This window comes from Blastococcus sp. SYSU DS0973 (assembly GCF_054051055.1).
This window is the reverse complement of sequence record NZ_JBJHAN010000010.1, coordinates 57079-114749: the sequence shown is the minus strand read 5'-3', so window position 1 is coordinate 114749 and position 57671 is coordinate 57079. Positions and strand designations below refer to the sequence as shown.

The 57671-nt window shown below is 73.4% G+C and carries 48 protein-coding genes and 3 tRNA genes (1 of these 51 running past the window's edge); 22 read left to right on the top strand and 29 right to left on the bottom strand.

Annotated elements, in window-relative coordinates:
- The first annotated feature begins 420 nt into the window (after positions 1 to 420).
- A complete protein-coding gene (locus ACI791_RS15920) occupies positions 421 to 3300 on the top strand; it encodes a putative bifunctional diguanylate cyclase/phosphodiesterase (RefSeq protein WP_456586916.1) in 2880 nt (959 codons plus the stop codon).
- A 169-nt stretch (positions 3301 to 3469) separates the two neighbouring features.
- Here ACI791_RS15920 and ACI791_RS15915 read toward each other — a convergent pair.
- Positions 3470 to 3555: transfer RNA gene (locus ACI791_RS15915), tRNA-Leu, on the bottom strand.
- A 177-nt stretch (positions 3556 to 3732) separates the two neighbouring features.
- Between ACI791_RS15915 and ACI791_RS15910 the strand changes: the two genes are divergently transcribed.
- The 7 genes from ACI791_RS15910 to pknB all read left to right on the top strand — a co-directional run bounded on the left by ACI791_RS15910 (position 3733) and on the right by pknB (position 13077).
- A complete protein-coding gene (locus ACI791_RS15910) occupies positions 3733 to 4551 on the top strand; it encodes an FhaA domain-containing protein (RefSeq protein WP_456586913.1) in 819 nt (272 codons plus the stop codon).
- A gap of 85 nt (positions 4552 to 4636) precedes the next feature.
- Positions 4637 to 5095 carry an FHA domain-containing protein FhaB/FipA gene (locus ACI791_RS15905; protein WP_456586912.1) on the top strand — a complete coding sequence of 153 codons (459 nt, stop codon included), beginning with the start codon at positions 4637 to 4639 and terminating at the stop codon, positions 5093 to 5095.
- Positions 5092 to 6507 (top strand): PP2C family protein-serine/threonine phosphatase, encoded by a 1416-nt coding sequence (locus tag ACI791_RS15900; RefSeq protein WP_456586911.1) that lies wholly within the window; start codon positions 5092 to 5094, stop codon positions 6505 to 6507. Before ACI791_RS15905 ends, ACI791_RS15900 begins: the two co-directional genes overlap by 4 nt.
- Before the next feature lie 40 nt (positions 6508 to 6547).
- Positions 6548 to 7957, top strand: coding sequence for an FtsW/RodA/SpoVE family cell cycle protein (locus tag ACI791_RS15895; protein ID WP_456586910.1), 1410 nt, complete (start codon positions 6548 to 6550; stop codon positions 7955 to 7957).
- The gene (locus tag ACI791_RS15890) at positions 7954 to 9402 is read left to right on the top strand and encodes a peptidoglycan D,D-transpeptidase FtsI family protein (protein WP_456586909.1); all 1449 of its coding nucleotides are present in this window, start codon (positions 7954 to 7956) and stop codon (positions 9400 to 9402) included. Before ACI791_RS15895 ends, ACI791_RS15890 begins: the two co-directional genes overlap by 4 nt.
- Entirely contained in the window at positions 9402 to 11144 is a 1743-nt protein-coding gene (locus ACI791_RS15885) for a serine/threonine-protein kinase (RefSeq protein ID WP_456586908.1), read from the top strand. The genes ACI791_RS15890 and ACI791_RS15885 overlap by 1 nt, the downstream gene beginning before the upstream one ends.
- 142 nt (positions 11145 to 11286) lie before the next feature.
- A complete protein-coding gene (pknB, locus tag ACI791_RS15880) occupies positions 11287 to 13077 on the top strand; it encodes a Stk1 family PASTA domain-containing Ser/Thr kinase (protein ID WP_456586907.1) in 1791 nt (596 codons plus the stop codon).
- A 75-nt stretch (positions 13078 to 13152) separates the two neighbouring features.
- Here pknB and ACI791_RS15875 read toward each other — a convergent pair whose 3' ends face one another.
- Complete coding sequence (locus ACI791_RS15875) at positions 13153 to 13812, bottom strand: aminodeoxychorismate/anthranilate synthase component II (protein ID WP_456586906.1); 660 nt, start codon at positions 13810 to 13812, stop codon at positions 13153 to 13155.
- A 64-nt stretch (positions 13813 to 13876) separates the two neighbouring features.
- A complete protein-coding gene (locus ACI791_RS15870; RefSeq protein ID WP_347058727.1) occupies positions 13877 to 14626 on the bottom strand; it encodes a DUF881 domain-containing protein in 750 nt (249 codons plus the stop codon).
- Positions 14627 to 14761: 135 nt separating this feature from the next.
- Here ACI791_RS15870 and crgA point away from each other — a divergent pair, with 135 nt between their 5' ends.
- Entirely contained in the window at positions 14762 to 15028 is a 267-nt protein-coding gene (gene crgA / locus ACI791_RS15865; protein WP_347058726.1) for a cell division protein CrgA, read from the top strand.
- A 532-nt stretch (positions 15029 to 15560) separates the two neighbouring features.
- Here crgA and ACI791_RS15860 read toward each other — a convergent pair.
- The gene (locus ACI791_RS15860; protein WP_456586905.1) at positions 15561 to 16721 is read right to left on the bottom strand and encodes a thiolase family protein; all 1161 of its coding nucleotides are present in this window, start codon (positions 16719 to 16721) and stop codon (positions 15561 to 15563) included.
- Positions 16722 to 16815: 94 nt separating this feature from the next.
- Here ACI791_RS15860 and ACI791_RS15855 point away from each other — a divergent pair, with 94 nt between their 5' ends.
- Positions 16816 to 17220, top strand: coding sequence for a PH domain-containing protein (locus ACI791_RS15855; protein WP_456586904.1), 405 nt, complete (start codon positions 16816 to 16818; stop codon positions 17218 to 17220).
- 15 nt (positions 17221 to 17235) lie between these two features.
- On the opposite strand, the gene ACI791_RS15850 is transcribed toward ACI791_RS15855, so the two are convergent.
- The 3 genes from ACI791_RS15850 to ACI791_RS15840 form a co-directional block, all read right to left on the bottom strand.
- A complete protein-coding gene (locus tag ACI791_RS15850; protein ID WP_456586903.1) occupies positions 17236 to 17991 on the bottom strand; it encodes a rhomboid family intramembrane serine protease in 756 nt (251 codons plus the stop codon).
- A 128-nt stretch (positions 17992 to 18119) separates the two neighbouring features.
- Complete coding sequence (locus ACI791_RS15845; protein WP_456586902.1) at positions 18120 to 18653, bottom strand: peptidylprolyl isomerase; 534 nt, start codon at positions 18651 to 18653, stop codon at positions 18120 to 18122.
- Between the two features lie 125 nt (positions 18654 to 18778).
- A complete protein-coding gene (locus ACI791_RS15840; RefSeq protein ID WP_456586917.1) occupies positions 18779 to 19090 on the bottom strand; it encodes a hypothetical protein in 312 nt (103 codons plus the stop codon).
- A gap of 24 nt (positions 19091 to 19114) precedes the next feature.
- Here ACI791_RS15840 and ACI791_RS15835 point away from each other — a divergent pair, with 24 nt between their 5' ends.
- Positions 19115 to 20236, top strand: a complete 1122-nt coding sequence (locus ACI791_RS15835) for a PP2C family protein-serine/threonine phosphatase (protein ID WP_456586915.1) — start codon at positions 19115 to 19117, stop codon at positions 20234 to 20236.
- A gap of 371 nt (positions 20237 to 20607) precedes the next feature.
- Here the strand turns inward: ACI791_RS15835 and ACI791_RS15830 are convergent, their stop codons facing one another.
- The 7 genes from ACI791_RS15830 to gyrB all read right to left on the bottom strand — a co-directional run bounded on the left by ACI791_RS15830 (position 20608) and on the right by gyrB (position 27762).
- Complete coding sequence (locus ACI791_RS15830) at positions 20608 to 21021, bottom strand: response regulator (RefSeq protein WP_456586901.1); 414 nt, start codon at positions 21019 to 21021, stop codon at positions 20608 to 20610.
- Between the two features lie 562 nt (positions 21022 to 21583).
- Positions 21584 to 21656 (bottom strand) — tRNA-Ala (locus ACI791_RS15825).
- 23 nt (positions 21657 to 21679) lie between these two features.
- Positions 21680 to 21820 carry a DLW-39 family protein gene (locus ACI791_RS15820; protein ID WP_456586900.1) on the bottom strand — a complete coding sequence of 47 codons (141 nt, stop codon included), beginning with the start codon at positions 21818 to 21820 and terminating at the stop codon, positions 21680 to 21682.
- An 81-nt stretch (positions 21821 to 21901) separates the two neighbouring features.
- Positions 21902 to 21975: transfer RNA gene (locus tag ACI791_RS15815), tRNA-Ile, on the bottom strand.
- Positions 21976 to 22240: 265 nt separating this feature from the next.
- A complete protein-coding gene (locus ACI791_RS15810; protein WP_456586899.1) occupies positions 22241 to 22999 on the bottom strand; it encodes a DUF3566 domain-containing protein in 759 nt (252 codons plus the stop codon).
- A gap of 107 nt (positions 23000 to 23106) precedes the next feature.
- A complete protein-coding gene (gene gyrA / locus ACI791_RS15805) occupies positions 23107 to 25575 on the bottom strand; it encodes a DNA gyrase subunit A (RefSeq protein ID WP_456586898.1) in 2469 nt (822 codons plus the stop codon).
- A 156-nt stretch (positions 25576 to 25731) separates the two neighbouring features.
- Positions 25732 to 27762 carry a DNA topoisomerase (ATP-hydrolyzing) subunit B gene (gene gyrB, locus ACI791_RS15800; protein WP_456586897.1) on the bottom strand — a complete coding sequence of 677 codons (2031 nt, stop codon included), beginning with the start codon at positions 27760 to 27762 and terminating at the stop codon, positions 25732 to 25734.
- Between the two features lie 296 nt (positions 27763 to 28058).
- Here gyrB and ACI791_RS15795 point away from each other — a divergent pair, with 296 nt between their 5' ends.
- Positions 28059 to 29570, top strand: a complete 1512-nt coding sequence (locus ACI791_RS15795) for an SDR family oxidoreductase (protein ID WP_456586896.1) — start codon at positions 28059 to 28061, stop codon at positions 29568 to 29570.
- 223 nt (positions 29571 to 29793) lie between these two features.
- Here the strand turns inward: ACI791_RS15795 and ACI791_RS15790 are convergent, their stop codons facing one another.
- From ACI791_RS15790 to dnaA, 6 genes are all read right to left on the bottom strand, one after another.
- Positions 29794 to 30741: a hypothetical protein gene (locus ACI791_RS15790; protein ID WP_456586895.1), complete on the bottom strand. Its 948-nt coding sequence runs from the start codon at positions 30739 to 30741 to the stop codon at positions 29794 to 29796.
- 42 nt (positions 30742 to 30783) lie between these two features.
- The gene (locus ACI791_RS15785) at positions 30784 to 31284 is read right to left on the bottom strand and encodes a DUF721 domain-containing protein (protein WP_347058709.1); all 501 of its coding nucleotides are present in this window, start codon (positions 31282 to 31284) and stop codon (positions 30784 to 30786) included.
- Positions 31281 to 32459 carry a DNA replication/repair protein RecF gene (recF, locus tag ACI791_RS15780; RefSeq protein WP_456586894.1) on the bottom strand — a complete coding sequence of 393 codons (1179 nt, stop codon included), beginning with the start codon at positions 32457 to 32459 and terminating at the stop codon, positions 31281 to 31283. Before recF ends, ACI791_RS15785 begins: the two co-directional genes overlap by 4 nt.
- A gap of 87 nt (positions 32460 to 32546) precedes the next feature.
- The gene (gene gnd / locus ACI791_RS15775) at positions 32547 to 33518 is read right to left on the bottom strand and encodes a phosphogluconate dehydrogenase (NAD(+)-dependent, decarboxylating) (protein WP_456586893.1); all 972 of its coding nucleotides are present in this window, start codon (positions 33516 to 33518) and stop codon (positions 32547 to 32549) included.
- Between the two features lie 74 nt (positions 33519 to 33592).
- A complete protein-coding gene (gene dnaN, locus ACI791_RS15770) occupies positions 33593 to 34750 on the bottom strand; it encodes a DNA polymerase III subunit beta (protein WP_456586892.1) in 1158 nt (385 codons plus the stop codon).
- 945 nt (positions 34751 to 35695) lie between these two features.
- Positions 35696 to 37462 (bottom strand): chromosomal replication initiator protein DnaA, encoded by a 1767-nt coding sequence (gene dnaA, locus ACI791_RS15765; protein WP_456586891.1) that lies wholly within the window; start codon positions 37460 to 37462, stop codon positions 35696 to 35698.
- Positions 37463 to 38142: 680 nt separating this feature from the next.
- Here dnaA and rpmH point away from each other — a divergent pair.
- From rpmH to ACI791_RS15725, 8 genes are all read left to right on the top strand, one after another.
- The gene (rpmH, locus tag ACI791_RS15760; protein ID WP_091930872.1) at positions 38143 to 38280 is read left to right on the top strand and encodes a 50S ribosomal protein L34; all 138 of its coding nucleotides are present in this window, start codon (positions 38143 to 38145) and stop codon (positions 38278 to 38280) included.
- A 1-nt stretch (position 38281) separates the two neighbouring features.
- On the top strand, positions 38282 to 38662 hold the full coding sequence (gene rnpA, locus ACI791_RS15755; protein ID WP_347058704.1) for a ribonuclease P protein component: 381 nt from the start codon (positions 38282 to 38284) through the stop codon (positions 38660 to 38662).
- A gap of 11 nt (positions 38663 to 38673) precedes the next feature.
- Positions 38674 to 39054, top strand: coding sequence for a membrane protein insertion efficiency factor YidD (gene yidD / locus ACI791_RS15750; protein ID WP_456586890.1), 381 nt, complete (start codon positions 38674 to 38676; stop codon positions 39052 to 39054).
- A complete protein-coding gene (gene yidC / locus ACI791_RS15745; RefSeq protein ID WP_456586889.1) occupies positions 39047 to 40159 on the top strand; it encodes a membrane protein insertase YidC in 1113 nt (370 codons plus the stop codon). Before yidD ends, yidC begins: the two co-directional genes overlap by 8 nt.
- An 88-nt stretch (positions 40160 to 40247) precedes the next feature.
- On the top strand, positions 40248 to 40832 hold the full coding sequence (locus tag ACI791_RS15740) for a Jag family protein (RefSeq protein ID WP_456586888.1): 585 nt from the start codon (positions 40248 to 40250) through the stop codon (positions 40830 to 40832).
- A complete protein-coding gene (gene rsmG / locus ACI791_RS15735; RefSeq protein ID WP_456586887.1) occupies positions 40829 to 41518 on the top strand; it encodes a 16S rRNA (guanine(527)-N(7))-methyltransferase RsmG in 690 nt (229 codons plus the stop codon). The genes ACI791_RS15740 and rsmG overlap by 4 nt, the downstream gene beginning before the upstream one ends.
- Positions 41519 to 41612: 94 nt before the next feature.
- Positions 41613 to 42668, top strand: coding sequence for a ParA family protein (locus tag ACI791_RS15730; RefSeq protein ID WP_456586886.1), 1056 nt, complete (start codon positions 41613 to 41615; stop codon positions 42666 to 42668).
- Between the two features lie 25 nt (positions 42669 to 42693).
- Entirely contained in the window at positions 42694 to 43752 is a 1059-nt protein-coding gene (locus ACI791_RS15725; RefSeq protein ID WP_456586885.1) for a ParB/RepB/Spo0J family partition protein, read from the top strand.
- Positions 43753 to 43826: 74 nt separating this feature from the next.
- On the opposite strand, the gene ACI791_RS15720 is transcribed toward ACI791_RS15725, so the two are convergent.
- The 9 genes from ACI791_RS15720 to ACI791_RS15680 all read right to left on the bottom strand — a co-directional run bounded on the left by ACI791_RS15720 (position 43827) and on the right by ACI791_RS15680 (position 55902).
- Positions 43827 to 44822, bottom strand: coding sequence for a D-alanine--D-alanine ligase family protein (locus tag ACI791_RS15720; protein WP_456586884.1), 996 nt, complete (start codon positions 44820 to 44822; stop codon positions 43827 to 43829).
- A complete protein-coding gene (locus tag ACI791_RS15715; protein ID WP_456586883.1) occupies positions 44819 to 46240 on the bottom strand; it encodes an aminotransferase-like domain-containing protein in 1422 nt (473 codons plus the stop codon). Before ACI791_RS15715 ends, ACI791_RS15720 begins: the two co-directional genes overlap by 4 nt.
- An 81-nt stretch (positions 46241 to 46321) precedes the next feature.
- Positions 46322 to 47455: an N-acetylmuramoyl-L-alanine amidase gene (locus tag ACI791_RS15710; RefSeq protein WP_456586882.1), complete on the bottom strand. Its 1134-nt coding sequence runs from the start codon at positions 47453 to 47455 to the stop codon at positions 46322 to 46324.
- Positions 47456 to 47710: 255 nt separating this feature from the next.
- Complete coding sequence (gene trxA / locus ACI791_RS15705; protein ID WP_347058694.1) at positions 47711 to 48040, bottom strand: thioredoxin; 330 nt, start codon at positions 48038 to 48040, stop codon at positions 47711 to 47713.
- Between the two features lie 115 nt (positions 48041 to 48155).
- Positions 48156 to 49169: a thioredoxin-disulfide reductase gene (gene trxB / locus ACI791_RS15700; protein ID WP_456586881.1), complete on the bottom strand. Its 1014-nt coding sequence runs from the start codon at positions 49167 to 49169 to the stop codon at positions 48156 to 48158.
- Between the two features lie 64 nt (positions 49170 to 49233).
- On the bottom strand, positions 49234 to 50877 hold the full coding sequence (locus ACI791_RS15695; protein WP_456586880.1) for a hypothetical protein: 1644 nt from the start codon (positions 50875 to 50877) through the stop codon (positions 49234 to 49236).
- An 80-nt stretch (positions 50878 to 50957) separates the two neighbouring features.
- Complete coding sequence (gene murJ, locus ACI791_RS15690; protein WP_456586879.1) at positions 50958 to 53042, bottom strand: murein biosynthesis integral membrane protein MurJ; 2085 nt, start codon at positions 53040 to 53042, stop codon at positions 50958 to 50960.
- Positions 53039 to 55429 (bottom strand): DUF6049 family protein, encoded by a 2391-nt coding sequence (locus ACI791_RS15685; protein ID WP_456586878.1) that lies wholly within the window; start codon positions 55427 to 55429, stop codon positions 53039 to 53041. The genes murJ and ACI791_RS15685 overlap by 4 nt, the downstream gene beginning before the upstream one ends.
- Entirely contained in the window at positions 55426 to 55902 is a 477-nt protein-coding gene (locus tag ACI791_RS15680; protein ID WP_456586877.1) for an NUDIX hydrolase, read from the bottom strand. The genes ACI791_RS15685 and ACI791_RS15680 overlap by 4 nt, the downstream gene beginning before the upstream one ends.
- Positions 55903 to 56014: 112 nt before the next feature.
- Between ACI791_RS15680 and ACI791_RS15675 the strand changes: the two genes are divergently transcribed.
- Together ACI791_RS15675 and ACI791_RS15670 are read left to right on the top strand one after the other, a co-directional pair.
- Positions 56015 to 57502, top strand: a complete 1488-nt coding sequence (locus ACI791_RS15675) for a CCA tRNA nucleotidyltransferase (RefSeq protein ID WP_456586876.1) — start codon at positions 56015 to 56017, stop codon at positions 57500 to 57502.
- Between the two features lie 73 nt (positions 57503 to 57575).
- Positions 57576 to 57671 carry the 5' portion of a matrixin family metalloprotease gene (locus tag ACI791_RS15670; RefSeq protein ID WP_456586875.1) on the top strand. 861 nt of this gene lie beyond the right edge of the window, so the window shows 96 of its 957 coding nt (coding positions 1-96); it begins with the start codon at positions 57576 to 57578; the stop codon falls past the right edge of the window.

Sequence of the window (57671 nt, the reverse complement as noted above, 5' to 3'; positions counted from 1 at the left end):
GCGATCACCTCCGACATCCACCGGGGACGTCGATCCCCGGTGGCGTCATCGCTTTGTCGACAGCGGAAAGTCGGTGGCCATTGTCGTGCCCAACTGCAGTTCGGGACGGAATGGTGACCGGCCCCGGTCGCGCACCGTTCGATCTGCGCAGGTGGCCATCGGCGATGGGCAGCGACGCATGCGGCGGCAGCACCGTGACGGACCGGTAGGCCGCCGGCCACGTCGAGGATGGTGTCCGGGAGCCCCGACGAGCCGGCAGGAACCACCGGGAGTCCGCTGACTCCCCCGTAAGGGGGCGACCCGCGTCTCGTCCGCTCAGCCCGCGACGACTTCGACCGATGTCCGCCGGGAAGGCGACGGTCCGGTGCCGACCGAGCCACGCCGGACAGGATGAACGGGACGGGAGGCGCCGTGGACGAGATGGGGGCGCTGGCGGGGACGTCCACGGTCACCACCCGGCTGCTGCTGCGGATCGTGGTCGAGCGGGGCGGAGAGGGTGCCGTCGAGCGGGTGCTGGTCCGCGCCGGCCTGGCCGGCCGGCGGACGCAGCTGCAGAGCCTTCGGGGCCGGGTGTCCTACCCGGAGAAGTTGCGGCTGTTCGACGCCGCCGTCCAGGAGCTCGGTGATCCACGGATCGGGCTCGCCCTGGGCGATGCCGCGGTGACGGACCCCGCAGTCGCGGCGCTGCGGCGGGTGCTGGTCACCTTCGGTTCCCCCACGGGTCTGTTGCGGCAGGTGTCCCGGATCTCCACCCGCATGGACAGCTCGGCGGTGTTCCGCTGCGAGTCCGCCGCAGCGGGCACGGCGCGGCTGACCTGGCGGGTGCTGTCACCGCACCGGCCCAGTCGCGTGGACTGCGACTACAACATCGGGTTGCTGAGGAAGGCCCCCGTGCTCTTCGGTCTCCAGCCTGCTGCCGTCGAGCACTGGGCCTGTCAGGTCGACGGCGCCCCGCAGTGCGACTACGCCGTCACCTGGCAGGAACAGCCCGCACGTTCCCGGTGGGGTCGCCGGCGCCGGCCGGCGGCCCGGAACCGCACGCACGCGCCGGTCCCCGATGCCGAGGAGCGGCTGCGCGACCTCCAGGAAGCCGCGACGGACCTCCTCGGCGGCGACTCCCTGGCGGACACGCTGGACCGCGTGGCGTCGCGTGCGGACCGGGCCGTGCACGCCCCGGGTTACGTCCTCGACGTCCGCCTGCCGGACGGGGCGCGGCACGTGCGCTCACGCGGTCTGGGGTCGTCGATGCTGGCCGGGCTCGGGAACGGCCGACTGGAGGTCGGCTGCAGGCGGATCGGCGGTACCTCGGTGCTCGCCGTGCCGGTGAGCTCCGCGACACGGGACTACGGGGTCCTGGCCGTGATCGCCTGGCCCGGGCAGGCGACCTTCCCCGGGGACGTCGAGCTGCTCACCGCCTACGCCCGCCACGCCGCGGCCGCCATCGAGATGTCGGCGTCGCTGGTCGAGGCACGGGAGCAGGAGGAGACGGCGCGCCTCCTGCTCAGCGTCGCGCGTTCCCTGGCGGGGCGGCGGGAGCCCCAGGCGATCGCGCAGGCCATCGCCGACGCCGTCCCGGCGCTCTGCGGAGCCGACCGGTCCGCGGTCGCGCTGTGGGAGCCAGGGATGCAGGCGGTCTGGATCGCCGGCCTGAGCGGCTGGCCGCAGGAGCTGGCCGAGCACCTGGCCGGGTACGTGACCACGACGGAGCAGAGCCCCGAGCTGTGCGAGCTGATCGCCGTCGGCGCACCCATGCTGGTCGAGCGGTCGAGCTCGGTCTGGGCCGACGAGGTGTTCGGCACGTTCGGCATCACCGCGATGGGCGGGGTGCCGATCAAGGTCGACGACCGGCTGGTGGGCATCGTCCTCGCCCACTGGGCGCACAGCGCACCACCGACCGCCCTCGGGGAGGGGACCACCGAGCGGATGTGGGGGCTCGCCGGCCTGGCCGGCGTGGCGCTGGACAACACGCAGCTGCTCGACGAGATCGCGCGCCAGGCCACCCACGACTCCCTCACCGGCCTGCCGAACCGTGCACTGCTGGAGTCACGGCTCCACACCGCCCTGAGCCGACCGGAGTGCCCGACCGGCCGCACCGCCCTGCTCTTCTGCGACGTCGACCGGCTCGAGCGGGTCAACGACAGCCTCGGGCACGGCGCGGGGGACGAGGTGCTGAGGGAGGTCGCCCGTCGGCTGCGGTCGGTGGTCCGCGATCAGGACACCGTGGCGCGTTACAGCGGCGACGAGTTCGTCGTCCTGCTGCCTGGCGCGACCGAGCCCACCGCCCGTGAGGTGGCCGACCGGATGCGACGGTCCCTGTCGGCACCGCTGCGCGTCGATGGCCAGGAGGTGTTCGTCGCCCTGGCCATCGGTACCGCCGTCTCCGAGGCGTGCGAGGGCATGCCCGACGACGACGTGCGGCACGCCGCACGCGATCTGGTCGAGCGCGCCGAGGAGGACATGCAGCGGTGCAGGACCGGCGCCTCGGCCGGCCAGGAGGAGCAGGCGCGGGAGCGGCTCCGGCTCGAGACCGACCTGCACGGCGCGGTCGCCCGCGGCGAGATCGTGGTGCACCTGCAACCGCAGGTGGAGCTGCCAGGCGGCCGGATCGTGGCCGTCGAGGCGCTGGCGCGGTGGGACCACCCCACCCTGGGCCCGGTCGGGCCGGACGTGTTCGTCCCCGTCGCCGAGGCGAGCGGCCAGATCACCACCATCGGCGAGCACGTGCTCCACGAGGCGTGCCGGACCGTCGCCGGGTGGCGGGCAGACGGGCTGGAGCTCGAGGTGGCCGTGAACGTCTCCGCCGTCCAGCTGACCGATCCCGATTTCGCCGGGTCCGTGCTCCGCGTCCTCACCGCGACCGGGCTGCCGCCCGCGTCGCTGACGCTGGAGGTGACGGAGAGCCAGGTCCTCTCCGAGGTCGCCACCCGTCACGGGCACCTCGAGCTCCTCCGCGCACTGGGGATCGGGATCTCGATCGACGACTTCGGCACCGGATACTCCTCGCTGGCCCAGCTCCAGCGGCTGCCGGTCACCGAGCTGAAGATCGACCGGTCCTTCACCTCGCAGCTCTCCGACGCAGCTCCCCCTTCGCCCCTGGTCGCCGGGATCGTGGGGCTCGCGCACGGACTCGGGCTCCGGGTCGTGGCCGAGGGCGTGGAGACCTGCGCCCAGTCGGCGGCGCTGCAGGGCATGACCTGCGACCGGGCCCAGGGCTACCGGTTCGGCCGTCCCGCGCCACCCTCGGTGGTGAGGGATCTCCTCATCGCGAGGAACGGAGCAGCAATGCTCGAGCGGCGGTGACGACGGGGGCGGTCGTCCACACGACCCCGACCGTGGTCGTCCCCCGGGGTGCTGTCCCCCCGTACGGACCGAGTCGGCGACCCAGCCGACCAGGTCTCGTCCGAGGGCACGCACCGGGCCCGCACGACGAACGAGCGCCGGCCCCGAAGGGCCGGCGCTCGTCGTGTCGTGGTGGGCAAGGGGGGAGTTGAACCCCCACGTCCTTTCGGACACACGGACCTGAACCGTGCGCGTCTGCCATTCCGCCACTTGCCCTGGCGAGGGGAGACAGTAGCAGCAGCCAGCCGCATCCTCGGCGGGGGGTCGGTCGCCGGGCGGGTCCGCAAACGCCGTGCGGGGCGTCGCACGTCACCGGCCGGTCAGTCGCGCCCGGTCCGGCTACGATCACGGGTGGCAGAGTGGGACGTCCGGTGCGAGCGCGAAGGAGCGACTGTGGGTGTGCTCCAGCGCTTCGAGCGCCGGCTCGAAGGCATGGTCGGCCTGGCGTTCGCGCGGCTCTTCAAGGGCAAGGTGCACCCGGCGGAGATCGCCAAGGCGCTCCAGCGCGAGGCCGACGAGCAGCGCTCCATCCTCGGCGAGGGCCGCGTCCTGGCCCCCAACGTCTACGTCGTCCGCCTGGGCGAGACCGACTTCGCCCACCTGGGCCAGTGGTCCGACCAGCTCGCCGGCGAGCTCGCCGACATGGTGACCGAGCACATCGAGGACGAGGGCTACCAGGTCTTCGACAAGGTCACCGTCGAGCTCCAGCGCGACGACGAGCTGACCACCGGCGTCTTCGAGGTCAGCTCCCAGGTCGCCGACCCGGCGCGTCCGGCCGCCCGTGCCGACGTCCCTCCCATGGCGTCGGCCCCCGTCGGCGGTCACCCGCCGCTGCCCCCGCTCCCGCCGCTGCGCGGCCGGATGGCCACCGACACCGGGAAGCAGAACCCCTCGGTGCTCGGGCGGGCCGGCGCGCGGGCCGCCGCCACGCACGTGCTCGTCGTCGACGGTCCGGGCACGCGCCACGAGCTCTCCACCGGCCGCAACGTCATCGGCCGGGGCACCGAGGCCGACATCCGGCTGCCCGACACCGGCGTCAGCCGGAAGCACGTGGACGTCGTCCTCGACGGCGACGTCGCCACGGTGGAGGACCTCGGATCGACCAACGGCACGCTGGTCAACGGCCGCCGCATCACCCGCCAGCCACTCAGCGACGGCGACGTGATCCGCATCGGCCACTCGGTCCTGGTCTACCGGCAGGACGGGGCGTGACCGGTCACCCGCGGTCGCAGCACGACGGGATCGGGCGCGACGCATTCCGCCGGGATGCCGCACCGCTCCCTGCCGGGGTGACGTCGTGACCGAGCTCGTCGTGCAGATCTTCCGCTTCGGCTTCCTCCTGCTGCTGTGGCTGTTCATCTTCGCCGCGTTCCGCGTGGTCCGGGCCGACCTGTTCGGGGGGCGCCCGGGACGCGTGGCCGCGGTGCCACCGCGCGCGTCGGCGCCGAAGAAGCGCGGCGCCCGCGGGCCGAGGTCGCTGGTCGTCACTGCCGGTCCGCTGAGCGGCACCAAGATCACCCTCGGTGACCAGCCGATCCTCATCGGCCGCGCCGACGACTCGACGCTGGTGCTCACCGACGACTTCGCCAGTTCCCGGCACGCCCGCCTGACCAACCGGGGCGGCCAGTGGTACGTCGAGGACCTGGGTTCCACGAACGGGACCTACCTGGACCAGCAACGGGTACAGGGCCCGCTGCTCGTCGCCCCCGGCCAGCCCATCCGCATCGGCCAGACCGCACTGGAGCTCCGTTCGTGACGTTGGTCCTCCGCTACGCCGCGCGTTCCGACCGCGGCCTCATCCGCGGCAGCAACCAGGACTCGGTGTACGCCGGGCCCCGGCTGCTGGCCGTGGCCGACGGCATGGGCGGGCACGCCGCCGGTGACGTCGCGAGCAAGGTGGTCATCGCCGCCCTCGAGCATCTCGACGACGACACGCCGTCGGGCGACATGCTGCAGTCGCTGCGCTCGGCCGTCTTCGACGGCAGCGAGCACCTGCGCGAGGTGATCCGCGAGTCCCCGCAGCTGGAAGGCATGGGCACCACGCTCACCGCGATCCTCTTCGCCGGGGGGCGCTTGGCGCTGTGCCACGTCGGCGACTCGCGCGCCTACCTGCTGCGCGACGGCCAGCTCTCGCAGATCACCCACGACGACACGTTCGTGCAGACGCTGATCGACGACGGCCGGATCACGCCGGAGGAGGCCAACACCCACCCGCAGCGCTCCCTCCTGCTGCGCGCCCTCAACGGTCAGGAGGTCGAGCCGGACCTCTCCATGCGAGAGGCGCGCGACGGCGACCGCTACCTGCTGTGCTCCGACGGGCTCTCCGGCGTCGTCAGCGAGGAGACCCTGGCCGAAGCGCTCAAGGACCCGGACCCCGAAGCGACCGCCGACCGCCTGATCGAGCTGGCGCTGCGCAGCGGCGGGCCGGACAACATCACCGTGATCGTCGCCGACGTCCTCGAGGACACCGGGAGCAACGGGCGCTTCGACCCCGTCATCGACGGCGCGGCCGGTGACAACATCGGCCAGCGCGAGGTCGACCCCCGCTCGGCGGCGGGCCGGGCGGCGCTGGCCGATCCAGGCCCTCCTCCTCCGCCGCCCCCCACACTGCCGACGGGCGGCGGCCCCTCCGCCCGCCGCCGCCCGCTTCGCATCCTCCTGGTGGCGGGGGCCCTTCTCACCGTGCTGGTGGCAGGGGCGATCGGTGTGTACGTGTGGGCGCTCAACCACTGGTTCGTGGGCGTGAGCGGCTCGGGCGACGACGAGCAGGTCGCCGTCTACCGGGGTCTGGACGCCTCCGTGCTGGGCATGGACCTCTACCGCCTGGACCGCGGCACGGACCTCGCGGTCACCGACCTGGTGCCGGCGGCCCGCAGCCGGGTCCGCGACAGCATCACCGCCGACGACTCCGGCGACGCCGACCGGATCCTCGCGGCGCTGGAGGACCAGCGGCTGCCCCTGTGCCGCACTGCTGCGAACAGCGACGCGACGCAGCCGGGCCTCCCGCAGTCCCCGCCGGTGGCCGCGCCCACGACCGCGCAGGAGCCCGTCCCCGGTGAGCCGGCCCTCCCCGAGGTGCCGGTGACCGAGGAGACGACGACCACCCCGTCGTCGGCCCGGACGACCTCGTCGTCCGAGCCGGGGGTGAACTGCCGGGAGGCGAGCTAGTGAGCGCCCCAGGCCCCGGTTCCCCACCGGAGGTGTGCTGATGCCCGGGCCCGTCACCGACCCCCGCAGCGCCGCAGCCACCACGCCCACCCGGCGGGGTACCGAGGCAGCGCTGCTCGCCTTCGCCGTCCTCATCACCGTCGTCGCCCAGGCGATCGTCGACCTCACCGTCACCGGCTCGCTGCGCCCGGAGATGGCCGCGTTCAGCGCGTGGATCAGCGCCCTGTGGGTGGTCGCGCACCTCGTCGTGCGCAAGTGGGCCTCCTATGCCGACCCGCTGCTGCTCCCGGCCGTCGCGCTCCTGGTCGGGCTCGGCCTGACCGTCATCCACCGGCTCGACCTCGCCGCCGAGCAGGCCGGCGACACGGCGAGCCGTGAGGACGCCCCGGTGCAGCTGATCTGGGCCACGCTGGGCGTCGCTCTCTTTGTCGCCGTGCTCGTGGTCGTGCGCGACCACCGGACGCTGTCGCGCTTCGCCTACACCCTGGCGCTGCTGGGGATCGTCCTGCTCGCGCTGCCGGCTGTCCTGCCCGCCTCCATCTCCGAGGTCAACGGCGCCAAGATCTGGATCCGGGTGGCCGGCTTCTCCATCCAGCCCGGCGAGTTCGCGAAGATCTGCCTCGTCGTCTTCTTCGCCGCCTATCTGGTCGACAAGCGCGACGTGCTGGCCCTGGCCAGCAAGAAGGTCGCCGGCCTGGAGCTGCCGCGGGGCCGGGACCTCGGGCCGGTCCTGCTCGCCTGGATCCTGTCGATCCTGGTGCTGGTGTTCGAGCGCGACCTGGGCAGCTCGCTGCTGCTCTTCGGCATCTTCGTGGTGATGCTCTACGTGGCCACCGAGCGGGCCAGCTGGCTGTTCATCGGCCTCACCCTGTTCGCCGGCGGAGCGCTCATCGCCTACCAGGTGTTCGCGCACGTGCAGGCCCGCGTCGACACCTGGCTGGACCCGTCCGAGTACTACGACGGGGCCGGGTACCAGCTGATGCAGTCGCTCTTCGGTCTGGGCACCGGTGGGTTGTTCGGCGCGGGCCTCGGCGGCGGCCGCCCCGACCAGGTGCCGGTCGCCAAGAGCGACTTCATCGCCGCGGCCGTGGGCGAGGAGCTGGGCCTGTTCGGCCTGGTCGCGGTGATCGTCGTCTACCTGATCCTGGTGGAGCGCGGTCTGCGCGCGTCCCTGGTGGTCCGGGACGCGTTCGGCAAGCTGCTGGCCGCGGGCCTGGCGTTCGCCATCGCGTGGCAGGTGTTCGTCGTCCTCGGCGGGGTCACCGGCCTGTTGCCGCTGACCGGCCTGACCACGCCGTTCCTGGCCTACGGGGGATCGTCGCTGGTGGCCAACTTCGTCCTCGTGGCCCTGCTGGTGCGGATCAGCGACGCCGCCCGGCGGCCGACCACCCCGCACGCGCCGTCGCCCGTGCGGCTCGGGGACGCCCCGACCGAGGTGGTCACCCCGTGAACGCCCCCCTGAGGCGGGTCGCGATCAGCGTGCTCGTGCTCTTCACGCTGCTGATCGTCAACGTCAACATCATCCAGGTGGTCCGCTCCGACTCCCTGCGTGCCGACGCGCGCAACACCCGCGTGCTCGCTGAGTCCTACGAGCGCGAACGCGGCTCGATCATCGTCGCGGGCACCGAGGTCGCGCTCTCGGTCCCCACCGACGGCCGGCTGGAGTACCTGCGCAGCTATCCGCAGGGCCCGTTGTACGCGCCGGTCACCGGCTACCACTCGCTGGTGTACGGGAACACCGCGCTGGAGCGCGCCGCGAACGACGTGCTGTCCGGCGAGGACGACCGGCTGTTCGTGCGCCGCGTCGCCGACCTGTTCACCGGCCGGGACCCGGCGGGCGGCGACGTGGTCCTGACGCTGGACCCCGCGGTGCAGGCCGCCGCGATGGCCGGCCTCGAGGGCGTCACCGGCGCCGTCGTGGCGCTCGACCCCGGGACCGGCGCCGTCCTGGGCATGGCCAGCACCCCGACCTACGACCCGACCGTGCTGTCCAGCCACGACCCGGCGGCGATCCGCGCCTACATGGAGGAGCTCACCGCGGGCGACGGGCCCAGCCCGATCAACAACCGCGCGATCTTCGACAACTACCAGCCCGGCTCGCTGTTCAAGGTGATCGTCGCGGCGGCGGCGCTGGAGGAGGGCTACACGCCGGAGACGGTCGTCCCCGCGGTCGACGTCCTCACGCTGCCCCAGACCACCACGCCGCTGCGGAACTTCGGCAACTCCCGCTGCAGCGACAGCCAGGAGCAGCGGCTCCTCGACGCCCTCACCATCTCCTGCAACACCGCCTTCGCCCAGCTGGGCATCGACCTGGGCGAGGAGAGGGTCCGGGACATGGCCGAGGCGTTCGGCCTCGACGACCAGGGCCTGGAGATCCCGCTCGAGGTGGACCCGAGCACCGTCGGCGACATCGTCGACGCCGCCGCCCTCGGGCAGACCTCGATCGGGCAGCGCGACGTCCGCATGACCGTGCTGCAGGCGGCCATGGTCGCCGCCACCGTGGCCAACGACGGCGTGCAGATGAAGCCCTACCTGATCGACGAGCTGCGCGCCCCCGACCTGTCGGTGATCGACTCCACCGACCCGGAAGAACTGCGCGAGCCGATCTCCGCCGAGGTCGCAGAAGGGCTCACCGAGATGATGGTCAGCGTCGTCGCCCGGGGCTCGGGCCGGGCGGCCCGCCTCCCGGGCATGGAGGTCGCGGGCAAGACGGGCACCGCGCAGGTGAGCCCGGACGTCCCCGACCACAACTGGTTCATGGGCTTCGCGCCGGCCGACGACCCGCAGATCGCCGTCGCCGTCTTCGTCGCCAACGGGGGCGGCACGGGCGGGGACGTCTCCGCACCGATCGCCCGCGATGTCATGGCGGCCTACTTCGAGGGGCAGGGCGGCTGATGGCGCTGGGCATCGGGAGCATGCTGGCCGGGCGCTACGAGATCACCGCGCCCATCGCCACGGGCGGGATGGGCGAGGTGTGGAAGGCGCGCGACCGGGTCCTGGACCGGATCGTCGCGGCGAAGGTGCTCAAGACCGAGTACACCAACGACCCGAGCTTCCTGGCCCGCTTCCGCAACGAGGCCCGGCACACCGCGGCGCTCTCGCACCCCAACATCGCCTCGGTCTACGACTACGGCGAGACCACCGACGACAGCGGCGTCCAGACCCTGGCCTTCCTCGTCATGGAGTTCGTCGAGGGGCAGCCGCTGGTGACGATCCTCCACGAGGAGGGCCGGCTGCCGGTCGACTGGACGCTGCACGTGCTGGGCCAGGCCGCGGACGGGCTCTCCGCCGCCCACCGGGCCGGGGTGGTGCACCGCGACATCAAGCCGGGCAACCTGATCGTCCGGCCCGACGGCGTGGTGAAGCTGACCGACTTCGGCATCGCCCAGGCCCGGGACGCCGCTCCGCTCACCAAGACCGGCATGGTCGTGGGCACCGCCCAGTACCTCTCCCCCGAGCAGGCCCAGGGCCTGGAGGTGAACGCCGCCTCCGACGTCTACTCCCTCGGGGTCGTCGGGTTCGAGTGCCTGGCCGGCGTCCGACCCTTCGACGGCGCCTCGCAGGTGGCGATCGCCCTCGCGCACATCAACCGACCGCCGCCACCACTGCCCGGGGACATCCCACCGGCCGTGCGGCTGCTCGTGGACCGCGCACTGGCCAAGGACCCGGCCGACCGCTTCACCGACGGCGGCGCGTTCGCCGCCGCCGTCCGGCGGATCGCCGACGGCGGGACCCTGTCCGCGGCGGCCACGCCGGTCGCCGGGCCGGCCACCGCGCCCACCCAGGTCGTCAGCGCCGGGGCCGGGTCCGATGGTCACACCCAGGTCTTCGCGACCCCGGCCGCGGGTATCCCCACGGTCTCGCCGGCCACCGCCGGCCGTCCGATGCCCCCGCTGTCCGGTCCGCCGGAGGACGACTGGTCCGCCGGCGACGAGGCACCGCCCCGTGCCGGCGGCCGGCGGTGGGCGTGGCTGGGCGCCGCACTCGTCCTGCTGCTCGCGCTCGCCGGCACCACCTACCTGCTGCTGTCCGGGTCCGGTGCGGACCCGGGACGGCAGCAGGCCGACGCGACCACCAGCGCGCCCACCACCAGCGCCGCGCCGACAGGCATCCTCCTCGACCCCGCCCTGTTCGTCGGCCGCGATGCCGACGAGGTGGAGGAGGAGCTGCGCGAGGCCGGCGTCACGCTCGTCACGCGGCGGGCTGCCCCGCAGGAGCTGCTGGCCGAGCTGGGACGGGCCCTGGACGAGGGCGACGTCGCCGGCCTCGACCCCTCCGGCGTGCAGGCCGGGCCGGACACCGAGGTGACGCTGTTCGTCGCCGAGGACGGCTGGGCGCTCCAGGACGAGCGGGAGGAGCAGGAGGAGGAAGAGGCGGTGCCGACGACCGGGTCCACCCCCCCGACCACGACGCCGTCGGAGACGACCACCACGCCGCCCCCGACGACGACGACCTCCAGCCCGGCCACCACCTCGACCCCGTCGTCGTCAGCCCCGGGCACCTCGGCGCCCCCGCCGCCGGTCCCCGAGACGACCGGCACCCAGCCGCAGGGCGACGACGACACCGACACCGAGGCCGGAGGACCCACCCGCTCCGGCACCCCCGGCGCAGCGGGAGTGACGGGTGGCGGCCAGTGAGCCCCGTGGTCCTCGCATCCCCGGTTCCGCCCGGTCCGGCGATTAGGCTCGCCGCCGGCTCCCCGTCCGCGGCGACCGCCGCCGGAGCGCCCCGCACCACCGGGCTGCGCGGGCCGCACCGAACCGCCCGAGAGGACCTCCGATGACCACGCCGAACGTGCTCGGCGAGCGCTACGAGATCGGTGGCGTCCTGGGCCGCGGCGGAATGGCCGAGGTGCACCACGGACGCGACCTGCGCCTGGGGCGCGAGGTGGCCGTGAAGGTGCTGCGCCACGACCTGGCGCGTGACCCCTCGTTCCAGGTGCGCTTCCGCCGCGAGGCGCAGGCCTCGGCGTCGCTGAACCACCCGGCGATCGTGGCGGTGTACGACACCGGCGAGGACCGCACGCCCACCGGCGCCACCCCGTACATCGTCATGGAGTACGTCGAGGGCGAGACGCTGCGCGACGTGCTGCGCCGCGAGGGCCGGCTGCCCATCGAGCGGGCCATGAGCCTGGCCGCCGACATCTGCGGGGCCCTGGACTTCAGCCACCGCAACGGCATCGTGCACCGGGACGTGAAGCCCGGGAACGTCATGATCACGCCGCAGGGCACCGTCAAGGTCATGGACTTCGGCATCGCCCGTGCGGTCTCCGACTCCGCGGCCACGATGACCTCCACCGCAGCGGTGATAGGAACCGCCCAGTACCTCTCCCCCGAGCAGGCCCGCGGCGAGGGCGTCGACGCCCGGTCCGACGTGTACTCGCTCGGCTGCCTCCTCTACGAGCTGGTCACCGGGGCGCCGCCGTTCACCGGCGACTCCCCCGTCTCGGTCGCCTACCAGCACGTGCGCGAGGACCCGCGCCTGCCCTCGTCGATCAACCCCGACGTCCCGCCGGAGCTGGACGCGATCCTGCTCAAGGCGATGAGCAAGAACCCGGCCAACCGGTACCAGTCGGCCGCCGACATGCGCAACGACCTGCTCCGGGCCCTCGCCGGGCAGCGGGTCGAGGCGACGCCGGTCATGGGCGACGCCGAGAAGACCGCCATCATCGGCGCCCCGGTGGGCGGATACGCCAGCGGCTACGGCGACGACGACTGGGACGACGACGCCGATCGGCGCCGCAGGCGCCGCATCATCACGATCGTCTCGGTGCTCGCCGTGCTCCTGCTCGGCGGCGCGGTCGCCGCGGCCGTCGCGCTCAGCCGGGGCGAGGACGCGCCGGCCGTGACGCAGGTGGCCGTGCCGCCGCTGATGGGCCTCGACCGGACGGCCGCCGAGCAGGCCCTCACCGATGCCGGCCTCGTGGTGGGCGACGTGGCGGCCGAGGCGAGCCCGACCGTCCCCGAGGGCCAGGTCGTGGCGAGCAACCCGCCCAGCGGCGCCCGGGTGGACGAGGGCAGCGAGGTCGACCTGGTCGTCAGCCTCGGGCCGGACACGATCCTGGTGCCCAACGTCGTCGGGCTGACCGAGGAGCAGGCGCGGGCCAACCTGCAGGCGCAGGGCTTCTCCAACATCTCCAGTCGGCCGATCGAGTCCATCGAGATGCCCGAGGGGCGGGTGGCCGCGGTCAGCCCCGCCGAGGACAGCCAGGCCGGCGTGGACGACGTCATCACGCTGAGCATCTCCACCGGCACCATCGAGATGCCCGACGTGCTCAACCGCTCCGAGAGCGACGCCCGGGCGGCGCTGCAACAAGCCGGCTTCGGCGCGGGTCAGATCCAGCGGCAGGACGTCGAGCGGGACGACGTCCCTGCGGGCAGGGTCGTGGAGACCGACCCGTCAGCCGGCCAGGACGTCGGCTCCGGCGACACCATCACGCTGCTGGTCGCGGTCCCGCCCCCCGCAGAGGAGCCGGCCACGCCCACCACCACGCCCACCACCACGACCGCCCCTGTGCCCAGCACGCCCACGGCCACGACCACGGAGGCACCCGACGACGAGGTCGACTGACCGCGCCAGCGCCCAGCGGGGCCCGCTCCCGGACGGACAGGAGGGGGCCTCGCTGCATCCGGGCGCCGGCGTGGCTCAGGCGGTGGCGGACGACAGCCGCTGGACGGTGGCCGCGGCTGCGGCCACGACCTCCTCGTCGGGCGCCAGGCCGCAGGCCGCCAGCCAGGTGGCGAGCATCCGGTGGCCGCCCTCGGTGAGCACGGACTCGGGGTGGAACTGCACGCCCTCGATGGGCAGCTCGCGGTGCCGGAGGGCCATCACCAGCCCGGAGGGGGTGTGGCCGGTGACCTCGAGCTCCTCGGGCACCGTGCCCGGGTCGACGGCGAGCGAGTGGTACCGCGTGGCGGTGAAGGGCGACGGCAGGCCGGCCAGGACGCCGTGGCCTTCGTGGACGACCTGGCTGGTCTTTCCGTGCAGCAGCTCGGGTGCGCGGACGACCTCGGCGCCGAACGCCTCTGCGATGGCCTGGTGGCCCAGGCACACGCCCAGCACGGGGGTGCCCTGCTCGGCGGCGGCCCGCACCATCGGCACGGTGACGCCCGCATCCGCCGGCGTGCCGGGGCCGGGGGAGAGCAGCACGCCGGCGACGTCCAGGTCGGGCAGCTCCTCGACGCTCACCGCGTCGTTGCGCCGCACGACGCAGCGGACGCCCAGCTGGCCAAGGTACTGGACCAGGTTGTAGACGAAGCTGTCGAAGTTGTCGACGACGAGGACCGGTCGGTCGGCGGCGGTCATCGCGGTCGGGGCTCCTCGGTGGACGGACGGGCGACGCGGGCGCCCACGGATGCGGCCGCCCGGCTCAGCCGACGGTCGCGTACTGCAGGGTGAGGCCGCCATCGTAGGCGGGCACGGTCACCTGGGGGCGCTCGCGCAGCTCGAAGGTCAGGCCGAACGCGTCGACGGCCTGCTCGAGCACCGTGATCTGCGGCGAGGCGTCCAGCGCCGCCTGCACCGCGGAGGCGTCGGCGACGGCGGTGATCACGAACGGCGGGGAGTAGGTGCGTCCCCTGAGCAGCAGCGTGTTGCCGACGCAGCGCACCGCGCTGGTGGAGATCAGCCGCTGGTCCATGACCGCGACGCCGTCGGCCCCGGCGGCCCAGACGGCGTTGACGACCGCCTGCACGTCGCTCTGGTGGATGACGAGGTCGTCGGGTCGGGCACCGCCGGGGAGGCTGCCGTCGGGGCGCTGGGGGGCGTCGTCGAGGGTGATGACCACGCCGGAGCCCGCCACCGGCGTCAGGCCGGCCGAGGGGGCGCCCACCGCGCCGACGGCCTGCGCCTCGGCGACGGCGCCGTCGCGGGTGGCGGCCTCCTGCGTGAGCTGCTGCACCCGCTCCTCGAGCTCGGTCTGCTGACGCCCCAGCCGGGCGACGGCGGCGTCGCGCTGCTCCATCAACTCGGAGAGCTGGGTGATCTCCCCGGCGCGCAGATCGGTGCCCTGGGCGGTCCGCCCGGAGGTCGCGAAGAGCAGCCCCGCTGCCAAAGCCACGACGGGCACCAGGGCGCTCCAGCCGGACGGGCGCCGGCCACGCAGCAGGGAACGGGTCACGGGCACCTCCTCCGATGGGCACGGACGGCGGCGCGCACGGGCGAGCTACCACCGTCGTCGTCCCGGTGAAGTTTAGTCTGGTGGCAGTTCCGGCCGGGGAGGACTGAGGCCCGGCCGCCGGGAGGGAGTACGCACGTGCCCAAGTCGAAGGTGCGCAAGAAGTCGGCGTACACGCCGCCCGAGGACCGCTCGCGGGGCACGCAGGCCAAGGCGCTGCAGCCCAGCCCGCGCTGGTATGCGCCGGTGATGGTGGCGCTGATGCTGTTCGGTCTGCTGTGGATCGTCGTCTACTACGTCGCCGGCGACCGCATCCCGTTCATGGTCGAGCTGTCGGCCTGGAACTTCGCCATCGGCTTCGGCGCCATGGTGGCCGGTCTGATCATGTCTATGCGCTGGCGCTGACCGCCGCCCAGTCGCTCGAGGCCCTCGTCCCCTCTGGGACGGGGGCCTCGTTTCGTTCCGGCGCCCGTCCGAGGGGCTGGGGACGCTGTGCACAGCGACCGGCGCCGTCCACAGGTCGACATGGCGCCCCGCCCCCAGGGTTGTCCACCGAGTGTGGAGGGACCGATCCGGTCGTTCCCCCGCTGACCTGCGGTTTCGCGCGCCTGGGACTCCTGTGACATGAGGGCCACGGCCGTAACTACAGCAGTGTGAGTCTGTCCCCAGCTGTGTACCCAGCTGTGGACGAGTCGACATGTCCGTCCGCCGGGCCGCTGACCGCGCGGCCGCCGCACCTGCTCTGACCTGCGGATACACCCAGCCCCGAGGGCGGTGCGGACGGACCTGTCCGATCACGCCTCGCTGTGGTGTGTGCACGGACGGACACGGCTCTCCACAGCCGCGGAGCCCGGGGGCGGCGCAACGACGCTAGCCCCCGGCCGGGCGGCCGGGGGCTGGCGGGGACGGGCACCGGAGCACCGGCGTGCGTCGGGGGTCAGGCGTCGATCAGCTCCAGGATCGTCGCATTGGCGGTGCCGCCGCCCTCGCACATGGTCTGGAGGCCGTAGCGGGTGCCGGTGGCCTGCATGTGGTGGATGAGCGTCGTCATGATGCGGGCACCGGAGCCGCCCAGCGGGTGACCCAGGGCGATGGCGCCGCCGAGGGGGTTCAGCCGGGCCGTGTCGGCGCCGATGTCGGCCACCCAGGCCAGCGGGACGGGCGCGAAGGCCTCGTTGACCTCGAAGACGCCGATGTCGTCGACCGACAGGCCGGAGCGGGCCAGCACCTTCTGCGTCGCCGGGATGGGGGCGGTGAGCATGATGATCGGGTCGTCGCCGGCCATGACCGTCGTGTGGATCCGCACGAGGGGACGCAGACCGAGCTCGCGGGCCTTCTCGCTGGTGGTGACCAGGAGGGCGGCCGAGCCGTCGGAGATCTGGCTGGCGTTGCCGGCGCTGATCACGCCGTCCTCCTTGAACGGCGTCTTCAGCGAGGCGAGCTTCTCCAAGGTGCTGCCCGGCCGGATGCCCTCGTCGGCGCTCACCACGGTGCCGTCCCCGAGCGGAACCGGGGCGATCTGCTCGTCGAAGGCACCGTCGGCCTGTGCCTTGGCGGCCTTCTCGTGGGAGGCCAGCGCGAACTCGTCGAGCTGGGCGCGGGAGAAGCCCCACCGCTCGGCGATCATCTCCGCGCCGATGCCCTGGTTGGGGAAGACGCCGTCGTAGCGCTCGAGGAACCGGGGGCCCAGCGGCTTGCCCGCCGCGCCGTCGCCCCGGGCGGAGCCCATCGGCACCCGGCTCATCGACTCGACACCGCCGGCGACGACGACATCGGCCTGACCGCTGATGACCGTGGCTGCGGCGAACGCGACGGCCTGCTGGGAGGAGCCGCACTGCCGGTCGATGGTGGTGCCGGGCACCGACTCGGGCCAGCCGGCGGCCAGTGGGGCGTTGCGGCCGATGTTGAACGTCTGCTCGCCGACCTGGCTCACGCAGCCCCAGAAGACGTCCTCCACCACGGCCGGGTCGATGCCCGAACGCTCGGCGAGCGCGTTGAGCACGTGTGCGGAGAGATCGACGGCGTGCACGCCGGACAGCCCTCCCCCGCGCTTTCCCACCGGTGTACGGACGGCGGCACAGATGACGGCATCACGCATGGACCCACTCCTCGTCGACGACGGTCCGGCGCGGCCGGGACCGGCCACCCCGCTGCGATCGTATGTTCCACGTCACGCCTGGCAGGCTGGTCTCGTGCAGTGGTCCCCTCCCGCCTACGTCCCGGCCGTCCTCGCGGCGGGCGCCGCGCTGCTGGGTGCGACCACCCTGCTGCTGGACACGCCGGGGCGGGTGCTGGTGGGCGGCGCGGCCGTGCTGCTGCTCGCGCTCGCCGCGCGGGAGTCGGTGCTGCGACCGCGGTTGCGCACCGGGCCGGAGGGCGTCGAGGTGCGCACGCTGACCGGTGCGCGCGTGCTGCCCTGGGCGCTGCTCCGGGTGCGGGTCCGGCCGGCCCGGCGATGGGGGACGACGGTGCGCACGCTGGAGCTGGAGCTGGAGGGCGACGACGGCGTCCTCGTCGTCCTCGGCCGGTGGGACCTCGGCACCGACCCGGAGGCCGTGGCCCGGGACCTGGAGCGGGCCGCACCCGGTCGGGTGTAGGCCTGCTGCCCCGAGCTAGGCCACCGCGCCGGTGGGCACACCGAGGGACAGGGTGAGGAGCGTCAGGACCAGCACCGCCAGGCCGACCGCCTGGAGCGTCGTCCGGCGGCGGGCGATCACCAGCAGCGCGGCGACCGCCGCACCGGTGACGAGGCCGCCGAGGTGCCCGAGGAGCGAGACCCCGGGCAGGAAGCTGATGAACACGTTGAGCCCGAGCAGGACGAGGATGCCGCGGACGTCCTGCTTGCGGACCACCATGAACACCGCCAGCGCCCCCAGGAGCCCGTAGATGGCCGTGGAGGCGCCCGCCACGGGGCGCAGCGGGTCCCCGAGCAGCTGGATCGCCGTGGAGCCACCCAGGGCGGCCACCAGGTACAGCGCGAGATACCGCCACCGGCCCAGCTGCCGTTCCAGCTCGGAGCCGAAGACGAGCAGCGCCAGCATGTTGAGCACCAGGTGCAGCAGACCGATGTGCAGGAACGCCGCGGTGAGCAGCCGCCAGTACTCGCCGAACTCCACGGCCAGCGGGTACTGGGCGAGGTCGACGAAGACCTGGGACCGGTAGTTGTCGAGCGGTGCGTTGCCCGCCAGCCCGGCGGAGACCGCGGTCACCAGGAACATGACGACGTTGACCGAGATCAGCGTCAGCGTGACCGTGCCCCAGCGCGAGGCCGCGGCGCGCAGCCCCGAGCCGCGGCGCGGGGCGCGGATCGAGGCCGCCCCCTCCCGCACGCAGGCGGGGCACTGGAAGCCGACCGACGCCGGGATCATGCACTCGGGGCAGATGGGCCGGCCGCACCGCGCGCACGAGATGCCCGTGGGCCGCTCGGGGTGGCGGTAGCAGGCCGGGGGCGGGGGCGCCGGCTGGTCGCCCGCGCCCCCGCCGTGCGGATCCGTGGTCAGCTGCGCTGCACCTCGACGGATTCGATGACGACGTCCTCGGCCGGACGGTCGTTGCGGCCGGTGGGGACCGCGGCGATCCGGTCCACGACGTCGCGGCTGGACTGGTCGGCGACCTCACCGAAGATGGTGTGCTTGCCGGTCAGCCAGGACGTGGGGGCCACGGTGATGAAGAACTGCGAGCCGTTGGTGCCCGGGCCGGCGTTCGCCATGGCGAGCAGGTAGGGCTTGGTGAACGCCAGGTCGGGGTGGATCTCGTCGCCGAACTGGTAGCCGGGGCCGCCGATGCCCTGACCCAGCGGGTCGCCGCCCTGGATCATGAAGCCGGAGATGACCCGGTGGAAGACCGTGCCGTCGTAGAGCTTGTCCGTCGTCTTCTCGCGGGTGGCGGGGTGCGTCCACTCGCGGGCGCCCTCGGCGAGGTCGGCGAAGTTGGCGACCGTCTTGGGAGCGTGGTCGGGGAACAGGTCCACGGTGATGTCGCCGTGGTTGGTGTGCAGGACCGCGCGGCGGGCGGGAGTCGATTCAGTCACGGCTCCACTGTCCCACCGTCGTGCCGCCCGGGCGCCGCGGGAGTTGTTTCACGTGGAGCGGGGCGCCTCGCCGGGCGTCCTGGTGGAGACGAAGTGTCACCGCGGAGGAGGGGCCCCGTGGCGCCTCAGCTCGTCGATGCGCTCGCGACGGGACGCGCCGTGTCTGCCAGCGCGACGGCGTCCTGAGCGCCGTCCAGTACTTCGAGGAGCGCCTGGCCCTGCCGCAGATTGGCGGTGAGCAGTCGCCGCGCAACCGCGAGCAACTCCGCCGTCTGAGGATGGGCCACGCCCGCGTGAGCGACGAGCTGGTCGGTACGCTGAACGCCCCCGCTGCCGTAGCCCGGATCCCCCGGCTCCTGGTCCCCGCCGTCGCCAGTTGGGCGACCGCCGCGTTGCTCGGTGAGGACGGGATCCTGCGGCACGTCGGCGGCTGGCACGTCGACCGGTCGAAGACACCAGTCGTGCGGCGCTACGCAGCCGCCGCCCAGGAGTCGTCCCCGACGACGGCCCCTGTGCTGAGAGCCGTGACCACCGGCGCCCCGGTCACCGTCTCCGCGGCACAGCTGGCTGGCACCGCAACGCGCACCGTCGCCACCGGAGCCGCCCGCACCGCGCTCCAGGCGCTGACCCCCGGTGCGATGACCGTCCTCCCCATCCGCGGCCGCGACCGCGTCCTCGGCGCGCTGACGTTGGGCTACGACAGGCACCGCACGCCGGAAGCGGCGGACATCACCACCGCCACCGAGGTGGCCGAGCGGGTAGGACTCGCGCTGGACAACGCCCGCCTGTACGAGCAACAGCGCCGGCTGGCCGAAGAACTGCAACGCAGCATGCTCACCGCGCCTCCCGAACCCGACCATGCCCAGATCGTGGTGCGCCATCTACCGGCCGCCGAGGCCGCCCGCGTGGGCGGCGACTGGTACGACGCCTTCATGCAACCCGGAGGCGCCACCACGCTGGTCATCGGCGACGTGGTTGGACACGACACGGCGGCAGCAGCATCGATGGGTCAGCTACGAAGCATGCTGCGCGGCATCGCCGTTACCGGCGACGTCAGTCCCGCCCAGCTGCTCTCCCAACTCGATGCCGCCATCACCCAGTTGCGACTGAACACCTACGCCACCGCCGCGCTCGCCCGATTCGAGCAGACGAAGGCCGAGAAGGAGCGTGGCATCACCCGCATGCGCTGGGCCAGCGCCGGCCACCCGCCGCCGTTGATCATTCACCCCGACGGCGCGATCGCCGAGCCCGCCAGCTGGCACGGTGACCTGATGCTCGGGGTCGACCACACCACGCAGCGAGACGGCTCGGTCATCAGCCTCCGCCGCAACGCCACTGTCCTGCTCTACACCGACGGACTGATCGAGCGCCGCGCTGCGACCTCGATGACGGACTGGAACGCCTCCGTACTGCCGCCGCCGAGCTCGCCGACCAACCCTTGGACGACCTGTGCGACCAACTCATCGACCGGCTGGTCGAGAGCACGCCCGAAGACGACGTGGTCCTCGTTGCGATCCGCCTGCACCGCCAGGATCGACCGCGCCCAGACGAAGCAGGCCCGCAGATCCTGCCGGCCACCGTGAGCGCGGATGACTGATGGGTCGCCGGGTCGCGCCGCCTCGGCTCCGCGGACCTAGCGCCTCCTGAATGGCTCCCAGGAACGACGGCTGCATTCCGTGGACGACCGAGACCTGCAGACGTGGGCAGCCTCCTGGCAATGTCCGTGCCCTCTTCGCCGACTGGACAATGTGCTCGAGCGTGTCTGGAAGCTCACTTCAACCGGAACCGACGCCGCGTCAATTGCGCGGCACGGCGGGTCGCGACCCGCGGCCGGCGGCATCCTTCCCCGGTTGAGCGGGCCTCTGGATGGTCCACTCATGCTGGGCGGAGTACCGGCGGGCGCAGCCACGAGGCGATGACGCTGCTCGGACAACCATTCGTTCGACGTCCGCGGTCAGGCGCACTCGCGCAGGTATCGGGCGGCAACCGGAGACCACACGGTCCGTCCTGTGACCACCGCTCTCATCATGCGGGGGAGGTCGTCCGAGCGCTCTCCCTTGACCAGGTAGCCGGCGACGCCCAGGTCCTTCGCCTCACAGACCGTGTCGACGGTGGCTGTGGCCGAGTGCATGACGATTCGCACGTCCGGCCGGCTCGTCAGCAGCTTCCGGGTTGCCTCAAAACCCGTCATGCGAGGCATGGACACGTCCATCAGCACGACGTCGGGCTCCGTGCGGATCGCCGTCGGCAGCACCTCGGTGCCGTCCTCACATTCCCCCACGACGCAGATGTCCTGCGTCTCATCGAACACGTCGCGAAGGGCGTCGCGCACGAAAGGGTGATCATCCACGATCAGGAGCCTGATCACTGCGCCCGCCTCCCGTGATCGTCCCGCTATCAACCGACGCTGATCCTGCTCGCACCCGGTGGGACTCGCACGGCGAGTGAGGGCGTCGAGCCGTCACCGTTAGCCCCCGACTGGCTCCCCGGAAGGTTCGACCTCGAGCCCACGTCATCGACGTGCTCGCCCGGACCGCGGCGACCCGTCCCGCGGACGGGCTGGCCTTCCCGTCCCCCGCAGAGGGCGGTGCTGCGCAACCGCATCGCCCGTGCCGCCTGGTTCGCCCCGCGGCCCGGTCCCTCGGCAAGCCCGGGCTCACGCCGCACGAGTTGCGGTCACCGCGGCCTCTCTGGCGATCACGGCCGGCGCCAACCTCAAGCTGTTCAGCGGATGCTCGGCCATGCGTCGGCGGCCGTGACACCGGACGGCTAGGCCGACCTGTTCACGACCACCTGGACGACGTGGCCGACCGCCTTGGCGCGTTGGGAGCCGCCGCCCGCGGACAAGTAGCGGACCTGCTGCCGACGGAGGCGAGCTGCGCCCCGACGAGCCGGTGCCTGCCGCAACAGCTCAGCTCGACCGTGGGGAGTGGAGACGAGGGGAATCGAACCCCTAACCCCCGCCTTGCAAAGGCGGTGCTCTGCCAATTGAGCTACGTCCCCGGGATGGCCCCGAGGGGCCTGGCTCAGCGGGTGGGGGTGCTGACCGCCTCCGGGCCGCTGGTGGCTTCGTGCCACAGGTCAGCCTCGTTCTTGCCCGACGAACGCTTGCGGACGGCGGTGACGGCACCGGCCGCGGCGGCGAGCAGTGCCAGCTTCTTCAGCACGCGGAGAACCTCCTCGAGCGTTCGCTCGCCGCGGAGGCGACGTGCGGAGGAACACGGAGCCGACGGGCTCCGGTACACGGGTGGGCCTGGGAGGACTTGAACCTCCGGCCTCATCCTTATCAGGGATGCGCTCTAACCGCCTGAGCTACAGGCCCGTGAACCTCGAAAAGCGTACCTGACCCCCGAGCCCGCCCCGCAGGGGCCCCCGGCCCGTCCGCCGCCCCGTCCCCGCCGCGGCCCGGGCTCCGAGCCCTGCTCCGGGGAAGGCGGGCGGTGCGGCCGTCCCGGCCCCTCGTTCGCCGCAGGGCCGGTGGAGCGCCCCAGGACGTCGGGGCGCGCGCCGGACGGGCTCCCCCTCGCGATACCGCAGCCGGACACGCGACCGACCGCCGAACCGGGTGAGGAGAACGGGGTCCTCGCTCAGTCCCGTTCGGAGAGGGTGACCTCGAGCCCGCCGACCAGGTCGGAGCACAGGTTGTAGATGAACGTCCCGACCGTGCACAGCGCGGTGAGCAGCACGATGTTGATGGCGCCGATGACCGCGGCGCCGCCGAACACCACGCCGGGCGTCAGCAGATCGCCAGTGGACTCCGACCCGGAGGCGCTGCCGATCTGCCCGACCAGGTCGTTGACGGCGTCGAAGACCCCGAGCCCGCCGAGCACCATGTACAGCAGGCCGACCGCGACCATCCAGATGAAGAACAGGGCGATCGAGAGCACCAGCGAGATCTTCAGGGCCGACCACGTGTCGATGTGGCGGAGCTGGAGGCGGGCACGCCGCGGGCCGCGGCTGGACTGCCGCCCCCGGACAGCCTTCGTCGCCGCCGCGGACCCGGTGGCCGGACCGGTCGCGCCGTCCCCGAGGCCCACGGCCCCGCCCGGACCCTCGCCGGGACCGGACGACTCGGTCGCGGCCTGGGCCGGCGCCGTCTGCGCCGGAGCTGCACCGGTCTGCGCGGGGGTGGCGCCGGTCTGCGCCGGAGGCGGGCCGGTCTGGGCGCCGAGCGGCTGGGGGACCACCGGTGCCGCGCCGGTGCCCGGGGCCTGGACCCGCTGGGCACCTGTCGTCGGGATGGACTGCGTCTTCGAGGCGTTGCCGCCGGCGGGTGCGCCCGCCGGCTGAGCACCGTCCCCGGTCCGGGAGTCGGTGCGCACCGAACCCTGCGTCCGGTCGCTCATACCAGTCTCCCGTTCCGCAGCGGCCATACCGCTCCCTCAGTTCCGGGCTCCGCGACGGCCTGGAGCCGTCGCGGAGCCGCAGTCGCTTCCGTGACTAACTACTTACCCTAGGCCGCGGCCTCGTCGTTGTCCGTCGTACGCGCGATCGCGACGATGCTGACGTCCTCGGGCAAGTTCATGAGCTTGACACCCATCGTGGCGCGGTCCTTGTTGTGCCGGACCCCGTTGACCGGCGTCCGGATGACCCCGCCGCCCGAGGTGATGGCATACAGCTCGTCGCCGAGGGTCACCGCCAGGGCGCCGACGAGGGCCCCCTTGCGGGCCTTCGGGTCGGCGGTGAGCACGCCCTTGCCGCCCCGGCCCTGGTTCGGGTAGTTCTCGATGCCGGTCCGCTTGGCGAACCCGCGCTCGGTGGCGACGAGGACGTCGACCCCCTCCTGGGCGACGATCATCGACAGCAGCCGGTCGTCGTCGGCCAGCGAGATGCCGCGGACGCCCTCGGTGGCCCGGCCCATCGGCCGCAGCGCGGCGTCGTCGGCCGTGAAGCGGATCGACATCGCCTTGCGGGTGACCAGGAGCAGGTCCTGCTCGGGGTTGATCAGCGCCGCGCCGACCAGCTCGTCGCCGTCGCGCAGGTTGATGGCGATCACGCCGCCCTGCCGGGGGGAATCGAAGTCGGTCAGCCGGGTCTTCTTGACCTGACCCTTCGCCGTGGCCAGGACCAGGTACGGCGCGACCCCGTAGTCCTTGATCTGCATGACCTGGGCGATCTTCTCGTCCGGCTGGAAGGCCAGGATGTTCGCCACGTGCGCACCGCGGGCGGTCCGGTTGGCCTCCGGCAGCTCGTAGGCCTTGGCCCGGTAGACTCGGCCCTTGTTCGTGAAGAACAGGATCCAGTCGTGGGTGGAGCCCACGAAGAAGTGGTCGACGAGGTCGTCCTGCTTCAGCTGCGCACCCATCACGCCCTTGCCGCCCCGGCGCTGCGACCGGTACAGGTCGCTCTTCGTCCGCTTGGCGTACCCGGTGCGGGTGATGGTGACGACGACCTCCTCCTCGGCGATGAGGTCCTCCATGGAGACGTCGCCCTCGTTGGCCACGAACTGGGTGCGCCGGTCGTCGCCGTACTTCTCGACGATCTCGGCGAGCTCGTCGCGGACGATCTGCCGCTGCCGCTCCGGGGACTCGAGGATCGCCTGCAGATCGGCGATCCGGGCCTCGATCTCGGCCAGCTCGTCGAGGATCCGCTGCCGCTCGAGCGCGGCCAGCCGGCGCAGCTGCAGGTCAAGGATCGAGACGGCCTGGATCTCGTCGACGTCGAGCAGCTCCATCAGGCCGGTACGCGCGGCGTCGGCCGACTCGCTGCTCCGGATGAGGGCGATGACGGCGTCGAGCTGGTCGAGCGCCTTCGCGTAACCGCGCAGGATGTGCGCCCGCTCCTCGGCCTTGCGCAGCCGGTAGCGGGTCCGCCGCTGGATGACCTCGATCTGGTGCAGGACCCAGTTGCGCACCAGCTCGTCGAGGCGCAGCGTCCGCGGGACGCCGTCGACGATGGAGAGCATGTTGCAGCCGAACGACGTCTGCAGCTGGGTGTGCTTGTAGAGGTTGTTCAGCACGACCTTGGCGACGGCGTCGCGGCGCAGTGTGATGACCAGCCGGCGGCCGACGCGGTCGCTGGACTCGTCGGCGATCTCGCTGATGCCCTGCAGCCGGCCCTCGCGGACGCCCTCGGCGATCGCCTCGGCGAGGTTGTCGGGGTTGACCTGGTAGGGCAGCTCGGTGACGACGAGCTGCACCCGGCCGCGGCTGTCCTCCTCGACGGTGACGACGGCGCGCATGCGCACCGACCCCCGGCCGGTGCGGTACGCGTCCTCGATGCCCTCACGGCCGACGATCAGGCCGTGAGTGGGGAAGTCGGGGCCCTTGATCCGCTCCATGCAGGCGGTGAGGGCCTCCTCGGCCTCCGCCTCCGGGTGGTCGAGCATCCAGAAGACGGCCTGGGCCACCTCGCGCAGATTGTGCGGCGGCATGTTGGTGGCCATGCCGACCGCGATCCCGGCGGAGCCGTTGATGAGCAGGTTCGGGATCCGCGCGGGCAGGACGACGGGCTCCTCGGTGCGGCCGTCGTAGTTGCCCTGGAAGTCGACGGTCTCCTCGTCGATGCCGGCCAGCATCTCCATGGCCAGCGGCGTGAGCCGGCACTCGGTGTAGCGCATGGCGGCCGCCGGGTCGTTGCCCGGGGAGCCGAAGTTGCCCTGCCCGTCGATCAGCGGGTAACGCATGGACCAGGGCTGGGCCAGCCGCACGAGGGCGTCGTAGATCGCCGAGTCACCGTGGGGGTGGTAGTTACCCATCACCTCGGCGACCGGTCGGGCGCACTTGACGTACCCGCGGTCGGGGCGGAAGCCCTGGTCGTACATCGCGAACAGCACGCGCCGGTGCACCGGCTTGAGGCCGTCCCGCACCTCGGGCAGCGCACGCCCGACGATCACGCTCATCGCGTAGTCGATGTAGCTGCGCTGCATCTCCTGCTGGAGGTCGACCGCTTCGACGCGGTCGCGGAATGGGGTCTCCGTCACGGTTCAGGTCTCCACAGGTCGGTGCACAGAGGTGGATGGATCCGCCGGCCGGGAGCGTGCGAGTGGCCGGCGCATTCATCCACCTTCCGCCGGAGGCGGCGTTCGGATTGGCTTGTCGGTACAGCGGAGCTGTTCGTCTCCGTCACCGGAGGTGGGTCAGACGTCGAGGAAGCGGACGTCCTTGGCGTTGCGGGTGATGAAGCTGCGCCGGGCCTCGACGTCCTCGCCCATGAGCACGCTGAAGATCTCGTCGGCTGCGGCGGCGTCCTCGAGGGTGACCTGCCGGAGGATGCGGGTCTCCGGGTTCATCGTGGTCTCCCAGAGCTCGCTGGCGTTCATCTCGCCGAGCCCCTTGAACCGCTGGATCATCTCGTCCTTGATCTTGCGGCCGGCCTCGACGCCGGCCTTCACGACCGCGTCGCGCTCCTTGTCGCTGTAGGCGTACTCGTCGCCGACCTTGCCGCCCCACTTGATCTTGTAGAGCGGCGGCTTGGCCAGGTACACGTACTGGCCCTCGACGAGCGGGCGCATGAACCGGAACAGCAGGGTCAGCAGCAGGGTGCTGATGTGCTGGCCGTCGACGTCGGCGTCGGCCATCAGGACGATCTTGTGGTACCGGAGCTTCGAGATGTCGAACTCGTCGTGGATGCCGGTGCCGAAGGCGGTGATCATCGACTGCACCTCGGTGTTCTTCAGCACCCGGTCGATGCGCGCCTTCTCGACGTTGATGATCTTGCCGCGGATCGGCAGGATCGCCTGGTACATCGAGTCGCGGCCGGACTTCGCCGAGCCGCCGGCCGAGTCGCCCTCGACGATGTACACCTCGGAGTTGCGCGGGTCGGTGGAGCGGCAGTCGGCCAGCTTGCCGGGCAGGCCGCTGACCGACAGCAGGCTCTTGCGGGCCAGCTTGCGGGCGTCCTGCGCCGCGCGGCGGGCCCGGGCGGCCGAGGCGGCCTTCGTGATGATCACCTTCGCCTCGGCCGGGTTGGCCTCGAACCAGTGGCCGATCTGCTCGTTGCACACCCGCTGGACGAAGCCCTTGACCTCGGTGTTGCCGAGCTTGGTCTTCGTCTGGCCCTCGAACTGCGGGTCGCCGAGCTTCACCGAGACGATCGCCGCCAGACCCTCGCGGATGTCGTCGCCGGTGAGCTTCTCGTCCTTCTCCTTGAGCAGCTTCTTCTCCACCGCGTACCGGTTCACGATGGAGGTCAGCGCCGCACGGAACCCCTCCTCGTGAGTGCCGCCCTCGTGGGTGTTGATGATGTTCGCGAAGGTGTGCACCGACTCGGAGTAGGCGTCGGACCACTGCATGGCGACGTCCACCGACATCGCGGTGTCGTTCTTCCCCACGCCGTCGGCGGAGAAGCCGATGACCGACTTGTGGATCGCCGTCCTGCGCCGGTTGATGTAGGCGACGTAGTCGACCAGGCCGCCGTCGTACCGGTAGGTGACCTCGGTCGGCTCGAACGCCTCGTCCTCGGCCTCGACCGGGGCGGCCGCCTCGGCCAGTGACTCCTCGCCGATGCCGGTCTCGGCCTTGCCCTGACCGGGGCGCTCGTCGCGCACCACGATGGTCAGGCCCTTGTTCAGGAAGGCCATCTCCTGCAGGCGCCGGCTGATCGTGTCGAACGAGTACGTCGTCGTCTCGAAGATCGTCGGGTCGGCCCAGAAGGTGATCTGGGTGCCGCGCCTCTTCGTCGGGCCGACCTTCTCCAGCGGACGGGGCTTGGCCATGTCGTAGTTCTGGTGCCACTCCGTGCCGTCCCGCCAGATGCGGACGTCGAGCCGGGTGGACAGCGCGTTGACCACGGTGACGCCGACGCCGTGCAGACCACCCGAGACGCCGTAGCTCTTGCCGTCGAACTTGCCGCCCGCGTGCAGGATCGTCAGCACGACCTCGACGGTGGGGCGCTTCTCCACCGGGTGCATGTCCACCGGGATGCCGCGGCCGTTGTCCTCCACCCGGACGCCGCCGTCGGCCAGCAGCGTCACCCGCACGGTGTCGCAGTAGCCGGCCAGCGCCTCGTCGACCGCGTTGTCCACGACCTCCCACACCATGTGGTGCAGGCCGCGCTCACCGGTCGAGCCGATGTACATACCGGGGCGCTTGCGCACCGCCTCGAGACCCTCGAGGACGGTGATGGAGCTGCCCGAGTAGGCAGACTCGGTCTGGGGTGCTGCGACCACGTGGGGCCTTCCTCTCGAGCAACCGGCGACCTCGGGCACTGGACTCCGGGCCGGGGGCGGAACGGCGCAGAACGGCGCTCAGCCGGTTGCTGACGGTTTTCGCCTCCCACGATACCGCGAGGTCTGACAGGAACAGCGTCGTCCACGCCCTGACGTCGTGTCTGCGCCTCTCCGGAAGGGTCCGCCACCATCGGGGCTGCCCCCTGGGTCGACACGCCGTCGTCGGCCCGATGCGCGACCCGGAGCCCGCCCGGAGCGCCGGGCGGGCTCGTACCGGGGGAAGCAGACTCGGCCGCATGGCACCCCCCGACGTCCCCGCGGCCACCGCTCGCGCGGGCCCCCTGCTCACCTGCCTGGTCACCGGGGCCACCGGGTACGTGGGCGGCCGCCTGGTGCCCGAGCTGCTCGCCGCCGGCCACCGCGTCCGGGTCATGAGCCGCTCGCCGGAGCGGCTGCGGGACCACCCGTGGGCCGGGGACGTGGAGGTCGTGCGGGCCGACGCCGCCGACGCCACATCGGTCGCCGCGGCCTGCGAAGGGGTCGACGTCGTCTACTACCTGATCCACGCGCTGGGCACGGGCCGCTCCTTCGAGGCGGCCGACCGGCACACCGCGACGGTGATGGCCGGGGCGGTGCGCGACGCAGGGGTCGGCAGGCTCGTCTACCTGGGCGGGCTCGGGCCCGAGGACGAGCAGCTGTCGCCGCACCTGCGCTCGCGGGCGGAGGTCGCGGCGATCCTGCTGGGCTCCGGCATCCCGACGGTCGTGCTGCGGGCCGCGGTGATCCTCGGGTCGGGGTCCGCATCGTTCGAGATGCTCCGCTACCTGACCGAGCGGCTCCCGGTGATGGTCACCCCGCGCTGGGTGCACAGCCGCATCCAGCCCATCGCGGTCCGGGACGTCCTGCGCTACCTCGTGGCCTGCGCCGGGCTGCCGGCCGAGGTGCACCGCTGCTTCGACATCGGCGGCCCGGACGTCATGAACTACGCGGAGATGATGCAGCGGTACGCCCGGGTGGCCGGCCTGCCGCGGCGCCGGATCCTGCCGGTGCCGATCTTCACGCCCTCGCTGTCGAGCCACTGGGTCGGCGTCGTCACGCCCGTGCCCGCCGGCATCGCCCGCCCCCTGGTCGAGTCGCTCCGCAACACCGTCGTCTGCGCCGAGCACGAGATCGCGCAGTACGTGCCCGATCCGCCGGAGGGCCTGCTCGGGTTCGACGACGCCGTCCGGCTGGCCGTGCAGCGGGTCCGCGACTCCGCCGTCTCGACCCGCTGGTCGTCGGCATCGGTGCCCGGCGCCCCGTCGGACCCGCTGCCCACCGATCCGGACTGGGCCGGCGGCAGCCTCTACGTCGACGAGCGGGTCCGCTCCACCGCGGCATCGGCGGAGGAGGTGTGGCGGGTGGTCGAGGGGATCGGCGGGGACCGCGGTTGGTACTCGTGGCCGCTGGCCTGGCGGGTGCGCGGCCGGCTGGACCGGGCGGTCGGCGGGGTGGGTCTGCGACGCGGCCGGCGGGATCCCGACCAGCTCTACGTCGGCGACGCCCTGGACTTCTGGCGGGTGGAGGAACGGGAGGTCGGGCAGCTGCTGCGGCTGCGCGCTGAGATGCGGCTGCCCGGGCTGGCCTGGCTGGAGTTCCACGTGGAACACGACGCCGCGACCGGGGGGACGACGCTGCGCCAGCGGGCCACCTTCGCCCCGCGCGGGCTGTCCGGGCACCTGTACTGGTGGGCGATCGCCGTCTTCCACGGGTTCGTCTTCGGCGGGATGCTGCGCGGTGTCGTCCGCGCCGCCGAGCGCAGCGGCTGACCCGGTCCACCGGCTGTCCCGGCCCACCTCGCGTGGTCCCGGCTCAGCGTTCACGGTGAGCCAGCACCACGAACGACCAGGTCACCTGATCGTCACCGGTGCGCCGGTGGTCGCGCTCCGTCACCTGCAGGCGCAGCAGCCGGTCGGGAAAGGGTCGGCCGGGTCGGGAGGATCACACCCCCGGCCGTCCGCCGGAGAGCTCACTGCTGGGCGCTCCGTCCTCTCAGGCGCCGGCGGCCAGGGCGCCGGCGACGGCGGTGAGCAGCCGGGCGTGGTGCTCGAGCAGCTCCGGTCGGTGCCCGTCGGGCCGGACCGCGGCCACGAACCCGGCGGCGGACCAGAACTCGTCGCCGTCGTCGCTGCCGAGCAACAGGCCGTGCACGGACTGGTCCTGGGCGAGCCGCCGCAGCTGCGGGCTGTCCTCGGCGGCCAGCAGCAGCCAGCGGGCGTCGAAGGTCGGGTCGCCGCTCGGCATCGGCACCATGCCGCCGGTGCCGTGCCGCCAGAACCGGGCCGGGGCGAGCCGGAAGCCGGGCACGCTGCCGAGCATCGGGACGGCGGTGACCGCGTACTCGGGGACGAGGCGGCGGCGCTCCACGTAGACCACGTCGAACGCCACCAGCTCGAGCCCGTCCGCCCGGCCGCGCAGCACGTTGCCCGCCCGGTGGTCCTTGGTGGCGCGCACCGGCGCGCTCGAGATGAGGTCGGCGAGGACAGCGTCCTCGGGTGCCGTGCCGTCGGACACGGTCCAGCCGCGCTGCACCGCCCAGCCCTGGGCTCCGACGGGGTCGCCCTCGTAGGCGAACACGCGCTCGACGGCGCCGGGCTCCCGCCGACGTCGACCGAACAGGCCGCCCCAGCGGCCGGGTGGGACGGGCGGCTGCGGGCCCGTGACCGGCGGTCCCTGCGGCGGCGGGGCGTCGTGCGGAGCCAGGTCCGGCGGCTGCTGCTGCGCCGGGCGGGACGGCTCGGCGGCGGGCAGGTCCCAGCCCGGCGGCTGCCAGGGTCGGCCGGCCGGCTGCTCGTCCCGGGGCGTCTTCCGCCGGTCGGTGACGTCGGGACGGTCCTCGTCGTCACCGGCTCCGCCGGACCCGAGGTGCGGCGGCTCGCGCCAGCCGCGGCCCTCGCCGTCGTCGAAGCCGTTCCGGTCACCGTCGCGGGGGGTGCTCATCGCTGCATCGTCCTCCCGGCGCCGGCCCGCCGGCCGGGCGCCTCATCCGTAGGTGTCGCGCGGCCCCCGCCCGCGTACCGACCGCGGGCCCTTCTTCCAGCTGGGAGCCGTCGGACCGACAACGCGCAGCCGCGTCACGACGTCCCCGCCGACCTGGGCGCGCAGCTTGCCGAGGATCGACGGCGCGAGCAGGCGCAGCTGCGTCGCCCAGGCCGTGGACTCGGCGATGACCAGGAGCTCCCCCTCGCTCAGGGTCTCCGGCCGGCAGTGCGCGGCGATGTCGGAGCCGACGATCGCGTCCCACCGGCCGAACACCGAGCCGACCAACGTCTGCGACGACCAGTCCTCCGAGCTGACCAGCGAGTCGACCAGGCGACCCAGCGGCTGGGGGTCGTCGGCGCCCGGTCGCGGCCCGCTCCAGGCGCGCCGCGGACCGGCGATCCGCCGGCGGGTCGGCCTGGGGCGGGCCGCCGACGCCGCACGGGCCGCCTCGAGGGCGGCGCGGGCGATGTCGCTGGGCCGAGCCGGCCGGTCGTCGCTCACGGCATGCCTCCCTCGCCCACCGGGACCGCATCCTTCACCACGAGGGCCATGCCGCTCCCCACCTCGACGCGTGTCCCCCGCAGCTCCTCGGGGACGTCGTCTACGACCGCCGCGGTGATGAGCGTCTGCTCGGCCGAGCGGGCGACCTCGGAGAGCGCCGCCCGCCGATCGGCGTCCAGGGTGGCGAACACGTCGTCGAGGATCAGGATCGGGTCCTCGCCGTCCCTGCGCAGCAGCGCGAACGTGGCCAGCTTGAGAGCCAGGGCGAGCGACCACGACTCCCCGTGGCTGGCGAAGCCCTTCGCCGGGGCGGGGCCGAGATGGATGACCATGTCGTCACGGTGCGGCCCCACCAGCGTCATGCCCCGGTCGAGCTCGTCCCCGCGGCGCTCGGCGACCCGGGCCCGCATCGCCTCGGTCAGGTCCGCGACCGAGGGCAGCTCGTCGCCGGCCCGCAGCGCCGCGCCGTCCCCGGCCGGCGGAACGGTCGAGCTGTAGCCGAGCCCGGCGACCGCGGCCCCCTCCCCGGCGACCCGGGCGTAGGCCCCGGCGACGTGCGGCGCCAGGTCGGCGAGCAGCCGGAGCCGGGCGTGCAGCAGCTGCCCCCCGAGGTCGGTGAGGTGGCCGTCCCAGACGTCGAGGGTCTCCATCGCCTTGCCACGGGCCAGCCGGGCGGTCTTCAGCAGCGCGTTCCGCTGCTTGAGCACCCGCTCGTAGTCGCTGCGCACCCCCGCCAGCCGTGGCGTGCGGGTGGCCAGCAGCTCGTCGAGGAAGCGGCGTCGCTCGGTGGGGTCGCCCCGCACCAGTGAGAGGTCCTCCGGCGCGAACAGCACCGTGCGCACCAGCCCCAGCACCTCCCGCGGGCGGGGCAGGGCGGCCCGGTTGACCCGCACCCGGTTGGCCTTGCCGGGGTTGATCTCGATCTCCACGAGCAGCTCCCGGTCACCCCGGCGCAGGGCCGCGCGGACCACCGCCTGGCTCGCACCGTGACCGACCAGAGGCGCGTCACCGGAGACCCGGTGGCTGCTCATGGTCGCGAGGTAGCCGACCGCCTCGACGAGGTTGGTCTTGCCCTCCCCGTTGCGGCCGACGAACACGGTCGGCCCCGGGGACAGGGCCAGGTCCGCCCGGTCCCAGCTGCGGAAGGAGCCGACCTGCAGGTGCCTGAGGTACACGTCAGCCGCCTGGTGAGTTCCTGGAACGGCCCCCGTGCAGGGCCCCGGCGCGAGCCTGCGAGCGGTGGGGGGCACGGGGGTCCTTCTTCACGCGGGGCGCTCGGCCTCCTGCGCCTGCACGGCCCGCACCGCGTGCCCGCCGAACTGGTTGCGCAGCGCGGCGACCGCCTTCATGGTCGGCGAGTCCTCCTGCCGGGAGGAGAAGCGGGCGAACAGCGAGGCCGCGATGGTGGGCACGGGGACGGCGTTCTCGATCGCCTGCTCGACGGTCCAGCGGCCCTCGCCGGAGTCCTCCGCGTAGCCGCTGATCTCCTCGAGCTCCGGGTCCTCGTCCAGCGCCCGGACCAGCAGGTCGAGCAGCCACGAGCGGATGACGGTGCCCTGCGTCCAGGACGCGATGACGCCCGGGACGTCCTCGACGAGGTCGACGGCGGCCAGCAGCTCGTAGCCCTCGCCGTAGGCCTGCATGAGTGCGTACTCGATGCCGTTGTGGACCATCTTGCTGAAGTGGCCCGCACCCACCGGCCCGGCGTGCACGAAGCCGGCACCGGGCATCTCCTGCCCGGACTCGTCGTGCGGCGCCGGCGGCTTGAGGGCGTCGAAGATCGGCTGCGCCGTGGCGACGTCCTCCTTGGTGCCGCCGACCATCAGGGCGTAGCCGTTCTCCAGGCCCCAGACGCCGCCGGAGACCCCGGCGTCGATGTAGCCGATGCCCTTCTCGCGCATCATGACGTCGTGCACCTGGTCGTCGGTGTACTTCGAGTTGCCGCCGTCGATGACGACGTCGCCCGGGCTCAGCAGCTCGCCCAGCTCCTTGACCGTCGCCTTCGTCGGCTCGCCCGCGGGCACCATCACCCAGACGACGCGGGGCGCCTCGAGCGCCTCGACCAGCGCGGGCAGGCTGTCGACGTCGCGCCTACCGGGGTTGCGGTCGTATCCCACGACCTCGTGCCCGGCTCGGCGCAGCCGCTCGGCCATGTTGCCGCCCATCTTGCCCAGCCCGATCAGACCCAGTTGCACGTCTCGCCCCTCTTCGACCTCGACTGCGTTGCCTGTCATCGTGCTCGCCCCAGGGCCTCCTCGCAGAGTGCCGCTGCGGACGTGTGCGCGGCGGAGGGCCGGGTGGCCGTCCGCTAGCCCGGGAGACGCACCGGCATGATCAGGTACCGGTAGCTCCCCGCCCGCTCGACCGACGCCGGCTTGTCGTCGTCGGCCGCCGGCTCCTCGACCCCGGAGAGGACGGCGGGCTTCAACGGGCTGGTGAAGTCCATCCGGACACGATCGGTGTGCACCGCCGCCAGCCCGTCGAGCAGGAACGTCGGGTTGAAGCCGATGGTCAGCGGGTCCCCGTCGAAGTCGACGTCGCAGCGCTCCTCGGCCTGCCCCTCGTCGTCGCTGCCCCCGGCCCGCAGGGTGACCTGGCCGGGGGTGAACTCGCAGCGCAGCGGGGTGCCCCGCTCGGCCACCAGCGCCACCCGCTTGGCGGCGTCGGTGAACAGGCCGACCGGCAGCGTGGCGTTGGCCAGCGACTCGTTGGGCATGATCGCGCGGTACTTCACGAACTCGGCGTCCAGCAGGCGGGTCGTGGTCTGCCGGTCCTTGCCGGAGAGGCCGAGGATGCCCTCGCCCGAGCTGCCCGAGGACAGCGACAGCGTGATCTCCGGGCCGCTGGTCAGCGTCTTGGCCGCCTCGGCGAGCGTGCGGGCCGGGACGAGCACCGCGGCCGACAGCCCCGCGGTCTCCGGCCGCCAGGCGAACTCGCGCACCGCGAGGCGGTACCGGTCGGTGGCGGCGAGGGTGATCAGGTCGTCCTCGATCTCCAGCCGGACGCCGGTGAGCATGGGGAGCGTGTCGTCCCGCCCCGCGGCGACGGCCACCTGGGCCACGGCCTCGGCGAAGACGTCGCTGTCGACGATCCCCGCCGCCGACGGCATGGAGGGCAGCGACGGGTAGTCCTCGACCGGCAGGGTCGGCAGGCTGAACCGGGCGTTGCTGCAGGTGATGGCCAGGCGCGGGCCCTCGGCGGTGATCTCCACCGGGTGCGGGGGGAGGGCTCGGGTGATCTCGGCCAGGAGCCGGCCGGGGACGAGCACCCGGCCGTTCTCGCTGGTCTGGACGTCGACCTCGGAGCGGGCCGACACCTCGTAGTCGAAGCCGGAGACCGACAAGACGTTGCCGTCGGCCTCGAGCAGGATGCCCGCCAGCACCGGCACCGACGGCCGCGGCGGCAGGCTGCGCGCCGTCCAGGCGACGGCGTCGGCGAGCACCTCACGTGCCACCCGGAACTTCATCTCTCGACCCACCCATGTTCGGTCCGCCCCCCGCGGGCCACCGGGAGGGCGGCCGGCACGGCACGGAGCTCGTCGTTCGTTCTGCTGCGGGGCGAGGGCTCCGCTGCGGTGCTCATCGTGCCTGTTGCAGTGCCCCGTGGGGAAACCCCGGTCCCTCGACGGGTGCCGGGAGGTCCTGTTCGCTGCGCTCCGGGCGCCTGCGGAGCGCAGCGTCCCCACCCAGAGTGTGGTTCAAGGATTCCTCGAGACAACTCCCTCATCCTCGTCATCACTGGTGTGGAAGCTGGGGATCGGGCCCCTTCTCGCAGGTCAGCCGCCGATCGGGGGTGTTGGCCGACTGTGGGTGGTCAGCGTCTTCCTGTTGTCGACACGTGGACAGATCGACGGTTGTGCACCGTGACCGGCGGCGGTCCACCTGCTGTCCCCTGCGTCTCCCCGGTCCGTCCCCAGGTGGCGTGCAGCGCGCGGCCGGGATCGCGCCGTGCGCTGCGTCCCCGGCCCGGCCTAGAGGGCATCGGTGCAGGTCAGCGGCGTGCGACGGTGATCCCGGCCGTAGCGGTGCAGATCTCCGCCGGGCCGGCCGCGACGCGGCGTGACGGCGTCGGTCCGACTTTCCCCCAGCTGTGCACATTCCTGGGGACAACTTCTCGACGAGTCGATGCCGGTCGCCGCCGTCCTGCGGCTCATCGTGCGGAAGACCAGCGATTCCGCCGTCCCCAGGGATCCACACAGGTGTGGACAACCACTTGTCGACCGCGCCGGGACCGTGACCGGCAGGCGTCCGGACGGTGACCGGATCGGACCCGGACCGTCACCGCCGGCGGCCGTGCGACCGGTGTCCGGCAGGGCCGCCCGAGCGCAGGGGATCCGGGGGCGGGAGGGCACCGGCAGGCCCCTACCGAGTCGGGCCGGCGGGTCCGCGCAGGGGTGGGGAGGACGGTCCTCCTACTGCCGGGCGCGGCTCTTGATGCGGGCCGTCAGCTCCGTGACCTGCGTGTACGTGGCACGCCGCTCGCTCATCAGGTTGGTGATCTTCTTGACCGCGTGCATGACCGTGGTGTGGTCCTTGCCGCCGAAGGACGCCCCGATGCGCGGCAGGGACAGCTCCGTGAGCTCCCGGCACAGGTACATCGCGATCTGCCGTGCGTTCACCAGCGTGCGGCTGCGGTTGGTGCCCTGCAGCTCCTCCATCGTCACGGAGAAGTACTCCGCCGTGGCCGCCATGATGATGGCGGCGGTGATCTGCGGGCCCTGCTCGTCGCTGATGAGGTCCTTGAGCACCAGCTCGGCCAGCGGCAGGTCGACCTGCTGCTTGTTCAGGCTGGCGAACGCGGTCACGCGGATCAGTGCGCCCTCGAGCTCGCGGATGTTGGTCTGCACCTTGCTGGCGATGAACTCCAGCACCGGGTCGGGGACCTGGAGCCGCTCGCCCCACGCCTTCTTCCGCAGGATGGCGATGCGGGTCTCGAGGTCCGGCGCCTGGACGTCGGTGATCAGGCCCCACTCGAAGCGGGTGCGCAGCCGGTCCTCCAGCGTCGTCAGCTTCTTGGGCGGACGGTCGGAGGTGATCACGATCTGCTTGCTGGCGTTGTGCAGCGTGTTGAAGGTGTGGAAGAACTCCTCCTGCGTGCGCTCGGCCCGCTCGAGGAACTGGATGTCGTCGATCAGCAGGAAGTCGATGTCCCGGAACCGGCGGCGGAACTCCTCGGCCCGTCCGGAGTGCACCAGGTTGATGAACTCGTTGGTGAACTCCTCCGTGCTCACGTAGCGCACCCGGACGTTGGGGAACATCCGCGCCGCGTAGTGGCCGATCGCGTGCAGCAGGTGCGTCTTGCCGAGCCCGGACTCGCCGTAGATGAACAGCGGGTTGTAGGCCCGTGCCGGTGCCTCGGCGACGGCGACGGCGGCGGCGTGGGCGAACCGGTTGCTGTTGCCGATGACGAAACTGTCGAAGACGTACTTGGGGTTCAGGCCCGGGTCGAGGCCGGTGGGGCGGCCGGCCTCGGGGCGGCGCGTCCGGGCACCGGACGCCCCGCCGGAGCGGCGTTGCTCACCAGCCGAGGCGTCGACGTCGAACGGCAGCACCTCCGCGCTGCGCTCGTCGTCGGCACCGCCCCAGTCGCGGGCCCCGGCGCCACCGGCCGCGCCGGCGCCCCGGGCCGTGGTGCTCCAGTCCTCCGGCGCGCCGCGGTCCACGGGCGGCCGTTGCGGTCCGTCGGCGGGGTGCAGCTCGCGCACCTCGGGGAAGTCGGCCCGCGCCGGCCGCTCGGCGCTCGCGCCGCGGTCCCAGGGCGCGGCGGTGCCGACGACGTCGGTGCGCACGCCGAACGCGCTGCGCCCGTCGTCGGCCCGGTCGCGGGTGGCCCGGTCCTCCTCCGCCCGCTGCGCCTCGGCGGCGGACCAGGGCCGGCGGACGGGCTCCTCGTCGCGGTGGTCGGCCGACGGTGCCGCAGGGGCATCCTCGAGCTGGACGGCGACGCGGATGTCGCGGCCGAACTGCTCGGACAGCGCCTCGGCGAGCACCCGGCGCATACGCGACTCGAGCACCGTCTGGGTGAACTCGTTGGGTGCGGCGAGGACGGCGGTGTCCTCGACCAGGCCCAGCGGCCGGGTGAGGTTCAGCATCGCGTTCTGCTGCGGGGACAGGCTGGTCGCCAGTCGCTCCCGGATCTGGTCCCAGACCGTGGCCAGGTCCAGCGTGGCATCGGCCATGCCGTGTCGTCCTCCCATGCAGTCGACCCCGCGGCCGCTCCCGGCGTCCCGGCACCTGCCGTGCCGGTCTCCCCGCGACCCGCGTCCGTCCACCGGTGGATGCCCCGGTTGTGGACACACGAACGCATGTGGTCCACATCGGTGTCCACAGGCTGTGCGCGGCCGGCAGGATGGTGCGCCGGCTCCGCGAGGAACTACGGCCGGTGCAGCATCTTCGCTGGTCACGGCCCAGATCGGGCGGCTGGAGGAGTGGCTCGGCGGTCGGTCGACCGACGGGGTCGGCCCGCGCGTCGTGACCCTGACGCCCGACGCGGAGCGACGGCGACGCTAACAGCTCCATCCACAGCCGGGCAACGCCGCCGTGGCCGTCGGGCGCGCCCCGGGGTCGACGGGACCGTCCCTTCCCCGGCGCGCCGGGGAAGCCGCCGCGGTCCCGTGGGGCCATCATGGGCGGTCGTTCGCCGGCACGTCCCGGTCCTCGGCTATGCTTGCCGCAGTCTGTGGACGGGTCTGCCCGTTCCCGGCCGCTGCAGCGTGCCTGCGCCGGTCGGGTGCCGGTCCGGCGCTCCGCAGTGCCAGCTTCCGGGTGGCAGGGGCGGCCGTCGTGCCGACCCGACACCCTGCGCGCCCCCGTCCACCGACGGGAGCGCACCGCCGATGTCGTGTAGTGGGAGTACCTCGTGAGCAAGCGCACGTTCCAGCCGAACAACCGTCGCCGGTCCAAGACCCACGGCTTCCGGCTGCGGATGCGGACCCGCGCGGGCCGGGCGATCCTCGCCACCCGTCGGCGCAAGGGCCGCGAGAAGCTCTCCGCCTGACGTGCTGCCTGCGCAGGCACGCCTGCGCCGGCGCCCGGATTTCACTGCGGTCGTCCGTTCCGGCCGGCGCGCCGGGCGGCCGACCATGGTGCTGCACCTCCTTTCCGAACGGCCCGAGCAGCCGACCGGCGACCACCCGTCGCCGGTGGCTGCGCGGGCCGGTTTCGTGGTGGGCAAGAGCGTGGGCAACTCGGTGGTCCGCCACCGGGTGACCCGTCGCCTGCGGGCCGTCGTCCGGGCCGAACTCGGCCGGCTCCCGGCCGGTGCCGACCTGGTGGTCCGGGCCCGTCCGGAGGCCGCGACCGCGGACTCCGCCGTGTTGCACCGCGACCTGTCCGCAGGCCTGGACCGGTTGCTCGGCGACCGGGCGCGGGCGCGATGAGCGCCGGCCGCGTGCCGACCCCGCACCGCTCGCCCGTCGCTCGGCTGCTGCTGCGCGCGGTGGGCTTCTACTCCCGCGCCATCAGCCCGGCCCTCCCCCCGCGCTGCCGGTTCCACCCCACGTGCAGCGCCTACGCGGCCGAGGCCGTGGCCCGTCACGGCGCGGGACGCGGCACCTGGCTGGCGATCGTCCGGTTGCTCAAGTGCGCCCCCTGGCACCCCGGGGGCGTCGACCTCGTCCCGCCGGTGACCGGGCGGCGCGGAACCGGGACGGGCGCCCGCTCGTCCAGCTCAGCGGCACGCCCCTCGGGTGCGCCGTCCGATGACCCCGGCCGCGAGGCCACCCCGCCGGCCGCGTGCCGGACCCCGCAGGAGGAGTCCTCCGTTGCTTGACTGGCTGTACACCGCGATCTCCTGGGTGATGGCCCGGTGGCACTCGCTCTGGGACCTGGTCCTCGGTGACCCCGCGCCGGAGACGGCGCTCGGCGGGCTGAGCTGGGTGCTGGCGATCGTCTTCCTGGTCGTCACGATCCGGCTGATCCTCTTCCCGCTGTTCGTGAAGCAGGTGAAGTCGCAGCGGGCGATGCAGGAGCTGCAGCCCGAGATCGCCAAGCTGCGCAAGCAGTACGGCAGCGACCGCCAGGGCATGGCCGTCGCGATGCAGCAGCTCCAGAAGGAGCGCGGGGTCAACCCGCTGGCCGGCTGTCTGCCGATCCTGCCGCAGATCCCGATCTTCCTGTCGCTCTTCCACGTCCTGCGCCGGCTGGCGCCGGGCAAGGACGGGCTGTACTCGTGGACCGACGAGCTCACCGACGAGGCGGCGCGCGCCAAGCTCTTCGGGGCCCCGATCTCCTCGTCGTTCAACATGAGCGGCGCCAAGGAGCAGGCGATCCTGGGGATCCAGGGCGTCAACTACACCAACATCCGGATCGTCGCCTTCGCGCTGATCCTGGTCATGTGCGCCACGACGTACTTCACGCAGCGGCAGATCATGTCGCGCTCCGGCCCGGTCGAGGGCCAGGCCGCCATGATCCAGAAGCTGATGCTCTACGGCGTCCCGATCAGCCTCTTCGTCTCCGGCTTCATCTTCCCGATCGGCGTCCTCATCTACTGGATGGTCAACAACCTGTGGACGCTGGGCCAGCAGTTCTTCATCCTCCGCAAGATGCCGCCGCCCGGCTCCGACGCGGCGAAGGCCAAGGCCGCCGAGGGCAAGCCCGTGGTCGACCCGCGCACGCTCGCGCCGAAGCCCGGCGCCAAGCCGGTCCGCTCGAAGCAGGGCGCGCCGACGACGCCCCCCACCACGCCCCCGGCGACTCCGACGACCGAGGCGACCGGCAGCACCGCGGCCGGCGCGGACGGTTCGCCGGCGGCCGGCGGCAACGGTGCGCGGCCCGCGTCCGGCGGCTCGGCCAACGGGACGCCCCGTGCCGGCGGCGGTTCCCGTCCGGGCCCGGGGCAGGGCCCGGCCAACCGCGGAAAGCGGAAGCGGCGCTGACCACCGCTCGACCGCTCCGCCGCCGGCACGTCCGGCACACCGACCACCGGGGACACCCGGCCGCCGCACAGAACTGGGAGGAACACCCGTGAGTGCTCCGCAGCAGCCCGTGACAGACAACGCGCCCGCCCTGCCCGACGCCGACCCGGCCAGCGACGACGCCGTCGTCGAGGCCGTCGAGGTCGAGTCGCGCGGGGCCGGTGGGAGCGGTGACGACCTGCTGGTCCGGGAGGGGGACGTCGCCGGTGACTACCTCGAGCGCCTCCTCGACATCCTCGACGTCGACGGCGACATCGACCTGGACGTGGAGGGCGACCGGGCATCGGTCGCGATCGTCGGTGGCCGCCTCGACGACCTGATCGGTCCCGACGGCGCCACGCTGGAGGCGCTGCAGGAGCTGACCCGGCTCGCCGTCGCCCAGTCGACCGGCGTGCGCAGCCGGCTGATGCTCGACGTCGGCGGCTACCGGGCCAAGCGCCGGGCCGACCTGACCACCCTCGCCGGGGAGACCGCACGCCGGGTCTCCTCCAGCGGGCAGCCGGAGCGGCTCAGCCCGATGAACCCGTTCGAGCGGAAGGTCGTCCACGACGTCATCGCCTCGGTCTCCGGGGTGCACAGCGAGTCGGAGGGCGAGGAGCCCAACCGCCGCGTCGTGGTCCTGCCCGACAGGTGACCGACGGACGTCCGGCGCCGGGCGCGGCCGCGTCCGGGGGGGCGGCTCCGCCCGCGCCACCGGCCGCGGCCACCGGTGTCTTCGGCGAGGCGCTGCCGGTGGCGCAGCGGTACGTGGCGCGGCTGGCCACCGACGGGGTCACCCGCGGCCTGATCGGGCCGCGCGAGGTGCCCCGGCTGTGGGAGCGGCACGTGCTCAACAGCGCGGCGGTCGCCGAGGCCGTTCCGCGGGGCGCCCGCGTCGTCGACGTCGGCAGCGGTGCGGGGCTTCCGGGGATCCCTCTGGGTCTGGCCCGGCCGGACATCGCGCTGACGCTGGTGGAGCCGATGGCTCGCCGGGTCGAGTTCCTCGAGGAGGCGGTGGCGGACCTGGCGGGCTCGTCGTCGTGGCGGGTGGTGCGGGGGCGCGCCGAGGACCGGGGCGTCGTCACGGCTGTCGGCCGGGTGGACGTGGTCACCGCGCGGGCTGTCGCGCCGCTCCCCCGTCTCGTCGGCTGGTGCCGAGGGTTGCTCCGCCCGGGAGCCCAGCTGGTGGCGCTCGTCGGGGCACGAGCCCTGGAGGAGCTCCCCGGCCTGCTCCCCGAACTCAGGGCTGCGGGAATGCGGGACATCGAGGCGCGTGCCGTCGGTGCATCCCTGGGAGACGCTGCCACTACCGTGGTGGTCATGACGCGCGGAGAACGGTGAGGATGCTCGGGCGAGCGACCCTGTTCCACGTGGAACAGGTCCAGCTACCCGAAGGGTTCCACGTGGAACTCCGACGGCAGAGGAAGGATCCGCGATGACTGACCCGGGCGAGCGGCTGCGCAGCAACCTCGCCGCAGACCAGTCGTCGGCGCAGTCCTCCGGAAGCCTGGCGGACTTCGACAGCCCGATCGCCATGGAGGCGCTGCGCGCCACGCGCGTCCTCCACGCCGCCGATCAGGAGCCCTTTCCGGCGCCCGGGCGGATCAGGGTCATCACCATCGCCAACCAGAAGGGCGGCGTCGGCAAGACCACGTCGACGGTGAACCTGGGGGTGGCGCTCGCCCTGTACGGGCTGCGGACGCTGGTCATCGATCTCGACCCCCAGGGGAACACGAGCACCGCTCTGGGGGTGGAGCACACCGTGGGCACCCCGAGCATCTACGACGCGCTCGTCGGCGACAGCACGCTGTCCGAGGTCGTGCACCCGACCACGGCCAGCCCGAACCTGCTGTGCGTGCCGGCGACCATCGACCTGGCCGGCGCCGAGATCGAGCTCGTCTCCGTCGTCGCCCGGGAACACCGCCTGCGTCGCGCGATCGAGGCCTACGTCGCGGCGCTCCCACAGGACCGCCGACCGCACTACGTGCTGATCGACTGCCCGCCGTCACTGGGTCTGCTGACGCTCAACGCGCTGGTGGCGGGTGACGAGGTGCTCATCCCCATCCAGTGCGAGTACTACGCGCTCGAAGGCCTGGGGCAGCTGCTCAACAACATCGACCTGGTCCGCCAGCACCTCAACCCGGGGATCGCCGTCCGGACCATCCTGCTCACGATGTACGACGGGCGCACCAAGCTGGCCGACCAGGTGGCCGACGAGGTGCGGAACCACTTCGGGGATCTGGTGCTGAACGCGGTGATCCCCCGGAACGTCCGCGTCTCCGAGGCGCCCGGCTACGGGCAGTCCGTGCTGACCTACGATCCGGGGTCCCGCGGGTCCACCAGCTACGTGGAGGCCGCCCGCGAGCTCGCCCAGCGCGGTGTCGCCCTGGAGCCGCTCGACAGCGGTGCCGGCAGCAACGGGGCCACCCCGGTCGGCGCGCTCGCCTTCGGTGAGACCGCGGTCCCCTTCCGCACCCAGGATTCCCAGTGAGCACCACCGCCAGCGAGGAGCAGTCATGACGAAGCGAGGCGGCCTGGGACGCGGGCTGGCGGCGCTCATCCCGACCGGACCGCCCCCCACTGCTGCCCCGGTGGCGGCCGCACCGGCCCCGGCGCCCGCCCCCGAGCGTGACGAGACCGGCCGGCCGGGCGAGCGCGCGGCGAACGGTGCCGGTGAGCAGACACCGGAGTCGTCCTCCTCGCCGGTCAGCCTGGTGCCCGCGCCTCCCGCCACGGCGGAGAACGGGGCCGTCGGGGTGCCCGGTGCGCAGCTCCGCGAGGTGGCGGTCGATGACGTCGTCCCGAACCCGAAGCAGCCGCGGCAGGTCTTCGACGACGAGGCGCTGGAGGAGCTGACGCACAGCGTCCGGGAGTTCGGCCTTCTCCAGCCGATCGTCGTCCGCGAGGCCGGCGACGGCCGCTACGAGCTGATCATGGGTGAGCGCCGGCTGCGCGCATCCCGTGCGGCGGGGCTGGACAGCGTCCCGGCGATCGTGCGGGACACCACCGACGACGCCATGCTGCGCGACGCGCTGCTGGAGAACATCCACCGCGTCCAGCTCAACCCCCTGGAGGAGGCCGCCGCCTACCAGCAGCTGCTGGAGGAGTTCGGGGCCACCCACGAGGAGCTCGCGCAGCGCATCGGCCGGAGCCGTTCCCAGGTCACCAACACCATCCGGCTGATGAAGCTGCCGGTGAAGGTGCAGACCCGGGTCGCCGCCGGGGTGATCTCCGCCGGCCACGCCCGTGCGCTTCTCGGACTGCACGACGCCGAAGCCCAGGACGCGCTGGCCACCCGCATCGTCGCCGAGGGGATGTCTGTCCGCGCGACCGAGGAGGCCGTGGCGATGGCCGCGGCCGAGCAGCCGACGGCCAAGCGCCGGGCGCGGAACCTCAGCGCCCCCGGGGTCGAGGAGCTGGGGTCCCGACTCTCCGACATGTTCGAGACCAAGGTGAAGATCCAGATCGGCCGGGCCAAGGGCAAGATCGTCGTCGAGTTCGGCTCGGTCGACGACCTCCAGCGGATCATCGGCGTCATGGCGCCGGAGATCACCGGACGCCGCGCGGAGGATTGAGCGACGCCATCCTCAGGAGTGAGGCACCTTGCGTCACTGACGTAAGGTGCCTCACTCCGTCGCGGGGCCTGTGGTCAGCCGGTGGAGCCGGACCGGCGGGCCAGCAGCCGGGCGAGGACATCGCCCAGCTCGTATCCGGCCGCCTCGACCGCCATCGGGAACATGGAGGTCTCGGTGAGACCCGGCGAGACGTTCACCTCGAGGAAGTGGACGTCACCGTCCGGCGTGACGATCGCGTCGGTGCGGGAGAGGTCGGCCAGACCGAGCACCTCGTGCACCCGGACGGCGACCTCCGCCGCCCGGGCGGCGACGGCGTCGGGAATTCGTGCCGGAGCGTGGTACTCGGTGAGCCCGGGGGTGTAGCGGGAGGTGTAGTCGAAGACGCCGGACTCCGGTTCGATCTCGACGGCGGGCAGCGCCTCCGGCCCGTTGCCGAGGTCGACGACGGCCAGGGCGACCTCCACCCCCTCGACGTACCGCTCGACCATCACGGTGTCGCCGTAGGCGAAGCAGCTCACCATGGCCGCCGGCAGGTCCTCGACCCGGCTGACCTTCTGCACGCCCAGGGCCGAGCCGCCGGACGCGGGCTTCACCATGAGCGGCAGGCCCAGGCGGGCGACCATCAGGTCGAGCACTGCCCCGGCGCCCAGCTCGCGGAAGGTGCTGTGCGGAAGGGCGACCCAGTCCGGCGTCGTCACCCCGGCCGTCCGGACGACCGACTTGGCGGCCGGCTTGTCCCAGGCCAGGCGGCAGGCGGCAGCCGGCGACCCCACGTAGGGGACCCCGGCCAGGTCCAGGACCGCCCGGAGGGCGCCGTCCTCTCCGGTGGCGCCGTGCAGGGCGATGAAGACGGCGTCGGCGGGCACGGCGGCGAGTCCCGGCAGGAGCTCGGCGTCGGCGTCCCGCAGCTCCGCGTCGAGCCCGGCGCGGGTCAGCTCCTCGACCACCTGGGTGCCCGAGGAGAGGCTGACCTCTCGCTCGAACGTCAGCCCACCGGCGAGCACGACGGCGCGTAACGGCTCCGACGGGGTGCCGGGGGCCGGTACGGGCGCGGCGGCGGACTCGGTCATGCTCGGCCGTCCTCGTATCGGTCGCTGTTGGCCGGCCCGACCATGGACTCGGCCTCCTGGCCGGAGCCCGCCCGGACGGCCCGGAAGGTTCCGGTGTCGACCTTGTCGAAGGTGGAGTGCAGGTCCAGCTCGGCCTCGATGACGCGCGCCAGGCGGCGCACGCCCTCCCGGATCTGGTCCGGCTCCGGGTAGCAGTAGGACAGCCGCATGTACTCCTGGCCGCTGCCATCGGCGTAGAAGCCGATGCCCGGCACGTAGGCCACCAGGGAGCCCACGGCGCGGGGCTGCATCAGCTTGGCGTCCAGACCGGCCGGCAGCTTCAGCCAGACGTAGAACCCGCCGTGCGGGTGGGTCCAGGTGGTGCCGGCCGGCATCATGGCCTCGAGGGACTCCAGGCAGGCGTCCCGCCGCTCGCGGTACAGCTCGGTGAACAGCTTGATCTGCTCGCGCCAGGGCTGGGTGTCCAGATACCGGGCGACGGCGTACTGGGTGAGGGACGGCGGGCAGAGGACCTGCGCCTCGGTGGCCAGGACCAGCTTCTCCCGGACGGCCAGCGGGGCGAGGACCCAGCCGACGCGCAGCCCCGGGGAGAAGGTCTTGGAGAACGAGCCGAGGTAGATGACCCGGTGGGCGTCGCGGGCCCGCAGCGCGCGCATCGGCTCCTGCTCGAAGCCCAGCAGCCCGTAGGGGTTGTCCTCGATGATCAGCAGGTCCCAGCGCTCGGCGATCGCCATGATCGCCTCGCGGCGAGGCTCCGAGAGGGTCACGCCGGCCGGGTTGTGGAAGTTCGGCACCGTGTACAGGAACTTCACCCGGTCACCCGCGGCGCGGCAGGCGACCAGCGCCTCCTCCAGCGCCTCGGGGATGAGCCCGTCGTCGTCCATGGCGACGTGCCGGACCCGCGCCTGGGCGGCCTGGAAGACCCCCAGGGCGCCCACGTAGGACGGGCCCTCGGCGAGGATCACGTCGCCCGGGTCGCAGAAGACGCGGGTGACCAGGTCCAGGCCCTGCTGGGAGCCCACCGTGACCACGACCTCGCTGGGCGAGGCGTCGGTGATGCCCTCGAGGGCCATGACGTCGCAGATCCGCTCGCGCAGCCGGGGGTCACCCTGTCCAGAGCCGTACTGCAGCGTCTGCGCGCCCATCCCGGACACCAGGTCGCCGATCATCGAGCCGACGGCGTCCAGTGGGAGCGCGGTGACGGCGGGCATGCCGCCGGCGAGGGAGACCACCTCGGGCCGGCTCACGACGGAGAACAGCGCCCGGATCTCCGAGGACTTCATCCCGTGGGTCCGTGCTGCGTACCGGTCGGCCAGCGGGTCGAGCCGCGGATGCCGCGGCGCGGGATGGGGATGCGCACCGAGGTGCGCCCCCTGCTGTCCGGGACCGGCAGGCGTGCCGGGCGGGATGGTGGCCACCTTCAGGAGTGTAGGCAGCCCCGAGGCAGCGGCCGCGCGCAACACGTCAGGAGGACGGACCGGTCGGTCACGCCGACCGCGTCACGCCCTCCCGGGGAGGACGAACGTGCCGGTCGGCGGATCGGCCTCGGCGGGGAGGTAGAGCCGCTGGACGGCGGCGAGGACGCCGTGGGCGATGGCGCTGCGGACCCGTGCGTCGAGCAGCAGCAGCCGGTCGACCGGGTGGGAGAGGTAGCCGCAGTCCAGCCGCACCGCGGGCATGCGGGTCATCCGGAGGATGTCCCACGTCTTGGCGTGCGACCCGAGGTCGAGCATGCCGGTGCGGGCCACGACCTCGCGGCGCACCAGGTTGGCGAACTGCTCCCCCACCGTGGACGACGCCCCGGAGCCGGTCCCGTAGTAGTAGCTGGCCACGCCGCGGGCGTGCTCGGAGCCGTGGGCGTCCAGGTGGAGGGAGATGAACAGGTCGGCCCGGGCGTCGTTGGCGAAGGCGGTGCGCTCGGCGTGGGCCGGAGCCTGCGCGCGACCCCGGGTGAGGTACACGGTGGCCCCGGCAGCGGCGAGCCGGCCCTCGATCCGCGAGGCGAGGTCGAAGACGAGGTCGGCCTCGGTGGTCTCACCGGCGATGAATCCGGGATCGGTTCCACCGTGCCCCGCGTCGACGACGATCCGGCGGCCGATCAGGTGCGGTCCGCTCTCCACGAACGAGGCGCTCTGCCGCAGCAGCTGCGGCCGCCCGCCGGTGACCTTGCGGCCGAGCTGGCGCAGCGCCCGCAGCGTGGCCGGCCCGCAGGTGCCGTCGGAGGTGAGGCCGTAGTCCCGCTGGAACGCCCGCAGACCGACCTCCGTCTCGGGCCCCAGGATGCCGTCGGCGCGGCCGGCGTCGTAGCCCAGCTCGAGCAGCCGCTCCTGCAGATTGGTCACGTCGTCGCCACGCATCGGGCGCTCGGGGTCGTAGCGGAGCAGACGGTCACCCAGCGACCAGCGGGCCTCGCTGAGCGCCCGGTAGGTCTCCTCGCCCACCCGTCCGTCCACGGACAGGCCGCGCACCTGCTGGAAGTGGCGGACGGCGAGTTCGGTGGCGGCGTCGTACTCCGCGGACTCGAGGCCCGGATCGCCGCCGTCGCCGGCGGAGGGGAGGAGGCCGAGGCTGCGGAGGGCGGCGTGCACGTCGGCCACGGCCGGCCCGCGGTCCCCCGGCCTCAGAGGCTGCATGCGGCTGTCGGTTCCCATCACAGCTCCGCTGGGGAACTGGAGAGCTTTGCCGTTCTCATCATCGTGTCACCGATTGTCGTCCCTCCCGCCGTGGACGGCGCACCGGGGGCAGGCGATCCTCCCCCGGTGACGGCGAAGGCCCACCCGTCCGGTGGACGGGTGGGCCTTCGCGGTGCACAGCGTGATGGAGGACCTGCCCGCCCCTGCCGCTCGCACGCTCGCGGCGGACCCCGCAGGCAGGCCGGAACCGGCGCGTCAGCCGATGTAGTCGGCCAGGTCGCTCAGGATGGCGCCCTTGGGCTTGGCGCCGATGATGCTCTTGACCGGCTTGCCGCCCTGGAAGACGGTCATGGTCGGGATCGACATGACCTGGTAGTCGCGGGCGATCTGCGGGTTCTCGTCGATGTTGAGCTTGGCGATGGTGAGCTTGTCACCGTGCTCGGAGGCGATCTCCTCCAGCACGGGGGCGACCATCTTGCACGGCCCGCACCACTCCGCCCAGAAGTCGACGAGCACGGGCTTGTCGCTGCCCAGCACGTCGGTGGCGAAGCTGGCGTCGGTGACGGTCACGGTGTTGCCTGCCATGGTCGTTCTCCCTCTCGGTCGACTGGCTCGTTGCTGGCGCTGACGAGTCTCCGCCCGCACAACCGTGCGGGCTGGGTGGTTATGCCCGGCGCGGTCGTGAGGTGGGGAGGCCGGCTCAGCGCTCGTCGAATGTCTCGGCGAGCCACCGCTCGGCGTCGATGGCGGCGGCGGCACCCGTGCCGGCCGACGTGATCGCCTGGCGGTAGATGTGGTCGACGACGTCGCCGCAGGCGAACACGCCGTCGATGTTGGTGCGGGTGGTCGGGTGTTCGACCTGGATGTAGCCCTCGTCGTCGAGCTTCAGCTGTCCGACGAAGAGCTCGCTGCGCGGGTCGTGCCCGATGGCCAGGAACATGCCGGTCACCGGCATGGTCTCGGTGGCACCGGTGGCGGTGTCGGTCAGCTGGACGGCGGAGACGGTCGACTCGCCAAGCACGTCGGTGACCTGCTTGCCCAGCGCCCAGCGGATCTTCTCGTTGTCCTGCGCCCGCTGCTGCATGATCTTCGAGGCGCGCAGCTCCTCGCGGCGGTGCACCACGGTGACGCTCTTGGCGAACCGGGTGAGGAAGGTGGCCTCCTCCATCGCCGAGTCGCCACCGCCCACGACGACGATGTCCTGGTCGCGGAAGAAGAACCCGTCGCAGGTGGCACAAGCCGAGACCCCGCGGCCGAGCAGGCGCTGCTCGTTGTCCAGACCCAGGTACCTGTACTTGGAGCCGGTGGCCACGATCACGGCGTGCGCGCGGTGGACGGCGTCGCCGACCTTGACGATCTTCGGGTTCGTGGTGAGGTCGACCCCGGTCACGTCCGACGGCACCAGCTCGGCGCCGAAGCGCTCGGCCTGGGTCCGCATGTCGTCCATCAGCTGCGGGCCCTGGATGCCCTCGGGGAAGCCGGGGAAGTTCTCGACCTCGGTGGTCGTCATGAGGGCGCCGCCGAACTGCGACCCCTCGAACACCAGCGGGTGCAGGTTCGCGCGGGCCGCATACGTGGCCGCGGTGTAACCGGCGGGGCCGGACCCGATGATGATCAGGTCACGGATGCCGTCGTGCTCGGCCGGCGGGATGACCGGTCGGGTCACCTCGCCGGTGGTCACGGCGGGGCCGGGGGTCGGCTGGTCTGTCGTCACGGGCGGCACAACCACGATCGTAAGGGCCCCATTCCCGCGTGACCCCGTCCCGGGGCGGCCTCGATCAGCCGGCGGTGCGGACCTCGACCTCGGCCAGCTCGGCGGAGAACCCGTTGGGGCCGTCGACCAGGCCGGTGATCCACACGAGCACGTACCGGGCGGGAACCGGCTGGTCGAATGCGAGGTCGGTGCTTCCGGTCAGCGTGCCGGCGGCCGCTACCGAGAAGTCCTCCAGGGCTTCGCCGGCCGACTCCGCCGTGCGCACCTCCACGGTGGCGCCGGGCACCGGCGACTGCACCGTGACGCCGGACAGCTCGTGTACGTCGCCGAGGTCGTACACGACGCCGACGCCGGGCTTGAGGTTGCCGAACGCGGGGGAGCCCCGGTAGTCCAGCGTGGACCAACCGGTGGCGGGGTCGCCGTCGTAGGACAGCGGGACGTCCTCGTCGTTCTCCGGCTCGCCGTCGCCGAACGGGTCGAACACCTGGGCGGCGCTGACGGTGGCCGCGGCGCCCGGCTCCGGCGCCGGCTCCTCCCCGCCCCCGTCCGCCACGGGGGCGCCGGCCGTCGGCGGGGTCGAGCCGGCGATCTCCTCGTCGACGGAGTCGGCCACCGACAGGACGCTGGAGCCCAACCACCAGGCCAGCGCGATCACCACGACGAGGGCCAGCAGCGGGAGGCCCACGACCACCAACCGGCGCCCGCGGGCCGCGTCCTCGTTCTCGTCCTCTGGCGCGTAGCCGTCGTCCTCGTCGCGGGCTCCTCGGCCGCCCAGGACGCCGAAGAGCCCGTCCTCGCTCCCCGGCGCAGGCGGGAGCGACGAGGGGGCGGCCGCGACGGTGTCGCCGCCCAGCGCGGAGGCGGGCAGCGGCCCGCCGTCGCCGACCGGTCGGACCGGCGGCACGGGAGGCAGCGTGGTCCGCTCGAGCCGAACGGGGGCCCCCGCCTCGCGGCGGCGCCGGCGGCCGCCGTCGGTGTCGTCGGCCCGGTTCGGGTGCAGGTTCTGCGTGGAGCCGCTCCGCCCGCGCTCCCCGAGCAGGGCCGCCATGGCCGCGACGCTGGAGAGCCCCTGGCCGGGTGCGGTGGACCGGGCGCGGCGGGCGAGGGCCACGAGGTCGGAGGGGCCGGTCACCGGGCGGGCGCCGGGACCGACGCCGGTGAGGCAGGCCTCCAGGAGTTCACCGAGCGCGGTGATGTCGCCCTCGACGGTGCCGGCGGCCGCGGGGACCGCCCGCAGCCCGACCAGCCCGTTCGGTCGCAGGACGACGTTGTCCAGCGAGAGGCCGCCGACGGCCAGGCCCACGCGGTGCGCCTCGGCCACGCCCTCGGCGAGCCGGCGGAGGACGAGCCGGACCTCGCGCTCGGGCATCGGACCGGACCGGAGCCGGTCGGCGAGGGTCTCGCCGTCGATCCACTCGTTGACGACGTAGGCGGCGCCGCCGGGGGCCTGCGGGTCGCCGCTGCCCTCCGAGGCGTCGTAGACCATGGCCAGCGCGGGGGTGGCCAGCCCGCCGGCGGTGAGCGCGCGGGTGATCCAGGCGTGCGCCGCGGGACCGGCCGGGATGTGCACCCGGATGGCGACGTCGCGGTTGAGGACCCGGTCCTTGGCCCGCCAGCTCTGGATGATGCCGGTGGGGGTGGTCTCGTCGGGACCGATCTGGTCCAGCGGGCGGTAGCGGTCGGGCAGGCCGGTGGTCGTGGACGCCATCGACACTGTCGACTCCTCGTGCTGCTCTGACCGCCGAGGCGGTCGCTCCGGCACGGTCGGCTCCGGCCGGTGGTCCCCGGTCACCTGCGTCCCAGCCGGGCCCTGACCGCGGCCAGGGGCTCCCGGAGCTCCGGAACGCGGGCCACCACCAGACCGACCAGTGCGACGCCGCCGACGACCACGGTACCGAGGAGCACCTGCAGGAGCGAGCCTGTGGTGGAGCGTCCGAGCAGGTCGTCGGTCACGATCCGGACAAGACCGCCGACCAGACCGGCAGCCAGCGCCACGGCGGCGATCCGGGCCAGCGGGCCGAACGTCTCGCGGGTGCGCAGCCCGCCGAAGCGGCGGCGCAGCGCGAGGTCGCCGATGACCCATCCGGCGACGTAGGTCAGGCTGGTGACGAGCATCAGGCCGGCCACCACGAGCTCCGCCTCGACGACCACGGGCACCAGCACCAGCAGCGGCACCCGGACGGCGACCATCCCCACCTGGATGAGCGTGGGCGTGCGGGCGTCCTTCATGGCGTAGAAGACCCGCAGCTGCAGCAGGGTCACCGCCATCGGCAGCAGGCCGAAGGCGCCGACGGCGAGGGCCGTGCCGATGGCCTGAGCCTCGTCCACCGAGGTGTTGCCGCGGGCGAAGGCGAGCACGCCGAGCGGCGGGCCGAGGACGGTCAGCACGGCGGTGACCGGTAGCAGGCCCAGCGCCGACAGGCGGGTGCCCAGCGAGAGGTCCTCGACCACGCCGGGCACGTCCCGCCGTGCCGCGGCCCGGCTCATCCGCGGCACCAGCGCGGTGAGCAGTGCGACGCCGATGATCCCGTAGGGCATCTGGAAGAGCAGGCTGGCGTACTGGAAGGCGGTGGAGCCCAGGCCGCCGTCGCGCTGCGCCGCGTTGGCGATCCGCAGCGCCACCACGACGCCGATCTGGCTCACGGCCACGTAGCCGATGACCCACAGGCCCAGCGCCCCGGCCTCGCGCAGGCCCGTGTCGCGCAGACCCCAGCGGGGGCGCAGGGGGATGCCCACCTTGCGCAGCAGCGGGACGAGGACCACCGCTTGGAGCGCGATGCCGAGCACGGTGCCGATGCCGAGCAGCCACACCAGCCCGGGGGCGATGGTGGCCGGCTCCAGCGCACCGGGGCCGGCCGCCGCGAGGAAGGCCAGCCCCGTGGCGATGACCACGAGGTTGTTCAGCACCGGCGCCCACGCCGGCGGCCCGAAGACGCCGCGGGAGTTCAGGATCGCCTGGGCGAAGGCACCCAACCCGTAGAAGACGATCTCCACGAGCAGCATCCGGGCCAGCCAGTTGGCCACCTCGTACTGCTCGCGGTTCTCGTCGAGGCCCAGGAGCGAGGTCAGCAGCGGTGCGGCCAGGATCGCCAGCGCGGTCATGACCAGCAGGCCGGTCATCGCCAGGGTGGCCAGCCGCTGCGCGTACGCCACGCCGTCGTCCCGGTCGCGTTCCTGCGCATGCACCAGCAGCGGGACGATGACCGAGGTCAGCACGCCGCCGAGCAGCAGCTCGTAGACGATGTTGGGCAGGGTGTTGACGGTGTTGTAGGCGTCGGCGAACAACCCCACGCCCAGGGCTGCGGCGAGCACCATCGTGCGCAGCAGCCCGGTGATCCGGGAGACCAGGGTCGCGACGGCCATCGTGCCGGCCGCGCGCAGGATGCCCCCGCTCGCGCCCGGTGCACCTTCGCGCCGCTCGACGTCCTCGTCGGTCTCCTGCCCGGTGCGCGGTACCGGGGGGAGCACCGGCATGGGGAAGACCTGGGTGTCGTCCGCGGCCGGCACCCAGCGGTGCCGCAGCGGCGGCAGGGGAGGCAGGGGGGCGGCCGCCGGCCGGGCCGGCCGGCCCGCCACCGGGGGCACGGGAGGCAGCGGCGGCCGGGAACGCGACTGCGGGAGTCCGCTGTCGGCGGCGACCTCGGCCGGACCCCCCTCGACGGTGGGGCGTGCGGCGAAGACCGCGTCGCTCGGTGGGGTCGCCAGGTAGGGGGCCGGCGGCACGGGGAACGGCGAGCCCCAGGTGCGCCGCCCCGCGGACGCGCTGGTCGGCGCCGGGGGCGGTGGCAGGGGGGCCGGCCGGGCGCGGTCGGCGGGCTCGTCGCCGCCCGGCGACGACGTGCCGTCCTCGCTGCTCCGGGGCTGGTCGCTCACACCGGGCTCCGGGTGGGCGGCACGGACAACCGGGCCGACGCCGGTCCGGTCCCGCCGTCGGCGGCGGGGGTCCCGCGGCGACGGCGGAGGACGAAGTTCACGAGCCGGCGGAGGAAGAGCAGGCCGAGCAGGGACGCGGCGCCGATGGTGATGGACAACGAGATCGGGCCGTAGGCCGTGCTCTTCACCTGCATCTCGACGGGGCTCCCCAGCGGGCTGCCCGACGGCGTGGTCACCTGGGCGGTCACCGCGAACCCGCCCGAGCGGCGCAGCTCGGTGGGTACCTGCAACGTCGTCCGCTGCTCCGGCGGCAGGGTCTGGACTCCGATGTCCCCGACGCTGAGCCCTCGGTTGCCCGGGGTGTCGACGCGGAGCCGGACCTGCACGGGGAAGGGCAGCGGGTTGTCCACCGTCAGCACGAGGGGCGCGTCGCTGGAGGCGAGGCTGTACGTGCCGTCCACGGGGGCGACGACGGTGACCCGCTCGCGCAGCCGGGCGAGCGTGGCGCGTGCGCCGGCGGCGGCCTCGGCGAACAGCTCCGGGTCCTCGCGCCACAGGACCGACGCGGCGCGGGCGATGCCGGCGTCGTAGGCCTGCAGCGCCTGGTCGGCGTCCCCGGCGATCGCCGCGGCGAGGTCCTCCCGCGCGGCGACGGCGGCGCCGAGCGCCGTCATGCCGGCGCCGTCCAGGCCGGTCCGCTCGACGGGGAGGGCGAGCGATCCCGCGTCGGCGGCGGGCACCGCGTCCAGCGCCGCCACGCTGCCCGCCCGCAGCCACGGCAGGCCGGCGGTGTCGGAGATCATGGCGCCGGCGCCCTCGAGCCCCGCGTCGAGGTTCCGCGGCGGGGCGACCAGCACCGTCTGCTCGCTGCCCGGTGGCGCCTGGAGGGTGAGGGCGGCCAGCTCGGCCAGGTAGCGCTGCTCGGCGATGCGCGGCCCGCCGGCGGTCGCTTCGGCCGCGCCGACCACGGTGCTCAAGGTGGGGTCGGCGACCAGCACGTCCAGCGGCTCCTCGCCGGTCGGGACCGCGGCCCGGGCCACGGCGTCGGACCCGTCCAGGCCCACGGCGGAGCCTCCCCCGGTCAGTGCACCGCTGCCCAGGACGACCCGGTCGATGCCGCCGGCCCGCAGGGTGGCGAGCGTCTCCGGGGCGTAGGAGCCGTCGGGGGCCCAGGCCAGGTCGGTGGCGGGCGCGACGTCCAGCACCTCGGCGAGGATCTCCGCCCCGGCGCCGGTGGTGGGCTGCTCCTGCGCGTCGGCCGGGGGCGTCCCGCCCTCGGCGGCCGGGTCCACGGCGACCGGCGGCGGGCCGATCGGGTCCTGGGCGGTGCCCTCCGGGGAGCCCGGCAGGCTGCGGGTGACGACCGACGGCAGTCCGGCCGCCTGGAGGCCGTCGGCGTCGACGTCGCCGTAGGGCAGGGCCACGACCGGGCGGGAGGCCACCACCGCGCGCAGCCGGGCGAGGAACGCCTGGGCCTCCTCGGTGCCCGCTCCGGCGCCGGCCACCCCGTCGACGGCGTAGGGCCCATCGGCCATGAGGGCCAGCTCCTCCACCAGGGCCGGGTCGATCGCCAGGGTGATCGGCAGCGGAGCGGCGGGTGCGGTGCCCCCGTCGGGAAGACCGGCGGGCAGCCGCTCGACGACGGCGAGGACGCGGTCCAGCCGGCCCCCCTGGCTGATCTCCTCGGTGAGCTCGTCGTCGACGAAGTCGCCGGAGGCGTTCCGGTGGCTGCGCTCGGACAGCGGCCAGAGCCAGGCGACCGTCGTGCGTGAGGAGGGCAGGACCGGCTGCTGCACCAGGAAGGTGGCCAGCTCCCCCACCCGGCGCTCGTGGTCGCCGTCGACCGTGCCGTTCACGTTCAACAGCACCGGGTAGACGCCGTCCTGCTCCAGCCGCAGCTCCGCGGAGTCGAGCGTGTAGCTGAACTCGGTGCTGTCGCCGGGGCCCAGCGCGCCCGGCAGCGGCGCGAACGCCGGCTGCACGGTCGTGGCCGGGTCGGGGTCGCTCACCGCCTCGGCCAGCGCCGGTCGGCTGGTGCGGACGGTGCCGCGCTGCAGCCGCACGGCGAGGTCGGTGACCGGCTCGGTGCCGGTGTTGGTGAGCGTCCCGGTCACCGTGACGAGCGAGCCGGGCGTCACCGTGCGGGGCTCGAACCGGGCCACGTCGATGCGCACCGGGCGGTCGGCGTCGCTCGCGCCGGCCGGGGCCGCGGCACCCGGCGCCGCGACCGCCGGTGCGAGCCCGGCGCCGGGGAGCAGAGCCGGTCCGCCGAGGGCCAGGGCGGCGAGCAGCGGGACCAGTACGGCGGCACGCCGGGCGGCACCCGGCCGTGCGGGCGGCTCGGCGGCGGGGCGGCCGCCGGCGCCGGCGGCAGCCGGCCGCGTCACGCGCTGTCGGCCAGGAGTCCGGGCGCGCGCTCGACGAGCGCCCTCTCGTCGGCGTAGGCCAGCCGCGCGCTCAGCTCCTCCAGGGGCACCCAGGCGACCTCGGTGACCTCGACGTCGGCGTCGGAGAGCGCGCCGCCCACGGCCCGCAGGAGGAAGTGGTGCACCGTCTTGTGCACGCGGCGGCCCTCGGCGACGAACCAGAAGTCGATGATCCCGAGCGGGGCGACCACCTCGCCGATGATCCCGGTCTCCTCGGCCACCTCGCGGACGGCGGTGTCCTCGGGGGTCTCACCGGCCTCGATGTGCCCCTTGGGCAGGGACCAGAGCAGCCTCCCCCGGCGGTCGGTGCGTCCGATCAGAGCGGCGCGGGGCCCGGTCACGCCGTCGTCGGCCACCACCAGGCCCCCGGCGGAGGTCTCGTCGACCCGTCGCAGCCGGCGGCCCGGGCGCCCGCGCCCGCCCGTACCAGCCATGCCAGGAGGGTAGCGCGACTCGGTCGAGGGCTCCGGCAGCATCGCAGCGGGGACCGAGCTCGCTGCCGGCGCCGGGCGGAGGGAGTGGGCGGTCGCACTACCCTGGCTCGTCGTGTCCGCCACCCCGCCGCGTCGTCCCGAGCCGGAACCCGTCCCCCCGGCCGTCCAGGAGACCGTCCGGAAGCTCGTGGACGTCTCCCCGGTGCTCACCGAGCTGGGCGAGCGATTCGCCGGGGCCGGCTTCGAGGCGCACCTGGTCGGCGGCTCGGTGCGCGACGCGTTGCTCGCGGCCGGTACGGGCGGCCGCGGCGTCCCCGGCGATCTCGACGTCACCACCGACGCCCGCCCGGAGCAGGTCCTCGAGCTGCTGCGCGGGTGGGCGCGTTCCACGTGGAACACCGGGATCGCCTTCGGCACCGTGGGCGCCGACGTCCGCGGGGTCCGCGTCGAGATCACCACCTTCCGGGCCGACCGGTACGACCGCAGCTCCCGGAACCCGGAGGTGGCGTGGGGCGACTCGTTGACCGACGACCTCGCCCGGCGGGACTTCACGGTGAACGCGATGGCCGTCTCCCTCGGGCCCGACCGCACGGTCACCGATCCCTACGGCGGGCTGGGTGACCTGCTGGCCAAGCGGCTGCGCACACCGGGACCCGCGGTCGAGTCGTTCGCCGACGACCCGCTGCGCATGCTGCGCGCCGTCCGGTTCGTCGCCCAGCTGGAACTGGCGCCGGACGAGGAGGTCGTCGCCGCGATGACCTCGCTGGCCGGCGAGCTGGCCCGGATCACCCCCGAGCGGGTGCAGGCCGAGCTGTCCAAGACGCTGCTGCAGGACGCCCCGCGGGCGGCCCTGGAGCTGTTCGTCGCCACCGGCCTGGCCGACGTCGTGCTGCCGGAGCTCTCGGCCCTGCGCATGGAGATCGACGAGCACCACCAGCACAAGGACGTCTACACCCACTCGCTCACGGTCCTCGACCAGGCGATCGCGCTGGAGCGGGCCGACGACGCGCACGAGTCACCCGACCTGGTGCTGCGGCTGGCTGCGCTGCTGCACGACATCGGCAAGCCGGCGACCCGACGGCACGAGGACCGCGGCCGGGTCTCCTTCCACCACCACGAGGTGGTCGGCGCCAAGCTGGTGCGCAAGCGGCTGACCGCGCTGCGCTACCCCAAGGACGTCGTCGAGGCCGTCGCCCGGCTGACCTTCCTGCACCTGCGCTTCCACGGCTACGGCGACGGGCAGTGGACCGATTCGGCCGTCCGCCGGTACGTCACCGACGCCGGGGACCTGCTCGCCCGCCTGCACAAGCTGGTGCGGTCGGACTCCACCACCCGCAACAAGCGCCGGGCCGCGGCCCTCTCGGCCACCTACGACTCGCTCGAGCAGCGGATCGCCGAGCTCGAGGCGCAGGAGGACCTCGCGCGCGTCCGCCCCGACCTCGACGGCAACGCCATCATGGAGATCCTCGGCCTCGGACCGGGGCCGGAGGTGGGCGCGGCCTGGCGGTTCCTCAAGGACCTGCGGCTCGAGCGGGGCCCGCTGGACCCCGACGAGGCCGAGGCCGCCCTGCGGGCGTGGTGGGCCGGCCGCGGGGCCTGATCCGCCGCGCGGAGGCGGGCGAGCGCGCCACCCGGGAGGGGCGGGGTTCCAGGACGACGACGGGGGTGCCGAGATGACCGGTGTGCACTCTCAGCGCCCCGACGACGCCGCCGGCCCCCCGGTGTCGCCGACCGGCCGGACCCCGCAGTGGCTCCTCGACGAGCTGGCC

Coding starts and splice junctions, on each gene's coding strand:
- ACI791_RS15895 (WP_456586910.1), top strand. CDS start 6,548: ATGCCCGGGCCCGTCACCGACCCCCGCAGCGCCGCAGCCACCACGCCC.
- trxA (WP_347058694.1), bottom strand. CDS start 48,040: ATGGCAGGCAACACCGTGACCGTCACCGACGCCAGCTTCGCCACCGAC.
- ACI791_RS15720 (WP_456586884.1), bottom strand. CDS start 44,822: ATGACCGAGTCCGCCGCCGCGCCCGTACCGGCCCCCGGCACCCCGTCG.
- ACI791_RS15790 (WP_456586895.1), bottom strand. CDS start 30,741: ATGAGCACCCCCCGCGACGGTGACCGGAACGGCTTCGACGACGGCGAG.
- pknB (WP_456586907.1), top strand. CDS start 11,287: ATGACCACGCCGAACGTGCTCGGCGAGCGCTACGAGATCGGTGGCGTC.
- ACI791_RS15850 (WP_456586903.1), bottom strand. CDS start 17,991: ATGATCCCGGCGTCGGTCGGCTTCCAGTGCCCCGCCTGCGTGCGGGAG.
- ACI791_RS15885 (WP_456586908.1), top strand. CDS start 9,402: ATGGCGCTGGGCATCGGGAGCATGCTGGCCGGGCGCTACGAGATCACC.
- ACI791_RS15680 (WP_456586877.1), bottom strand. CDS start 55,902: ATGGCTGGTACGGGCGGGCGCGGGCGCCCGGGCCGCCGGCTGCGACGG.
- gnd (WP_456586893.1), bottom strand. CDS start 33,518: ATGACAGGCAACGCAGTCGAGGTCGAAGAGGGGCGAGACGTGCAACTG.
- ACI791_RS15875 (WP_456586906.1), bottom strand. CDS start 13,812: ATGACCGCCGCCGACCGACCGGTCCTCGTCGTCGACAACTTCGACAGC.
- ACI791_RS15810 (WP_456586899.1), bottom strand. CDS start 22,999: ATGAGCGACCGGACGCAGGGTTCGGTGCGCACCGACTCCCGGACCGGG.
- dnaA (WP_456586891.1), bottom strand. CDS start 37,462: ATGGCCGATGCCACGCTGGACCTGGCCACGGTCTGGGACCAGATCCGG.
- ACI791_RS15730 (WP_456586886.1), top strand. CDS start 41,613: ATGACTGACCCGGGCGAGCGGCTGCGCAGCAACCTCGCCGCAGACCAG.
- ACI791_RS15710 (WP_456586882.1), bottom strand. CDS start 47,455: ATGCAGCCTCTGAGGCCGGGGGACCGCGGGCCGGCCGTGGCCGACGTG.
- ACI791_RS15860 (WP_456586905.1), bottom strand. CDS start 16,721: ATGCGTGATGCCGTCATCTGTGCCGCCGTCCGTACACCGGTGGGAAAG.
- ACI791_RS15695 (WP_456586880.1), bottom strand. CDS start 50,877: ATGGCGTCCACGACCACCGGCCTGCCCGACCGCTACCGCCCGCTGGAC.
- ACI791_RS15920 (WP_456586916.1), top strand. CDS start 421: ATGGGGGCGCTGGCGGGGACGTCCACGGTCACCACCCGGCTGCTGCTG.
- ACI791_RS15725 (WP_456586885.1), top strand. CDS start 42,694: ATGACGAAGCGAGGCGGCCTGGGACGCGGGCTGGCGGCGCTCATCCCG.
- ACI791_RS15795 (WP_456586896.1), top strand. CDS start 28,059: ATGGCACCCCCCGACGTCCCCGCGGCCACCGCTCGCGCGGGCCCCCTG.
- dnaN (WP_456586892.1), bottom strand. CDS start 34,750: ATGAAGTTCCGGGTGGCACGTGAGGTGCTCGCCGACGCCGTCGCCTGG.